The 49,946-nt window shown below is 59.6% G+C and carries 48 protein-coding genes, 2 tRNA genes and 1 pseudogene (1 of these 51 only partly in view); 22 read left to right on the top strand and 29 right to left on the bottom strand.

Annotated elements, in window-relative coordinates; all coding sequences use genetic code 11:
- The first annotated feature begins 181 nt into the window (after positions 1-181).
- Genes FBY01_RS26395 through FBY01_RS26385 form a run of 3 tightly spaced genes read left to right on the top strand, consistent with a single transcriptional unit; the run spans position 182 to position 3,747 of the window.
- Positions 182-841 (top strand): paraquat-inducible protein A, encoded by a 660-nt coding sequence (locus tag FBY01_RS26395; RefSeq protein WP_077749035.1) that lies wholly within the window; start codon positions 182-184, stop codon positions 839-841.
- Positions 828-1,451 carry a paraquat-inducible protein A gene (locus FBY01_RS26390; RefSeq protein WP_145310050.1) on the top strand — a complete coding sequence of 208 codons (624 nt, stop codon included), beginning with the start codon at positions 828-830 and terminating at the stop codon, positions 1,449-1,451. Before FBY01_RS26395 ends, FBY01_RS26390 begins: the two co-directional genes overlap by 14 nt.
- Entirely contained in the window at positions 1,444-3,747 is a 2,304-nt protein-coding gene (locus FBY01_RS26385; protein ID WP_010458354.1) for an intermembrane transport protein PqiB, read from the top strand. The genes FBY01_RS26390 and FBY01_RS26385 overlap by 8 nt, the downstream gene beginning before the upstream one ends.
- A gap of 216 nt (positions 3,748-3,963) precedes the next feature.
- Here the strand turns inward: FBY01_RS26385 and mksF are convergent, their stop codons facing one another.
- From mksF to mksB, 3 genes are read right to left on the bottom strand one after another with little or no spacing between them, the layout of a single operon-like run.
- Positions 3,964-6,804: an Mks condensin complex protein MksF gene (gene mksF / locus FBY01_RS26380; RefSeq protein WP_010458353.1), complete on the bottom strand. Its 2,841-nt coding sequence runs from the start codon at positions 6,802-6,804 to the stop codon at positions 3,964-3,966.
- Positions 6,801-7,502, bottom strand: a complete 702-nt coding sequence (gene mksE, locus FBY01_RS26375) for an Mks condensin complex protein MksE (protein ID WP_077749032.1) — start codon at positions 7,500-7,502, stop codon at positions 6,801-6,803. The genes mksF and mksE overlap by 4 nt, the downstream gene beginning before the upstream one ends.
- Entirely contained in the window at positions 7,492-8,769 is a 1,278-nt protein-coding gene (mksB, locus tag FBY01_RS26370) for an Mks condensin complex protein MksB (RefSeq protein WP_010458351.1), read from the bottom strand. The genes mksE and mksB overlap by 11 nt, the downstream gene beginning before the upstream one ends.
- A 219-nt stretch (positions 8,770-8,988) precedes the next feature.
- Between mksB and FBY01_RS26365 the strand changes: the two genes are divergently transcribed.
- Both FBY01_RS26365 and rimI read left to right on the top strand, forming a co-directional pair.
- On the top strand, positions 8,989-9,735 hold the full coding sequence (locus tag FBY01_RS26365) for an energy transducer TonB (RefSeq protein WP_145310110.1): 747 nt from the start codon (positions 8,989-8,991) through the stop codon (positions 9,733-9,735).
- Positions 9,728-10,180, top strand: coding sequence for a ribosomal protein S18-alanine N-acetyltransferase (gene rimI, locus FBY01_RS26360; RefSeq protein ID WP_008145534.1), 453 nt, complete (start codon positions 9,728-9,730; stop codon positions 10,178-10,180). The genes FBY01_RS26365 and rimI overlap by 8 nt, the downstream gene beginning before the upstream one ends.
- A 111-nt stretch (positions 10,181-10,291) precedes the next feature.
- Here the strand turns inward: rimI and FBY01_RS26355 are convergent, their stop codons facing one another.
- Complete coding sequence (locus FBY01_RS26355) at positions 10,292-10,696, bottom strand: serine kinase/phosphatase (protein ID WP_145310052.1); 405 nt, start codon at positions 10,694-10,696, stop codon at positions 10,292-10,294.
- A 142-nt stretch (positions 10,697-10,838) separates the two neighbouring features.
- Here FBY01_RS26355 and can point away from each other — a divergent pair, with 142 nt between their 5' ends.
- Positions 10,839-11,483, top strand: a complete 645-nt coding sequence (can, locus tag FBY01_RS26350; RefSeq protein WP_010458342.1) for a carbonate dehydratase — start codon at positions 10,839-10,841, stop codon at positions 11,481-11,483.
- Between the two features lie 6 nt (positions 11,484-11,489).
- Here can and FBY01_RS26345 read toward each other — a convergent pair whose 3' ends face one another.
- The 4 genes from FBY01_RS26345 to FBY01_RS26330 form a co-directional block, all read right to left on the bottom strand.
- The gene (locus FBY01_RS26345; RefSeq protein ID WP_145310054.1) at positions 11,490-12,014 is read right to left on the bottom strand and encodes an SET domain-containing protein-lysine N-methyltransferase; all 525 of its coding nucleotides are present in this window, start codon (positions 12,012-12,014) and stop codon (positions 11,490-11,492) included.
- A gap of 177 nt (positions 12,015-12,191) precedes the next feature.
- Entirely contained in the window at positions 12,192-13,364 is a 1,173-nt protein-coding gene (locus FBY01_RS26340; protein WP_010458339.1) for a hypothetical protein, read from the bottom strand.
- A 73-nt stretch (positions 13,365-13,437) separates the two neighbouring features.
- Positions 13,438-15,159: a J domain-containing protein gene (locus FBY01_RS26335; protein ID WP_145310056.1), complete on the bottom strand. Its 1,722-nt coding sequence runs from the start codon at positions 15,157-15,159 to the stop codon at positions 13,438-13,440.
- An 11-nt stretch (positions 15,160-15,170) separates the two neighbouring features.
- Positions 15,171-16,868, bottom strand: coding sequence for a molecular chaperone HscC (locus FBY01_RS26330; protein WP_010458331.1), 1,698 nt, complete (start codon positions 16,866-16,868; stop codon positions 15,171-15,173).
- Between the two features lie 234 nt (positions 16,869-17,102).
- Here FBY01_RS26330 and FBY01_RS26325 point away from each other — a divergent pair, with 234 nt between their 5' ends.
- A complete protein-coding gene (locus tag FBY01_RS26325) occupies positions 17,103-17,393 on the top strand; it encodes a nucleotidyltransferase family protein (RefSeq protein ID WP_010458330.1) in 291 nt (96 codons plus the stop codon).
- The gene (locus tag FBY01_RS26320; RefSeq protein ID WP_010458329.1) at positions 17,390-17,734 is read left to right on the top strand and encodes a DUF86 domain-containing protein; all 345 of its coding nucleotides are present in this window, start codon (positions 17,390-17,392) and stop codon (positions 17,732-17,734) included. Before FBY01_RS26325 ends, FBY01_RS26320 begins: the two co-directional genes overlap by 4 nt.
- 35 nt (positions 17,735-17,769) lie before the next feature.
- Here FBY01_RS26320 and FBY01_RS26315 read toward each other — a convergent pair whose 3' ends face one another.
- Complete coding sequence (locus tag FBY01_RS26315; RefSeq protein WP_010458328.1) at positions 17,770-19,188, bottom strand: short-chain fatty acid transporter; 1,419 nt, start codon at positions 19,186-19,188, stop codon at positions 17,770-17,772.
- Between the two features lie 202 nt (positions 19,189-19,390).
- On the opposite strand from FBY01_RS26315, the gene FBY01_RS26310 reads away from it, so the two are divergent.
- The 4 genes and pseudogenes from FBY01_RS26310 (at position 19,391) to FBY01_RS26300 (ending at position 22,805) form a co-directional block, all read left to right on the top strand.
- On the top strand, positions 19,391-20,704 hold the full coding sequence (locus FBY01_RS26310; RefSeq protein WP_145310058.1) for an MFS transporter: 1,314 nt from the start codon (positions 19,391-19,393) through the stop codon (positions 20,702-20,704).
- A gap of 80 nt (positions 20,705-20,784) precedes the next feature.
- A pseudogene (locus tag FBY01_RS32365) lies at positions 20,785-21,609 on the top strand (PAS domain-containing protein); the annotation flags it as partial.
- Entirely contained in the window at positions 21,589-22,149 is a 561-nt protein-coding gene (locus FBY01_RS32360) for a methyl-accepting chemotaxis protein (RefSeq protein WP_370655159.1), read from the top strand. The pseudogene FBY01_RS32365 and the gene FBY01_RS32360, both read left to right, overlap by 21 nt.
- A 56-nt stretch (positions 22,150-22,205) precedes the next feature.
- Complete coding sequence (locus FBY01_RS26300; protein WP_145310060.1) at positions 22,206-22,805, top strand: flavin reductase family protein; 600 nt, start codon at positions 22,206-22,208, stop codon at positions 22,803-22,805.
- 12 nt (positions 22,806-22,817) lie between these two features.
- On the opposite strand, the gene FBY01_RS26295 is transcribed toward FBY01_RS26300, so the two are convergent.
- Complete coding sequence (locus FBY01_RS26295) at positions 22,818-23,186, bottom strand: cupin domain-containing protein (RefSeq protein WP_010458312.1); 369 nt, start codon at positions 23,184-23,186, stop codon at positions 22,818-22,820.
- A 76-nt stretch (positions 23,187-23,262) separates the two neighbouring features.
- Positions 23,263-24,072 carry an AraC family transcriptional regulator gene (locus tag FBY01_RS26290; RefSeq protein WP_077749037.1) on the bottom strand — a complete coding sequence of 270 codons (810 nt, stop codon included), beginning with the start codon at positions 24,070-24,072 and terminating at the stop codon, positions 23,263-23,265.
- A gap of 186 nt (positions 24,073-24,258) precedes the next feature.
- On the opposite strand from FBY01_RS26290, the gene ddlA reads away from it, so the two are divergent.
- Together ddlA and FBY01_RS26280 are read left to right on the top strand one after the other, a co-directional pair.
- On the top strand, positions 24,259-25,353 hold the full coding sequence (gene ddlA / locus FBY01_RS26285) for a D-alanine--D-alanine ligase (protein ID WP_010458310.1): 1,095 nt from the start codon (positions 24,259-24,261) through the stop codon (positions 25,351-25,353).
- Positions 25,354-25,386: 33 nt separating this feature from the next.
- Entirely contained in the window at positions 25,387-25,731 is a 345-nt protein-coding gene (locus FBY01_RS26280) for a gamma-glutamylcyclotransferase family protein (protein WP_010458309.1), read from the top strand.
- Positions 25,732-25,807: 76 nt separating this feature from the next.
- Here the strand turns inward: FBY01_RS26280 and FBY01_RS26275 are convergent, their stop codons facing one another.
- The 3 genes from FBY01_RS26275 to ggt form a co-directional block, all read right to left on the bottom strand.
- Positions 25,808-26,179, bottom strand: a complete 372-nt coding sequence (locus FBY01_RS26275) for a type II toxin-antitoxin system HigA family antitoxin (RefSeq protein ID WP_077749022.1) — start codon at positions 26,177-26,179, stop codon at positions 25,808-25,810.
- Between the two features lie 3 nt (positions 26,180-26,182).
- Entirely contained in the window at positions 26,183-26,485 is a 303-nt protein-coding gene (locus tag FBY01_RS26270; RefSeq protein WP_077749021.1) for a type II toxin-antitoxin system HigB family toxin, read from the bottom strand.
- A gap of 246 nt (positions 26,486-26,731) precedes the next feature.
- Positions 26,732-28,564 (bottom strand): gamma-glutamyltransferase, encoded by a 1,833-nt coding sequence (gene ggt / locus FBY01_RS26265; RefSeq protein ID WP_145310063.1) that lies wholly within the window; start codon positions 28,562-28,564, stop codon positions 26,732-26,734.
- Positions 28,565-28,728: 164 nt separating this feature from the next.
- Here ggt and FBY01_RS26260 point away from each other — a divergent pair, with 164 nt between their 5' ends.
- Entirely contained in the window at positions 28,729-29,838 is a 1,110-nt protein-coding gene (locus FBY01_RS26260) for a DUF2817 domain-containing protein (RefSeq protein WP_145310065.1), read from the top strand.
- A 71-nt stretch (positions 29,839-29,909) separates the two neighbouring features.
- Here the strand turns inward: FBY01_RS26260 and FBY01_RS26255 are convergent.
- Positions 29,910-29,986: transfer RNA gene (locus FBY01_RS26255), tRNA-Met, on the bottom strand.
- A 116-nt stretch (positions 29,987-30,102) separates the two neighbouring features.
- Positions 30,103-32,160 (bottom strand): methyl-accepting chemotaxis protein, encoded by a 2,058-nt coding sequence (locus FBY01_RS26250; RefSeq protein ID WP_010458292.1) that lies wholly within the window; start codon positions 32,158-32,160, stop codon positions 30,103-30,105.
- Positions 32,161-32,493: 333 nt separating this feature from the next.
- Between FBY01_RS26250 and FBY01_RS26245 the strand changes: the two genes are divergently transcribed.
- The gene (locus tag FBY01_RS26245) at positions 32,494-33,711 is read left to right on the top strand and encodes an MFS transporter (protein ID WP_145310067.1); all 1,218 of its coding nucleotides are present in this window, start codon (positions 32,494-32,496) and stop codon (positions 33,709-33,711) included.
- 176 nt (positions 33,712-33,887) lie between these two features.
- On the opposite strand, the gene ychF is transcribed toward FBY01_RS26245, so the two are convergent.
- The 8 genes from ychF to FBY01_RS26200 form a co-directional block, all read right to left on the bottom strand.
- Positions 33,888-34,988 carry a redox-regulated ATPase YchF gene (gene ychF / locus FBY01_RS26235; protein WP_010458288.1) on the bottom strand — a complete coding sequence of 367 codons (1,101 nt, stop codon included), beginning with the start codon at positions 34,986-34,988 and terminating at the stop codon, positions 33,888-33,890.
- A 22-nt stretch (positions 34,989-35,010) separates the two neighbouring features.
- A complete protein-coding gene (gene pth, locus FBY01_RS26230; protein ID WP_010458286.1) occupies positions 35,011-35,595 on the bottom strand; it encodes an aminoacyl-tRNA hydrolase in 585 nt (194 codons plus the stop codon).
- A 170-nt stretch (positions 35,596-35,765) separates the two neighbouring features.
- On the bottom strand, positions 35,766-36,368 hold the full coding sequence (locus FBY01_RS26225) for a 50S ribosomal protein L25/general stress protein Ctc (RefSeq protein ID WP_074880258.1): 603 nt from the start codon (positions 36,366-36,368) through the stop codon (positions 35,766-35,768).
- Positions 36,369-36,509: 141 nt separating this feature from the next.
- Positions 36,510-37,451 carry a ribose-phosphate pyrophosphokinase gene (locus FBY01_RS26220; protein ID WP_010458281.1) on the bottom strand — a complete coding sequence of 314 codons (942 nt, stop codon included), beginning with the start codon at positions 37,449-37,451 and terminating at the stop codon, positions 36,510-36,512.
- Positions 37,452-37,497: 46 nt separating this feature from the next.
- A tRNA-Gln gene (locus FBY01_RS26215) sits at positions 37,498-37,572 on the bottom strand.
- 36 nt (positions 37,573-37,608) lie between these two features.
- On the bottom strand, positions 37,609-38,460 hold the full coding sequence (gene ispE, locus FBY01_RS26210; protein WP_010458280.1) for a 4-(cytidine 5'-diphospho)-2-C-methyl-D-erythritol kinase: 852 nt from the start codon (positions 38,458-38,460) through the stop codon (positions 37,609-37,611).
- A gap of 2 nt (positions 38,461-38,462) precedes the next feature.
- Entirely contained in the window at positions 38,463-39,080 is a 618-nt protein-coding gene (gene lolB, locus FBY01_RS26205) for a lipoprotein insertase outer membrane protein LolB (RefSeq protein ID WP_102594939.1), read from the bottom strand.
- A gap of 4 nt (positions 39,081-39,084) precedes the next feature.
- Positions 39,085-40,809, bottom strand: a complete 1,725-nt coding sequence (locus FBY01_RS26200) for a tetratricopeptide repeat protein (protein WP_077749018.1) — start codon at positions 40,807-40,809, stop codon at positions 39,085-39,087.
- A 182-nt stretch (positions 40,810-40,991) separates the two neighbouring features.
- Between FBY01_RS26200 and hemA the strand changes: the two genes are divergently transcribed.
- The 6 genes from hemA (at position 40,992) to FBY01_RS26170 (ending at position 46,361) form a co-directional block, all read left to right on the top strand.
- On the top strand, positions 40,992-42,281 hold the full coding sequence (gene hemA, locus FBY01_RS26195) for a glutamyl-tRNA reductase (protein ID WP_145310069.1): 1,290 nt from the start codon (positions 40,992-40,994) through the stop codon (positions 42,279-42,281).
- Positions 42,278-43,360, top strand: a complete 1,083-nt coding sequence (gene prfA, locus FBY01_RS26190; protein ID WP_010458272.1) for a peptide chain release factor 1 — start codon at positions 42,278-42,280, stop codon at positions 43,358-43,360. Before hemA ends, prfA begins: the two co-directional genes overlap by 4 nt.
- Positions 43,361-44,191, top strand: a complete 831-nt coding sequence (prmC, locus tag FBY01_RS26185) for a peptide chain release factor N(5)-glutamine methyltransferase (protein ID WP_010458270.1) — start codon at positions 43,361-43,363, stop codon at positions 44,189-44,191. It abuts the gene before it with no gap.
- Positions 44,185-44,940 (top strand): molybdopterin-synthase adenylyltransferase MoeB, encoded by a 756-nt coding sequence (locus tag FBY01_RS26180; RefSeq protein ID WP_145310072.1) that lies wholly within the window; start codon positions 44,185-44,187, stop codon positions 44,938-44,940. The genes prmC and FBY01_RS26180 overlap by 7 nt, the downstream gene beginning before the upstream one ends.
- Positions 44,933-45,724, top strand: coding sequence for a glutamate racemase (murI, locus tag FBY01_RS26175; RefSeq protein WP_145310074.1), 792 nt, complete (start codon positions 44,933-44,935; stop codon positions 45,722-45,724). Before FBY01_RS26180 ends, murI begins: the two co-directional genes overlap by 8 nt.
- Positions 45,725-45,842: 118 nt before the next feature.
- A complete protein-coding gene (locus FBY01_RS26170) occupies positions 45,843-46,361 on the top strand; it encodes an acyloxyacyl hydrolase (RefSeq protein WP_010458265.1) in 519 nt (172 codons plus the stop codon).
- Between the two features lie 129 nt (positions 46,362-46,490).
- Here FBY01_RS26170 and FBY01_RS26165 read toward each other — a convergent pair whose 3' ends face one another.
- The 5 genes in view from FBY01_RS26165 to FBY01_RS26145 are tightly spaced (at most 53 nt apart) and all read right to left on the bottom strand, a layout consistent with a single transcriptional unit that may run on beyond the window.
- The gene (locus FBY01_RS26165; protein ID WP_010458263.1) at positions 46,491-46,796 is read right to left on the bottom strand and encodes a YkgJ family cysteine cluster protein; all 306 of its coding nucleotides are present in this window, start codon (positions 46,794-46,796) and stop codon (positions 46,491-46,493) included.
- Between the two features lie 53 nt (positions 46,797-46,849).
- Positions 46,850-47,353: a DUF2878 domain-containing protein gene (locus FBY01_RS26160; protein WP_010458261.1), complete on the bottom strand. Its 504-nt coding sequence runs from the start codon at positions 47,351-47,353 to the stop codon at positions 46,850-46,852.
- Positions 47,346-48,617 carry a cyclopropane-fatty-acyl-phospholipid synthase family protein gene (locus FBY01_RS26155; RefSeq protein WP_077749013.1) on the bottom strand — a complete coding sequence of 424 codons (1,272 nt, stop codon included), beginning with the start codon at positions 48,615-48,617 and terminating at the stop codon, positions 47,346-47,348. The genes FBY01_RS26160 and FBY01_RS26155 overlap by 8 nt, the downstream gene beginning before the upstream one ends.
- On the bottom strand, positions 48,604-49,419 hold the full coding sequence (locus tag FBY01_RS26150; RefSeq protein ID WP_077749012.1) for a DUF1365 domain-containing protein: 816 nt from the start codon (positions 49,417-49,419) through the stop codon (positions 48,604-48,606). Before FBY01_RS26150 ends, FBY01_RS26155 begins: the two co-directional genes overlap by 14 nt.
- Positions 49,416-49,946: the 3' portion of an NAD(P)/FAD-dependent oxidoreductase gene (locus FBY01_RS26145; protein ID WP_145310076.1), read on the bottom strand. Its footprint extends 717 nt past the window's final position; 531 of the gene's 1,248 nt are visible here — the last part of the coding sequence; its start codon lies beyond the right edge, outside the window — the gene reads right to left on this strand; it ends in the stop codon at positions 49,416-49,418. Before FBY01_RS26145 ends, FBY01_RS26150 begins: the two co-directional genes overlap by 4 nt.

Genomic DNA, 49,946 nt, shown 5'->3' with positions numbered 1-49,946 from the left:
TTCCCCATGTGAGAGTAGGTCATCGTCAAGATTAAATTCCGAAACCCCTATCTGCGTATGCAGGTAGGGGTTTTGTTTTGTCCGCAGGAAAGTTCTCCTCAAGCTACAACACAAATTTGCACAGTTATTTTCGACTCATGACACTAGAATAGGTCCAACTTTTTTCGGAGCCAGAGCCCTTATGCCAGATCCGGTTGACGCCCCCGGGCTGTCAGAATTACCGCTGGACGACTTGGTGGCCTGCCATGAGTGTGACTTGCTGATGCGCAAGCCTGAGCTTGCCCATGGCGAGAAAGCCCTGTGCCCGCGCTGCGGTTACGAACTCTACGCCCATCGGCACAACGTAGTGCAGCGCAGTCTCGCGTTGGTCATCGCCGCGCTGTTGTTGTACATCCCGGCGAACTTTTTACCCATCATGCAGCTCAATCTACTCGGGCAATCGTCGCAAGACACCGTCTGGACCGGCGTTGTCGGTCTGTTCGATACCGGCATGCAAGGCGTCTCGGTGATTGTGTTCCTGTGCAGCATGGGAATCCCGTTGCTCAAGTTGCTCTGCCAATTGGCCGTGCTATTGAGCATCCGGTTTGATATCGGACGCAGCTACGGTTTGCTGCTCTACCGTATTTATCACCATCTAAGGGACTGGGGGATGCTCGAGGTTTACCTCATGGGCGTACTGGTGGCGATCGTAAAACTGGCAGATATGGCAGCCATTACCGTAGGACTCGGTTTGGCCTGCTTTATCAGTTTGTTGTTGGTCCAGGTCTGGCTGGAGGTCGTGATGTCGCCTCATCAGATCTGGCAGGCTTTGTCAGGAGAGGATGCCCATGCGGGCGATTGATGCAGGCATTCTGATTTGCACCGAATGCCATGAATTGAACAAGCAGGAAGCCGACACCGACGAGCAAACCTGCACCCGTTGCGGTGCGCTGTTGCACGCCCGTCGCCCGAACAGTGTCATGCGGACCTGGGCACTGCTGGTCACCGCAGCGATTCTCTACATTCCGGCCAACGTGCTGCCGATCATGACTGTCAGCTCATTAGGGCAGGGCGATCCCAGCACCATCATGTCGGGCGTTATCCAGCTGGTTCAGCACGGCATGATTCCCATCGCCGCCGTGGTTTTTATCGCCAGTATTCTGGTGCCGACGTTCAAGCTGGTGGGCATCGCGCTGCTGCTGTTTTCAGTACAACGTCGCCAGCCCCTCTCGGCACGCCAACGAATCTGGATGTACCGCTTTATCGAGTTCATCGGCCGCTGGTCGATGCTGGACATCTTCGTGATCGCCATCCTGGTGGCGGTCGTGAATTTCGGACGGCTTGCCAGCGTCGAAGCCAATCTTGGCGCCATCGCTTTCGCCAGTGTGGTGATTTTGACGATGCTTGCCGCAGTTACTTTCGATCCCCGACTGATTTGGGATAACACGGAGTCGGACGACGACCATGACTGATTTGCCTACAGCTAAAACCCGACCGGCTTCGAACTGGTCTGCCATCTGGGTGCTGCCCCTGATCGCCCTGATCATCGGCGGCTGGCTCGGCTGGCGTGCCTATAGCGAAACTGGCATCGAGATACAGGTGCGTTTCGAAAGCGGTGAAGGCATTCAGGCCAACAAGACTGAAGTCGTCTATAAGGGCATGCCAGTCGGCAAGGTGAAAACCCTTAAGCTCGATGACGAAGGCAGTTCCAAAGGTGTGATCGCCACCGTCGAGATGAACAAGGACGTGGAGCAATACCTCAAGACCAGCACCCGTTTCTGGCTGGTCAAACCGAGCGTGACCCTGGCTGGTATCACCGGGCTGGAAACGCTGGTGTCCGGCAACTACGTGGCCATCAGCCCCGGCGAGGGCGAGCCTACCCGCAAGTTCAAGGCCCTGGCTGAAGAGCCCCCGCTGTCAGACTCTCAGCCCGGCCTGCACCTCACCATCAAGGCTGATCGTCTCGGTTCACTGAATCGCGGCAGCCCGGTGTTCTACAAGCAGATCAAGGTCGGCCAGGTCAAAAGCTACTTGCTGTCGGAAGATCAAAGCACAGTCGAGCTCAAAGTGTTCATTGAGCCCACCTACGCCAATCTGGTGCGCAAACACACCCGTTTCTGGAACGCCAGCGGCATCAGCATCGACGCCAACCTGTCTGGTGTAAAAGTGCGCAGCGAATCGCTCGCCAGCATCGTCGCCGGCGGTATCGCCTTCGCCACGCCGGAGAATCGCAAGGACAGCCCGCCCACCGATCCAAGCCTGCCGTTTCGCCTCTACGAGGACTTCGATGCCGCCGCTGCCGGCATTCGGGTCAAGGTCAAACTCAGCGATTTCGAAGGCCTGCAGGCCGGCCGTACTCCGGTCATGTACAAAGGCATCCAGGTCGGCAACCTGAAAGCGCTGAAGGTCGATCCGGACCTGAATGCTGCCACTGCCGAATTGACACTTGATCCACTGGCCGAGGATTACCTGGTCGAAGGCACTCAGTTCTGGGTGGTCAAACCGTCGATTTCCCTTGCGGGCATCACCGGGCTGGAGGCCTTGGTCAAAGGTAACTACATCGCTGTGCGACCGGGCGACAAAGGGGCCGCGCCGCAACGTGAATTTGTGGCCAGACCCAAGGCGCCGCCGTTGGACCTGCGTTCGCCCGGTCTGCACCTGGTGTTGTTCACCGAAAACCTGGGTTCGCTGGAAGTCGGCAGTCCGATTCTCTATAAGCAGGTCAAGGTTGGTTCGGTGCAGAGCTATCAGTTCTCCAAAAAGAAGAAGCAACTGGTGATCGGTGTCCACATCGAGAAGGAATACGAAGGACTGGTCAATGCCTCGACACGCTTCTGGAATGCCAGCGGCATCACGCTCACAGGCGGACTGACCGGTGGAATCCAGGTCAAAAGTGAATCGTTGCAAAGCCTGATGGCCGGAGGCATCGCTTTCGAAACCCCCGAAGCCAAGGCGCCGTTGCAAAAACGCATTCCGCGTTTCCGCCTGTTTGCCAGCCATGAGGAAGCCAACCAGAAAGGCGCCGTGGTTACGATCAAGGTCGATCGCGCCGATGGCTTGCGCAGTGGCACTCCCGTGAGATTCAAAGGCCTGGATGTCGGCAAGATCGAAGATGTCGACCTCAGTGATGACCTGCAATCGGTGATGCTCACCGCACGAATCACCGAAGTGCCGGAGCGCATTGCCCGGGTCGGCAGTCAGTTCTGGGTGGTCAAGCCTGAGTTGGGCCTGATCAAGACCTCCAACCTGGAAACGCTGGTAACTGGCCAATACATCGAAGTGCAGCCGGCAGCGAAGAATCTGGGTCCGCAGAAGAACTTCGTCGCCCTGGCCACTCCACCGGAATCGGCCAAGCAAGAAGCCGGTTTGAGTCTGGTGTTGAGCGCCGCTCGCCGTGGTTCACTGAAAACCGGTGTGCCGGTAACGTACCGCGAGGTCACCGTGGGCAAGGTGACGGGCTATGAATTGGGTCAGACCGCTGACCGTGTGTTGGTGCACATTCTGATCGAGCCGAAATACGCGCCATTGGTGCGCAGCGGCACGCGTTTCTGGAACACCAGCGGTTTCGGGTTCGACTACGGCTTGTTCAAAGGCGCGACGGTCCGTACCGAATCGTTGGAAACGCTGATTCAGGGCGGTATCGCCTTCGCCACACCGGAGGGTGATCGCATGGGCAATCCGGCGCGGCCAGAGCAGACGTTCCCGCTGTTCGACAAGTTTGAAGATGAATGGCTGACCTGGGCGCCGAAGATTTCACTCGGTAAATAGACTATTGGTGTCCCTGCTGCCGCCATCGCGATAAAGCTCGCTCCCACAAGGGATTGGCTGTGGCCACGGAATTTGTGATCGACACCAACCCCCTGTGGGAGCGAGCCTGCTCGCGAAGAGGCCCTCAAGTACACTGAATCACTAAAAAGACATGCTCAAAAAAAAGGCCGCGATCCATTGGATCGCGGCCTTTTTAATGCCTTCGATTAACGCAAATCAAACCGCGTCCAGCTCCGGCTCATCTGCTTCAACGCTGACCACAGCCTTCACCTCATCATGACGACGGATGTACTTCCAGTCCGCCTCATCGATGTAGATCCCGTTCGGCCCGCTGCCACCTTCCAGGTCGATCGCCACACTGGCGCAAACCTGCGGTTTCACACTCGCCAGGATCGGCACAAAGCCCAGTTGCAGGCTGGTTTCCAGCAGCGCAGCCTGGTTCTTCTCGTCGATGTCCGCCGCCTCGTCGAGGTAGTACGGCAGGCGCACGCGACCGGCTTGATCACGGTCCATCAAGTGCAGCAACAAGTACATGTTGGTCAGCGCCTTGATGGTCATCGTGGTGCCGTTGGAGGCCGCGCCGTCGATGTCGGTGTGAATCACCGGCTGGCCGTTGACCTTGGTAATCTCGAACGCCAGTTCGAACAAGTCCTTGAGGCCGAGCTGGTTGTGGTTAGCCGCCACCAGACGGGCCAGGTATTCCTTGGCTTCTTCGTTCTTGTTGTCCTGATCGGCGCTTTGGCTCAGGTCGAAGACCGAAAGGGTTTCGCCTTCCTCGTACTGACCGGCGCTGTGGATGATCTGGTCGATGTGCTTGAGGGCTTCCTTGTTCGGCGCGAGCACGATGCGGAAGCTCTGCAGGTTGGAGACCTGACGTTTGTTGATCTCGCGGTTGAACAGCGCCAGTTGATGCTCAAGGCTGTCGTAGTCGCTGCGGATGTTGCGCAGGGTCCGGGCGATGTCGGTCACCGCCGCACGGCGCGCCTTGCCGAGGGTCAGCGCTTCGTCGGTGCGGTGCGCGTAAGCGTTGATCAGCAGTTGCAGGCGACGCTCCATATCGTCTTCGCTGTCGAACTTGGCCACGCCCTTGAGGCGAACCTGCGCATAAAGCGCCTCGATCTGGCCATCGCTGCGCTGCAAACCCTGCCAGCTGTCCTGATAGTCGTTGAGCAGCGGCAGCAGGTTGTCCATGGAATCATCGATCGGGTCCATGAACGGCGTACCGAACGGCAGGTCTGCGGGCAACAGCTGACGGCGGCGCAGAGCGTCGTCTAGGGTGCGTTGCTTGGCTTCCATGTCGCCGATCTGCCGGCCGACCAGTTGCAGCTTGGCGGACAGTTGCTGGACGCGCTCGGTGAAGGCATCGCTGGAACGCTTCAATTCGTCCTGCGCCGCTTCCATCTGCGCCAGTTGCTCCAGCTTGTCGCCTTCTTCGGCGCTCAGGGTTTGTGCACGGCGGAAATCTTCCAAGGCTTTTTGCGCATCCAGCACTTGCTGGTACAGCGCTTCGGTCTGGGTCTTGCTCGCTGCGCGGTCGGCGACCACGGCAGCCTGGGTTTTCAGTTGCTTGAGTTCTTTCTCCAGGCGGTCTTTCTGATCGCGCAATGCCGCGCGGTCGGCCAGGGCTTGCAGGGCTGGCGGCTCAATATGCGAGATGTCGATGGCCAGGCCTGGTACTTCGAAACGCTCGCCTTTGAAACCGTCGAGGATCAGCTCCAGGGATTTGACCCACTGACCGTCCTCATCCAGCGTAATGCCATGCTCACCCAGCGGCAGGCTGAACAGCGCGCTGTTGAACAGACGCATCAAACGCTCAACGTCCTGCTGCGAGAACTCTTCGCGCAGACGGGCGTAGCTGTTGTTGTCGGCGTGATCGAGTTGCTGTTTCACCGATTTCAGGCGTTTTTCCAGGTCCCGCAGACGTTCTTCGAGGTCTTCGGCAGAGAACTGCCGCGACTGGGCCAGCGCACCGGCCAGTTCATCGTGCGCGTCCTTGGCCGCGAGCAGTTGCTGCTCCAGCACTTTGACGTCATCGACCAACGCGAAGCGATTCTTCAACGCCGAGAGTTCGCCGAGCCAACGCTGGATGCCGGTTATTTCCCGCTCCAGGCGCATCAACTCCTGAGTGCCGCCACGCTGATCGTTTTGCAGCGCGTCCTGCTCGTTGCGGTAGTGCTCGGCCTGAATCGTCAGCTCTTCCTTGCGCGCACTGGCGTAATCCGACCAAGTGCCGAGCAGCGAGTCGAGCAACGGCGAGATCCGGTGCAACTTGCCGCGCAGAATATTGCGCTGGGTCACGCCAGCGGCAAGGGCTTCAACCAACGGGCCGGCGGTGACCAGCGAGTTGTAGTCCTGCTCCATGCGGCGTACATCGCGGAACGCTTCTTCGCACGCGGCGATGTAATCGACACTACCGGAACGCAGACTGTGTTCAAACGCATCGAGGAACAGCTGCTTGAGCTTGGCCGCGGTGATTTCGCGCATGTGCAGCAGGTTGATGAACAGTGCGCGGAACGTCTTCAGGCTCTGCTCGCTGGTAGAACGCAGCGGGATCAGGGTCAGGTCCAGCGGGATTGAGGTGTGACCGCCGACCAGCAAGCGACGCAGCTCATCCGGCTTGAGTTCATAGGCTTTCAAGCCCTCACGCTCAAGGTTGGTGAACAGCTCTTTCTGGCGCAGGCAGGTGTCGTTCTTCTGGTAATGCGCCAGGTCCAGTTTGCCGGCGTAGGCAAAGAACTGGTGACCGAAACCACCGCCCGGGCCGCGCCCGACCACGCCGATTACGTGCGGGCCGTGGGGCAGCGAGACTTCGACCAGGATGTAACTGGTGTCCGAGGCGAAGTAGAAACGACGGGATTGTTCCAGGCTGTACTTGCCGAAACTCATGTCCGACATGCGCGCCAGAATCGGAAACTGCAACGCGTTGATCGAGGCGGATTTACCGAGGTTGTTCGCGCCGTAGACCGACAACGGTTCTTCCAGCGGAAACAGGCCGAGGCTGTAACCGGCGGTGTTCAAAAGGGCAAAGCGGCGAATGCCGTAGCGTTCCTTGCTCATGCGTCGGTCTCCTGTTCTTCTGCAATGGCGCGGGCCATGGCGTCTTCTTCGCTTTCTTCTTCGAAGTCACTCAGATCGAGCGGATCATCGGTTTGCAGCAGTTTTTCGTCGCTGTCGTCATCGATCAGCACCGGAACCGGCAGCGGTAAGACGCTGTGCAGGCTGGCCGCCAGATCGCGGTCTTGTTGAACCGACAGGCAAACATCGAGGAAACGATGCATCGGCGGCAGGAAGCGGTAGATGCCGTTTTCTTCGCCGGCAAAACCGAGCTGGGTCATGCGGCGCATGATTTTTTCTTCGAGTTCTTCCACGGTCTGCACTTCGGCCTGGATGAACAGGTCGCGGTATTTTTCCAGCAAGGACGGCAATTCATCGCGGCCGAGGCTGCCACCGTCGAGCACGGCGACCGGGTCACGGCCCTGATCCGCCAAGTGCTCGACGAGGATGAAGGTGAACAACGCCAGACGTTGCGCAGTCTTGTTCACCGCTGCCGCCGCAAGGTCCGGCACGAAGTAATAGAAACCACGGGTGTCGCAGACCAACTCATAGCCCAGCGCCCTGAACAGCGTGCGGTACTGGTCCTGGAAGTTCGACAGTTGCGCGTACAGCTCCGGGTCGCGGCGGCTGACGTGGTAGCCCTTGAACAGCTCGCGAAAGATCGGCGCCAGTTGGGACAGTTCGGATAGATCAAGATGCATGTGGGGTGCTCGCAGAATCCTCGGCGGCGGTGTCGCGGGCCGAGAGCAGGGCGAAGGAGCGCAGGCTGACCTGGTGCTCGTGAGTGTGGTAATCGCGGCGTTCCAGACGCTCGCGTGTGAAGCGTTTTTCCCGCGACAGGCGCGAGAACCAGTAAAGCAATTCGTCGGTGGCGCCGTCGGGCTCCTGCTCCAGCAGCCAGGTCATCAGGTCCGGCATCGGCAGGGCGTCTTCGCAGCGTTCGAGCATTTCCCGAACCGTGCGTGGCGCGCGTGGCGCTTCGCCTTTCTGCGTTTTGTGGGCCTTGGGGAAGCGCGCCGGTTTCGGCTCGAATCGGGCCAGCGCATAAACGTAGGCTTCGACCTGACTGGCGCTGCCGAGGAAGGTGCTTTGCGGGCGGGTGAACATCGGCATCGCCGCTTGCGGCACCGCATCGATGCCTTTGCGACGAATGGCTGACAAGGCCAGCGCAGCGCCACGGGTCACGGCGTTGTGTCGACGGGCTTCTTCACGCAGCGGCAGCAGCAATTCGCGGGCGTGGCGCAGGGTCAGTTGGGCGCTGGTCTGCATTTCGAGAATGCGCGCGTGAGTACGCAGCAGCATGTCGTCGTCGACCAGGTGACCGAGGCGCTGTTGTTCGGTGAGCATGCGCAGCAGGACGTTCTCGACCTTGCGCACGCCTTGCTCGAAGGCACCGTCGGCGTTCACCAACTGAATCATCGGCTCGACGTATTCGTCCCAGGTCGCCAGTACTTCGGCGTAACGCTGACGCAGCGGGATCTGCCGGTCGCTGGTCTTGGCACGTTCGGCGACGGCCACCAGGGCCTGTTCGTCGTTGGCCAACTTCTTCAACACGTCGCGTACGCGCATGTCGAGCAGACGCAATTGACGCGCCAGGTCGTGGCCATCGCGAATGTCGAAAGCGTCCTGGATATAACCGGCCAGACGTTCGAGGTGACGCAGATAGGCTTCGATCTCCAGGCACAGGCCCAGACGGTGCTCACGGCGCAGGTAAGCGAGGAAGTCGTGGATCTGCGCATTGAGCTCGAAACGGTTCGGGCTTTTTGCCACGGGAACCAGAATGTCGAGGCGGATCCACACGTCCAGCAGGCTGGTGATGTCCTGCGGCGTACTGTCGAGTTGCTGGGCGGCCAACTGTGAACGCAGTTCGTTGAGGCTCAATGTGCCTTGGTCGAAGTGCTCGCACAGTGGCTCCAGAAGTGCCCAGTGTTCAGCGAGGGCGCGCAAGACGCGCTTGGGTTCGATCATCGGAATGGCCGGCTGGTTGGCGATTAAAAGCCGCGATTGTACTGCATCGGGACCGATGCGATTCACTCTCGGGACGGGCTGTAGCTGTTTCTAAGGGAAAGAGTATCGATCAAGCGCGGGCGATCTTGAGCGAAGGGCGGTAGAATCAGCGCACTTTAGTTATCCACAAGTGGCCGACCTTTGCTAATCGAGTCCCGTCGCCGCGCCTATTTGACTGCCATGCAGGTGGTCAACTGGCTGCCGCGCACTGAATTGCCCTTTGCCGCGCCATCGCGTCCCGAGCTGATGGAGATGCCGGAGCCGTTGGTCGTCGCGCCGGTGGTGCCTGCCTCCGCGCCAGCACCTGCCGCTGCCGCTGCGCCGGTGATGGCACCGACGGAGCGCGTCAAGATCGAGGTGCCGCGGCCATCGCTGGCCAGCACCCGCACGAACGCCAAGGTCGAAGAAGAAGTCGCGCCGGTCGTCGCCAAGTCTGTGCCAGTGCCGCCACCGCGTTTTTCCCTGCAATTGCTGCGCGCTGGTCGGTGCCTGCTGTTGGTCGAGTTACCCACAGGCGAAACGTTCCAGACCCGCGATCCGGCCTATCTGCTGCTCAAAGACATGCTGCGCGCCGCCGGTCTGCCGGACAGCCCGCAAATCATCGGCGAGCCGGTGCGCTGGCCGCTGTTGGCCCGGGGCACCATGGATCAGGGACCGGAAGCCGCTCGGGACTTCGTGCAAGGTTTTCTCTCGGCCCGGCTGGAAGACGCTCCGTGCGTTTGCGTGTGGCTGATCGGCCTGCCAGCGGTGCGTTTTGCCGGTGAGGCGAACGCCGAATCCTTCAACCGTGAACTCCAGGTCGAAGGCCTGGGCTCGGTCTGGGCCCTGCCGGGCCTGGAATTATTAATGGAAGAGCCACAGCGTAAGGCTGATGTCTGGCAAGCCATGCGTCGGCTGATGGCGCGCTGGAAAGAATCAAATGAGTGACGCTGTATCGTTCCGCCCGATGACCGAGGCGGACCTGGACGCTGTACTGAAAATCGAATACGCGGCGTACAGCCATCCCTGGACCCGCGGGATTTTTCTGGATGGGCTGGGCAAGTACCAGATCTGGCTGATGTTCGAAGGGCAGCAACAGGTCGGTCACGGCGTGGTGCAGATCATTCTGGATGAAGCGCATCTGCTCAACATCACCGTCAAGCCCGAGAATCAGGGCCGTGGGCTGGGTTTGACGCTGCTGGAGCATTTGATGTCCCGGGCGTATGACGCCAAGGCGCGGGAATGTTTTCTGGAAGTGCGCGACAGCAACCGTGGCGCGTTCAAGTTGTATGAGCGTTATGGGTTTAACGAGATTGGGCGGCGGCGGGATTACTACCCGGCGGTGGGTGGGCGGGAAGATGCCGTGGTCATGGCCTGTACTTTGGTCGACTGAGCCTTTTTGAAGCTTCGCGGGCAAGCCTCGCTCCTACAGGACTGGTGTCGTACCCACTAATCCCGTAGGAGCGAGGCTTGCCCGCGAAGGCGTGCTGACTGACTTCTACGATCAACGATTACCGTCCATCGGATCCCGCCGCGCCATCTCCGCCTCATCCAGCCCATTGCCCCCGCCAATATCGTCTTCATCGACAATACTCAAATCCCAATCCGCCTGATTGCCCTCACCGGCCTCATGGGCATCCCGCGCACCGTCTTCACGGATCAACGTTTCCGGGCTCATGTCATCATCTGTAGACTCATGGTCATCGGTCGAGGCCCCCGTCATGCCCGCTTCACGCACACGTTCCCGAGGCATCAGCCGTTCGCGCTCGTTTTCCGGCAGTTCGTCGCCTATTTTCGCGCTGGGTTCTTCCTCGTCGAAATCCAGTTCATGCATCGAACCCATGCGGTCTTCGTTGTCGTCGATGGGCTCGGGCTGCACCGCATCGTACGGACGTCGTGAATCAGTCATGGCAATTCCTCATACTGTGGGCCTTACTAGGGTGGACCCGCTGAACTCCTGAGAATTCCACCTGGCATTACTTGCATCAAGCGCGTGACCCCGACGGGCGGTTGTCTGTCAAACCAGCGCATCATTCTTGAGGCTTTACAGCATGAACGAATTACAAGATCTGATTGATAACAACGAACGCTGGGCCGAAGCGATCAAACAGGAAGATCCGGACTTCTTCTCCAAGCTGGCTCGCCAACAGACGCCGGAATACTTGTGGATTGGCTGTTCCGACGCCCGGGTGCCTGCCAACGAGATCGTCGGCATGCTGCCCGGCGACCTGTTCGTCCACCGCAACGTGGCCAACGTGGTGCTGCACACTGACCTCAACTGCCTGTCGGTGATTCAGTACGCAGTCGACGTGCTCAAGGTCAAACACATCCTCGTCACGGGCCACTACGGGTGCGGCGGTGTGCGCGCTTCGATGCAGGATCGCCAGCTGGGCCTGATCGACGGCTGGCTGCGCTCGATCCGTGATCTCTATTACGAGAAGCGTGAAGAACTGGCCGGGTTGCCGACCGAAGAAGAGCGCGTCGACCGTCTCTGCGAGCTCAACGTGATCCAGCAAGTGGCCAACGTCGGCCATACCAGCATTGTGCAAAACGCCTGGCATCGCGGGCAGAACCTGTCGATCCATGGTTGCATCTACGGCATCAAGGATGGCCGCTGGAAAAGCCTGAACACGACCATCAGCGGTTTTGAGCAATTGCCGCCGCAGTACCGACTGCGTCCGGTCGAAACGCTGTAAAACGGTTCAACAGAGACTGCGCCGACGCCAGTGGTGGAAATACAACTGGCCGTCGGCGTTCGGCTGTTCATCGTAGCCGCAGATCCAGCCTCGACACTCCGGGGACCCGCACTGACAGGCGAACTGGCGCAGCAGTTTGTCTTCGGTCGTGGCGTAATCCATCGTCAAGTTGTCGCCTTTATTAATATCCGTCAGTGCCCACAACCACATTTCGCTCATGTCGAGAAAGACATTGGGGTCGCAGGAGTGCCTCAGCAGCCCGCTGAAGTGTGGGTCGTAGACGTGGATACCAGGCGCCAGTTGCCGGGTATGTCGATGGCGATAAGGCACGAGATGCCCCGACACGCGGCAGATTCGGCTGATCTGTGGGAATTCGCGCAGGGCTACGATGGCCGCGGCCAACCCACTCGCGTTGTAGATAATCTCGAAATCGACCCGGGAAGGAAATCCAAGGCCTGGCGGTAGCTCCGGGAATGGATAGAATCCATCGGGAGCTTGCGCCAGGGGCCCGTGCAGGGAATTAGGTTTCATAACGATCCTTGTCGGCAGCGCGTTGCGACTTCCCAACTGACGTCCTGTCAGCCCTGCAACACAGGGGGTTACCTCAAGATCTCGCAAATGAAACGACGGGTCTACTGTCAGAACTGACAGAAGGAAAGTGCGCTTTTGCGCGTAAGCCTTCGCTCACACGCAAACGTGCAAGGGCGTTTACAGCGCAGGCGCCGGAGCCGCAGTCACAGGTGCCGGGGCTTGCAGCTGTTTGAGCTCGGACTGGATCGGCGTCGTCGCGCATTTGGCCACGGCTTGTTCAGGCGTCAGGTTGCGGATCGAGGTGTAGAACAGCTCGCAGGTTTTTTCTTTCTGGGTCACTTGCCATGTCTGTGTGCAGCCTTTCAGCTGAGCGGTCGGGTCGGTCCCGGGTTTGCTGCCCATACCGGCCTGCCAGCAGGCGGCGCTCAAATCCTGGCCCATGACTTTCAGGCCCGCGGCATCGGCCTTGGCCTGAGCATCGTCGCCGGTGTAGCTCTCTGGGTTGGCGGCGTACCAGATGTAGCTCGGGTGGTTGGAGCCCAGCACCGGCACCTTCACCCCGGCGCTCGGGCTGATCGTGGCCAGACCCAGCACATTCACGGTCGGCCCGTATTGCTGCTTGATCCAGTTACGCACCGGTGCGCCAAACGCGACCATCGGCAACGTGGCACCGCGGGCGTTCTGGCTGACTTCCTTGACCATGGTGGTCTGGTAGTCCTTGAAGTAGTCGTAGACACCTTCCAGATCCTTGCCCGCACTGGCTGGCGCCGCAATCGGCGCGATATCAATGATGGTCTGGTAACCCGGCGTCTGATCGGCGGGGATACCGTTGTCGGTCAGCAGCGTGGCCCAGCGATCCGTGGTGGCGGAGCGCAGGTAATCCTGGGCCTGTGTCAGGGAGTAATCCGGCGGGAAATGCAGCAGCTCGACGCTCTTGCGGTTTTCCAGGGCCATGCCCAGTGGCAGGAACAGATACCAGCTGTAAGCCCACTTGCCATCAACGTTGAGCTTTTTGGCGCCCGTGTAGGCCAGATCACCGGCATTGAGCAGCGCGGACAACGGTTTTTCGTAACCCTTCGGCACGCCGCTGATGTCGGCGTAGAGCTGACCGTTATCGGTTTTGACCCGCACTTTCGCGGTGCTGTAGCCATCGCGCTGTACGCTTTGGGTCAGGTAGTGCTCGACGGTTTGCTCAAGCGTCCAGTTGCGGAAGCAGACGACGTTGCAGTTGTTGGGGTAGGCGAACAGCCGCGTGACGCGTTCGGTGCTGCCCAGTTTCAGATCGACATTGGCGTGGGCGGCGGCGCTCAGGGTAAGGGCCGCGAGGGTAAGTCCTGTCAGTTTGAACATGCTCAGATCCTTTTCAGCGTGGGCCGCGTTGATCGCGGGCGATAGTTACTTAAGCAGATCGGCCGGCAATCGCTCACCTGAACATCAAATGAGTCAGGTGATATTCCGGGAAATACATCCGACACACGAAGATGACGCCGACCATCACCAGCAAAAACACCAACTGCAACGGACTGAAGTGCGCCCAATGCAGCGCCGTCAGCCAGGGACGCCGAGCGGCCAGTTCAGGATCGAGCTGACCGATACGGCGTTTGTGCAAGAGACCGATCAGCATGAAACCGACATAAGTCGCCATGCCCGGCCAACCCAACAGAAGCCCGAACAGCAACGTGAGGACGGCTTGCGGAACACCGTGTCGCATCACCAACCAACGGGTATCCGGGTTCCAGTGGCGGGGGACCAGGCCTTCGGTCAGCCACAGGTCCTGGACAACGACATGCGAGATGATCGGCACCCACCAACTCATGGCGAAACGGAAGAACCAGACCAGCACGCAGGCGAATGCCAACGGGATAAATATCATTGGGATGCTGATGCTGAAGCCTTTGGATTTGTATTCGGTCGGGAAATAAAACAAAAACAGCGCCAGTGCGATGCCCGCCCAGACACGCACCCAGGTTTCGTCGGCGATGGGGCGCGGCAGGAAACGTCGCCAGTGAAAAACATCGGCGTGGGGCAACCGTAAGCGCAATTGCGGGTAACGCCACTTGAGGGTTTGCGCAAGGTCATGACAGGCCTGCCATTCGTTTTGGCCAAAGCCGTCGATCATTTTCTTTTGTTGGCCAGGCTGCATCGGATTCATCAGCAAGTGCGCGGCTTGAACGTCAGCGGCCCAGGTCCGGTTGTCTTGGGCCTTGGCCTGCAGGCTTGCGTAGAAGCTTTCCTGATTGCAGCGCTCAATCAGTGCCTGCCAGAGCGACATCGGTTCAGGATGAATGCCTTTTTTATCGTCCCAGCCAAACACCTGACCGACGCGATCGAACAGTGGCAGGCTCCATTCGGTGTCGTTGAACAATTGCAGGAGGATCCGCTGCCACTCCTGACGTCGATCGAACACCTGCAGCCAGGGTTGCACGGTGTAACTTTTAAGCTGTGTCAGGAATTCCCGCTCCTTGCCGGCTTCGAGCAACTCCTGCAACGCCTGCCGATAATCCTGCAGCAAGCCGCTGGCGAGAGCGTCTCGCTGCCAATCGGTCATTTCGACGTTTTGCCAGGGCGCGAGCCAATCGAGGTGCTGGACCGCCCAGGCGGCAATCGAATTGCGCAAGCCCGGATGATCGAAGCACAACGCCAGCAATCGCTGTTCAAACGCCTTGGCGCAGTGCTGTTGTTGCGCTTGGGCCCAGCGCTCGGACAGATTCTGCTCGGAGAGTCCGTCGAGCAAGGCGCGCGCCGCGAGTTCGTCCGGCGCTGCAACCGGTTCGTGAAGGGGCTGGGGGTTGGACGGTGCAAGGTTCAGCGAGCGCAGAGGGGGCGGACTTTCAAGGTTCAAGGGCCGAAGTGGAGGCGGATTTTGAAGGCTCAACGGACGCACGCCGAGCACATCGGACCCTGCCTGAAGGTCGGTGTGATTGGGCTGCTCGACAATGTCGACCGTTGCGACTTCATGTTCTTCGGCGGCGTATTCGGCTCGCCATTGCGCAACACCCAGCGCCTCCTCATAGGCTTCACGCAAGCGCTGAAAGCCTTCGGGATCTTCATCGGGCCGGAAGGTTTTCAGCAGCCTTGCATAGCTTCGCTTGAGGGTGCGCGCATCAGCGTCTTCGGGCAGTTCCAGCACAGACCAGCAATCCATGTTGCTGCTCCTTAGTGCCAGAGACCGTTGTCCAGCGTGCCCAGTTGCTGGGTCAGTTCACTGCGCGCTTCACGGATCCGCCGTTCATCCTGCGAATCAAGCACGTGCTGAAACTGTTTGGCCCAATGAGCAATCTGTTCACGCATCTGCCCCAGACTTTCCTGATAGAGACGCTCAAGACGTGCGGTCAACACCGTATTGACCTGCTGATCGCGCGGATGAATCTTCAACAGCGCCAGGCCCTCCAGGCGTTGCTGAATCTCTTCGGGTGTGAGCACGCCGGGGTTGTTTTCGATGACCAGCGAATGCTTGTCGCCCGTCAGGGGAATGACCACCTGGGCTTCAAGCAAACCGTTGTTGTCATAGGTGAAACGCACGTCGAGGGCGACTTCGCCGGCCTTGCGTTTCGGCACTTTGATGTCCAGTTCGCCCAATGCCACGTTGTCTTTGACCAGGCGGCTTTCGCCCTGAAAGATCTTCAGCAGCACGTGCTCTTGGTTATCTTGCAATGTGTACACCGTCTTGACCCGGCTCACCGGCACGATGCTGTTGCGCTCGATGATCGGCAAGTAATGCCCGCTTTCGTACTGCTGGCCGATTTGGGTCGAAGTCTCGATGCCCAATGTGTAAGAACAGACGTCGGTCAGCACCACTTCTTCCAGCGCGGCGGAGCGTGCTTTCAAGGCAGCCTGGATCGCCGCACCGTGGGCCACGACTTCGTCCGGATCGAGACTGATCGAAGGGAAACGCCCAAACAGGCCGGCCGCCAGTTTGCGCACCAGCGGCATGCGCGTCGTACCGCCTACCAGGAGGATTTCGTCGAGATCACTGACCCTAATCCGCGCGTCTCTCAGGGCCCGCTCGATCGGTGTGCGCAGGCGTTCGAGCAGCGGCGTGTAGAGCGTGGCCAATTGCGCTTGGGTGATGGTTTGCGTCCATTGCTGGCCGTCGACCCGCAGGCTGAATTCGGCGCTGCTGTCCTGGCCCAGGGCTTTGCGCACGCGCTCGGCCTCGCGACGCAAAGGCTGGATGATGCTGTTGCGGTCAGGAAAGTTGTCGGTGTTGCGATGGTGCTCAAGGAAATGCTCAAGCAGCACGCTGTCGAAATCTTCACCACCCAGGAAGTTGTCGCCCGCGCTGGCGCGCACTTCCATGACCCCGTCGAAGAGCTCCAGGATCGACACGTCGAAGGTGCCGCCGCCGAGGTCGAACACCAGGAACGAAGTTTCCTTGTCCCGTTGATGCAGCCCATATGCCAGCGCCGCAGCGGTTGGCTCGTTGATCAGTTTTTCAACCTTCAGACCCGCCAGCTCACCGGCAATGCGCGTGGCCTTGCGCTGGGCATCGCTGAAGTAGGCCGGCACGCTGATCACCGCTTCATGCACGGTTTCGCCGAAGGCCCGCTCGACGTCTTCCTTCAGGCTCTTGAGCACCAGCGCCGAAAGCTCCTCGGGACGGAATGACCGGTCTCCCAGACGCACTTCCGTAGCGCTGCCCATGTGCCGCTTGAACAGCGAAGCGGTCTGGCGCGGGTGAGTGTGCAAGCGCTCGCGGGCAGCCTGGCCGACCAGAACCCGGCCCTGATCATCGAGACCCACCACGCTGGGAGTGAGGAACTGGCCGAGTGCATTGGGCACCAACTCGCTGGACTCCCCGCGCCAGACGGCAACGAGGCTGTTAGTGGTTCCCAGGTCAATCCCTACGATCATGGCGATGAACTCCCTTTCCGGCCTGCAAAAAGTTGAAACAGATAATATTCGCGCAAGGATATTACCGGAGCAGCGGGGCGGTAAAGGAAAGTAGTGGCACTGAGCTATTATTTGCGGCGGGACGTGGTTTGGTCCGCAAGCGTTGGATGTGACAGAGGGTTACAAGAGGTGCAGTGTCTACCGCTCTCGAGCACTGCTAGACTGGCGCAGTATTGGACTTGGCAAAGGTCACCCATGAAACCTTCTACTGCACTGGATCTAAAACGAGCAGCCGTCCGCGAGGTCGTCGGTCGATTTCGTACGTCCAACCCTCGTGTATTTGGTTCCGCGTTACTCGGGACAGATAAAGAAGGGAGTGACCTTGATTTACTGGTGGACGCTCTCCCAGGGGCCACGCTTTTCGATCTCGGAGGGCTTCAAGTCGAGCTCGAAGATTTGCTGGGGGTCAGTGTTGATCTGCTGACGCCGGGAGATCTTCCGTTGAAGTTTCGTCAGCAGGTACTCGAACAGGCTCGTCCCGTATGACTGTTAACCGTCTCGCAGATTACCTTGACCATATGCGGCAAGCCGCAAGCGATGCGCTGATTTTTGTCGAAGGCTTGAGTAAAGAAGAGTTTTCCGAAGACAAACGTACCCAGCAAGCTGTGATCATGAGCCTCATCATTATTGGTGAAGCAGCCACCAAAGTAATGGATGGCTATGCGGATTTTGCGAGCGAAAATTCACAAGTGCCATGGCGCAGCATGCGAGGTATGCGCAACCGCATTGCTCACGGCTATTTCGATATCAATCTCGAAGTGGTGTGGGATACCGTTCAGACGGCCTTGCCTGAGTTGTTGAAGGTTTTACCCTCCGATCAAATCTGATTGCACCTGCTTTGCACAGGTGCAATCAACTTCGTTTACGGCATCACCGGCGGCGTATACGTCAGCGTCGTCCCCAGCGCCCACAGCAAAAACAGCACCAGCGGCGTGTGCACCAGCAATTGCACGAACGAGAAGCCAATCAAGTCCCGCGCCTTCAACCCGAGCACGCCCAGCAGCGGCAGCATGTAGAACGGGTTAATCAGGTTCGGCAGGGCTTCAGCCGCGTTGTAGATTTGCACGGCCCAACCCAGGTGGTAATTCAGGTCGGTGGCCACCTGCATGACATAAGGCGCTTCGATGATCCATTTGCCGCCGCCGGATGGAATGAAGAAACCGAGAATCGCCGAGTAAACGCCCATCAGCAGCGCATAAGTGTCGTGGGACGCAATGCTGACGAAGAAGGTCGAGATGTGGTGGGCCAGGGTCTGCGCGTCAGTGCCTTTGACCGTGGTCATCAGCGCAGCGATCGAGCCGTAGAGCGGAAACTGGATTAGCACGCCGGTGGTGGTTGGCACCGCTCGCGATACGGCATCGAGGAAGCTGCGCGGGCGCCAGTGCAGCAGCGCGCCGAGCATGATGAACAGGAAGTTGTAAGTGTTCAGGCCCGAGATCGCGCTGATCGCCGGTTTAGTCGAAAACTCGTGGAACAGCCACCCTGCGGCCAGCAGCACCAGCAAAATCGTCAGCAACGGGCTGTGCTCCAGCCATTCGCCGGGGCGGGTGCGCGGTTGCAGCGGTGGCAGGTTGAAGCTCGGGTCGATGCCGCAGGCTTCGGCGTCGCGGGCTGTTTTCGGCCCCGGCGCGGTGGCGTAGGCGATGATCAGCGAAATCACGATCAGTGCCAGCAGCATGACGCCGGACTGCCAGAGAAAAATGGTCTGGGTGAACGGAATGACGCCGGTGATCGACAGAATCGAGGGTGGCAGGCTGGCCGGGTTGGCCTGTAATTGCGCGGCGGACGACGACAGGCCCAAGGCCCACACGGCGCCAAGGCCCAGATACGCGGCAGCACCGGCGGCGCGGTAATCCATTTTCAGGTCGGTGCGGCGAGCGAGGGCGCGCACCAGCAGACCGCCGAACACCAGCGACAGGCCCCAGTTCAGCAGCGACGCCACCATGGAAATCAACGCGACCCAGGCCACGGCCGAGCGGCCGTTTTTCGGGATCCGGGCCAGGCGGTCGATGAGTTTCACCGCGGGCGGGGAGCTGGCGACCACATAACCGCCGATGACCACGAACGCCATCTGCATGGTGAACGGGATCAGGCTCCAGAACCCATCACCGAAAGCCATGGCCGCGTCAGTGGGTTTGGCGCCCATGAACAGGGTCGCCACGGCCACGATGATCACCGCCAGCGCGGCAAATACCCACGAGTCGGGGAACCAGCGTTCGGCAAAACTTGAACAGCGCAGGGCAAAGCGTGCGGAGCGGGTATCTTCGATATCAGCGGCCACGGGAGTACCTCGAATTTTTATGTTTATTGTGGTCTTTGGGGCGGCAAAGGCCCGTCTGGACAGGTGCCAACAGTAATTCAATCGGTCATTTTTTTGTGACGAAGATTAACCCGTCTGAGACTTTGGTCTAACGGGTTGTCGGTGGACGCGTTTGCGTAGACCATGGGCGCCTTGGTTTTTTGCCCGTGCCAGAGTTCTTTTCATGACTGCCAATACCGATTCGCGCCCGGCGCCGTTCAGCCGCTCGGACTACAAGACCCTTGGCCTGGCGGCCCTTGGCGGCGCCCTGGAAATCTACGATTTCATCATTTTCGTCTTTTTCGCGCTGACCCTCAGCCAGCTGTTTTTCCCACCGGAAATGCCCGAGTGGCTGCGCTTGCTGCAAAGCTTCGGGATTTTCGTGACGGGTTATCTGGCGCGCCCATTGGGCGGCATTCTGATGGCGCATTTCGCCGACCGGCTGGGGCGCAAGAAGGTCTTCAGCCTGAGCATCCTGATGATGGCGCTGCCGTGCCTGCTGATCGGCATCATGCCGACCTACGCCCAGATCGGCTATTTCGCACCGCTGCTGCTGTTGGTCCTGCGGGTCCTGCAGGGCGCTGCGGTCGGCGGTGAAGTGCCGAGCGCCTGGGTGTTCGTCGCCGAGCACGCGCCGGACGGGCATCGCGGTTATGCCCTGGGCTTCTTGCAAGCCGGGCTGACCTTTGGCTACCTGATCGGCGCCCTGACCGCGACCTTTCTGGCGCAGGCGTTCACCCCGGCGGAAATCCTCGATTACGCCTGGCGTTACCCGTTCCTGCTCGGCGGCGTGTTTGGGGTGATTGGCGTCTGGCTGCGCCGCTGGCTCAGCGAAACCCCGGTGTTCATGGCCATGCAGGCCAAGCGCGAGGCCGCTGTCGAACTGCCGCTGCGCACGGTCTTGCGCGAACATCGCCTGGCGATATTGCCAGCGATGCTCCTCACCTGCGTACTGACGTCGGCGGTGGTGGTGTTCGTGGTCATCACCCCGACCATGATGCAGAAAACCTTCGGCATGACCGCCAGCCACACCTTCGCCTTGAGTGCCTTGGGCATTGTGTTCCTGAACATCGGCTGTGTACTCGCCGGGCTGCTCGTCGATCGCATCGGCGCCTGGCGCACGGTCATGCTCTATAGCCTGCTGCTGCCGCTGGGCATCGGCGTGCTTTATACGTGCCTGATCACCGGGGGCCAATGGATCGGCTTGGCCTACGCGATTGCCGGACTCAGTTGTGGGGTCGTCGGCGCGGTGCCGTCGGTGATGATCAGCCTGTTTCCCGCGCGAATTCGCGTCTCGGGGATTTCCTTCACCTACAACATTGCCTACGCAGCGTGGGCGAGTGTCACACCGTTGTTGCTGATCGGTCTGATGCCGTGGAGTCCGTGGATTTGCGTGATCTTCAGCGCGGTGATGGGCGCGGTGGGCGTGAGCAGCGCTGCTTATTTCGGCACACGGATGCCCCGGGTTGAGCATTGCCCGGCCGCTGGCACGGCATGAACGCAAGGTCACGCAGGCGTGCCGCAACTATTTTTGTAGGACAACCCTGAAACACTCTTCAGAAAATATCCGCAAGGCCGATGGCTAGGCTGCATGCCGCTTTCCATTCCTGTCCATCGGTGCTTTCCATGTTCAACAAACGCTTGAAGCAGGAGCTGTCGGCTCTTCGCGAAGAACTCTCCAGCCTTCAGCAAGTGAAGGACAGTCTGGAAAGCGAGATGCTGGTCCTGACTCTGGATCCTGATGGACGGATTCAATCGGTCAACCAGAACTTCCTCGGCGAGATGCTCTACAAGAGCAGCGACCTGATCGGCCGGCACATTGAAGACATCGTCCCGCCCCATGTGAAATCGGACGAATTCCACCTCCGCTTCAAGGCTGCGCTGACCCGCCGTGAGCACTTTGCCGGCGCCGTGCGTTTGCTGCGGGGCAATGGCAAGGAAGCCTGGTTGCGTTCGATTGTGCAGCCCGTGTTGTCCTCGGAGGGGCGGATCAAGCACTTCTCGATTTATTCCAGCGACCTGACCCGCACCATCGAGGCGTCCCGCGAGCATGAGAACCTGATCGGCGCGCTGGTGCGTTCGACGGCGGTCATCGAGTTCGATCTCAATGGCAACGTGTTGGCGGCCAACGAGCGGTTCCTCAGCGGCATGGGTTACAGCCTGGCGCAAATCAAGGGCAAACATCACCGTACGTTCTGCGAGCCTGAAGAGTACAACAGCGCGGAATACCAGAACTTCTGGCGCCGCCTGAACGCCGGCGAATTCGTGGCAGGCCGCTTCAAGCGTGTGGACAACCACGGTCGTGTGGTCTGGCTGGAGGCGTCCTACAACCCGGTGGTGGATGCCAACAACACGCTCTACAAAGTGGTGAAATTCGCCACGGTGATTACCGATCAGGTCAATCAGGAGCAGGCGGTCGCCGAAGCGGCCAACATCGCCTACAGCACCTCCCAGCAAACCGATCAAAGCGCTCAGCGTGGAACCGCCGTGGTGACTCAGGCGGTGGACGTAATGCGTGACCTGGCCCGGCACATGCAAACCGCCGGCGAAGGCATCGAAGCGTTGAACGAGCAGTCGCTGGTGATTGGCACCATCGTCAAAACCATCAGCGGCATTGCCGAACAGACCAACCTGCTGGCGCTTAACGCGGCCATCGAAGCGGCGCGCGCCGGTGAACAGGGGCGAGGTTTTGCGGTGGTGGCGGATGAAGTCCGGCAGTTGGCGTCCCGTACCAGCCAGGCCACCGATGAAATCGTTGGCGTGGTACGCCAGAACCAGGACATGGCGCGCAATGCCGTGGCCCTGATGACCGACGGCAAACTTCAGGCTGAACAAGGCCTGGCGCTGGCGGCGGAAGCGGGCACGGTGATCGTCGAGATTCAGGACGGCGCACAGAAAGTGGTGAACGCGGTCGGGCAGTTTGCCAATCAACTGGCGACTTGATAACTGACCTCCAGGTGGAAATCGCTACAATCGGCGTTTCCCCAGGAGCAGCCCTCATGAGCGTTTCTCACCGCCGTCCGGTTCCCTTGTCCAAGGCTTATCGCTTGCTCAATCACGGGCCGACCGTGCTGGTCAGCGCGGCGCATGAAGGCAAGCGCAACATCATGGCCGCGGCCTGGGCCATGCCTTTGGACTTCGAACCGCCGAAAATCGCCGTGGTGCTGGACAAGTCCACCTGGACCCGCCAACTGCTGGAAGCGTCGGGCACCTTCGTGCTGAACGTTCCCTGCGCGGCCCAGGCCGACATCGCCCAGACTGTGGGCTCGACGTCGGGCCTGGAGCTGACTCAGGGCCAGGGCCTGGACAAGTTTCAGATCTACGGCCTGCAGACGTTCAGTGGCGAGCTGATCGATGCGCCGATGCTTGAAGGTTGCGTCGCCTGGCTGGAGTGCCGACTGCTGCCGGAGCCCAACAACCATCAGCAATACGACCTGTTCCTGGCCGAGGTGATTGCCGCCCAGGCCGATGAGCGCGTGTTCAGCGAAGGCCGTTGGCACTTCGAGGGACACGATGCGCTACGCACCCTGCATCATGTGGCGGGCGGGCATTTCCTGACGATCGGCGAGCCGGTGGACGGCAAGACTCTGCAGCCGTAAACCGGCGGCCTTTTACACCCAGACGTCATTCTGCGCCGTGCGTTCGCCGCCTTCGCTGCCTGTATTCAGCACACCCTTGGGCTCGATCAGCAGCAGTTTCACTTCCTGCGCGGCAGAGGGTTTGTGCTCGACACCCTTTGGCACCACGTACATTTCCCCCGCGTTCAGCAGGACGTGGCCATCGCGAAAGTCGATGCGCAGCTGCCCCTCGATCACGATGAAGGTCTCGTCGGTGTCCAGGTGATCGTGCCAGATGAAATCCCCCAGCAGTTTCACCACTTTGAACTGGTAGTCGTTCATCTCGGCGATGACCCGAGGGCTCCAGTGCGAGTCGATCCGGGCGATTTTTTCAGCGAAGTTCAGGCTTTGGTAGGCGTTCATGAAGAAAGCTCTCGTGGTTGATCGTGAAGCCACGATAGTCAGCACGGCAGCGGGCTTCTTGTACGATTGTGCGCGCTCAGCGGCGGTGCATTTTCATCCAGCGGGCCGGTGAGAGGCCGTATGCCTTGCTGAATTGCCGGGTCATGTGGCTCTGGTCGGTGAAACCGGCGATCAGTGCGGCACTGACCAGAGACTGGCCCTGGATCAGCAGGGCGCGGACCAGGTCCAGGCGACGCATGGTCAGGTATCGATAAGGGCTGGTGCCAAACAACAGGCGGAAATCCCTCGACAGACTCCAGCGATCCCGACCGCTGTGCTGCGCCAGTTCCTCCAGTGTCACCGTGCGATCCAGGGCGCTGTGGATGAACTCCCGCGCGCGCTCCGCCGCCACGTAGTCGAAGCGTTGGCGTTTACCGGGCGCGCCGGAGACAGTGCTCAATGCCTGCGCCAGATCGAACAGCGCGTCCTGCTCTTCCAGTGGATCGAGGGGGCAATCCAGGCTTCGCAGCAGCACGTCGGTGGCGGCGAACAGGCGTGGGTCGGTCGACAATCCGGTCTTGATGAACGGCAGCGGTTGCCCGCCGAGTATCTGCTGGATCAGCGCCGGCTCGATGTACATCATCCGGTACTTGAAGCCGGCCTCGGTGCCAGCCTCGCCATCGTGGACTTCGTCCGGGTGCAGCACCAGGGTCCCGCCGGGCAGACTGTGGCGCCAGCCGCCGCGGTATTGAAAACTCTGCACGCCGGCCAGGGTCCGGCCGATTGCGTAGGTGTCATGGCGGTGAAGGTCGTAGCCGTGGCCGGCAAAAAATGCCTCGAAACGCTGAACCCCGCCCACGTCGGGGGCGCGATGGAACCAGTCGATGGGAGGCGTGTGCTTGGCCATGGTGTCGTTGTCTTGAGCGCAATGTCGATCACGGTAACCCAGGGACCGGCCACCTGTCTGCTGGCCGACAAAACCCATGGGGCTGGTAGAAAACCGCATACAAATGTAGCAAGGTATCGAGCACTCTCTGCACCCTGTAAGCCATCGAGGCGCGGGTGCGTTTGACCGTTCGTCGAGGTGTCTGGTATGAGCAAACTGCGGGTAGGGATTATTTTTGGTGGTCGTTCGGCGGAGCACGAAGTGTCGCTGCAATCGGCGAAAAACATCGTCGATGCGCTGGATCGGTCGCGCTTCGAACCGGTGCTGATCGGTATCGACAAGCAAGGCCATTGGCACCTCAATGATCCATCGAACTTCCTGCTCAACCAGGAAAATCCGGCCCTGATCGCCCTCAACCAGTCCAACCGGGAACTGGCCGTGGTGCCGGGCAAGGCCAGCCAGCAATTGGTCGAAACCTCGAGTCAGGAAATGCTGGGTCACGTCGACGTGATCTTCCCGATCGTGCACGGCACGCTGGGTGAAGACGGTTGCCTGCAAGGCCTGCTGCGCATGGCGGATTTACCCTTTGTCGGCTCCGATGTGCTCGGCTCGGCGGTGTGCATGGACAAGGACATCAGCAAGCGGCTGTTGCGTGATGCCGGGATTGCAGTCACGCCCTTCGTGACCCTGACTCGTGCCAGCGCCGCGCGCACCGGGTTCGCCGAGGTCCAGGCCAAACTCGGTCTGCCGCTGTTCGTGAAGCCGGCGAACCAGGGGTCGTCCGTGGGCGTCAGCAAGGTCAGTGACGAAGCCGAGTACACGGCGGCGGTGGAACTGGCCCTGGGTTTCGATGAAAAAGTATTGATCGAATCCGCCGTCAACGGTCGCGAGATCGAGTGCGCGGTGCTGGGCAACGAGGATGCCATCGCCAGCGGTTGTGGCGAGATCGTGGTGCGCAGCGGCTTCTATTCCTACGACAGCAAATACATCGACGCTCAAGCGGCAGAGGTCGTGGTGCCGGCCAACATCAGCAGCGAGGCCAGTGAGCGCATCCGCGCCTTGGCTGTCGAGGCGTTTCAGGTGCTCGGCTGTTCCGGGCTGGCGCGGGTCGATGTGTTCCTGACCGACAGCGGCGAAGTGCTGATCAACGAAATCAACTCGCTGCCCGGCTTCACCCGAATCAGCATGTACCCCAAGCTCTGGCAAGCCACCGGCATGACTTACAGCGAGCTGGTCAGCCGCTTGATCGATCTGGCGCTGGAGAAGCACAAGGCACGGCAAGCGCTGAAGATCACCCGATAAGCTACTCGGGACTATTCAAACAAGGATTTATGGATGAGCGATAAAACGGAGTACCTGTTTTCCTACGGCACCTTGCAGGACAAAGTCGTGCAACTGGCCAACTTCGGGCGCGAGCTCAGCGGCAGTGCCGATGCGATGCTGGGGTACGAGCAGTCCTGGGTCGAAATCACCGACCCAGAGGTGTTGGCCACCAGCGGCAAGACTCACCATCCGATTCTTCGTCCGGGAAGCGATAGCAGCGTCCCGATTCCCGGCATGGTGTTCCAGATCACACCCGAGGAACTAGCCGCCGCCGACAGTTATGAGGTATCGGATTACAAGCGTGTCAGCGTAGTCCTTCAATCCGGGATTGAAGCGTGGGTGTACGTGAGCGTGTAGTGTGCCTGCGTGATATCCGATGAGCCGGGGAGGGGAGATTTTCAGCGTCGGCCAGTACGCTTCGACCGACGTTTGATCAAGCTTGTTTCATAGGTTTAATCAGGCTCTCTGCTGGTATTCCGAACAGATCATGTAGTTTCCATATCATCGGAAGCGTCAACGCACGCTTGCCATTAAGCACTTCGTAAACCCGGTTTGTCCGGCCAATGGCAGGCGCAAGGTCCGCTGCGGACAGACCTGATTGTTCCATGCGAAATTTTATCGCATCGATTGGATTGGGCAGATCAACTGGAAACTGCTTCGATTCATAAGCTTCGATCAGTGTGATCATGATGTCGAAATAATCCCCTTCAGGCGTGCCAGGCTCTGGCTCATTGTCGAAAAGGGCAGATACAGTCTTGAGGGCTGCGCGGTAGTCCTCGTCGGTGTGAATCGGACGAATGTTCATTGGTTACTCCATCTCGACGGTATCGGCGTCGATTGCGTCGTACTGCTTGTGAGTGCCGACAAATTTTATGTAAACGGCGCCGAAGCGATAAGCCACAGCGACTACCAGCCGAAAGTCATTACCCTTGATGTTGAACACGACTCTACGGCTCTTGAGAATGCTGGCGGTAGCAAAGTGCGCTTTTATGTTCGCAGGTGTTTTCCACTCGGCATTTCTTGCCTCGTCAATCCAAGCTAGTAAGGATTGTTCTGCGTCCGGGTAGCGCTCCCAAAAACTTTTAAGCTGGCTAATGGCGATAATTCTCATGGCGTGATCCTAGTCCCGTGATGGGACTGATGCAAGTCTGTGGAGGTGTGGCCGATGGGAGGTGCGGATTCGACTTTGTACCTAGGTGCTTCGGGTGGCTGAACTGATGCGAAAAATGATCTTTGAACTCTATCGAAGAAGCAGTGGTGTGCAGGTAGGAAAAGTCGGCGCGAGGTAGCCGAACAGGACTCATTACATACAAAAAAGGCCTACCTCCCGGTAAGCCTTTTCCACCCTCTGTAGGAATCAATCCCCCAACGCAGCCCCCTCACGACGAGGATCGGCCCCGCCCGCCAATGAAGCCTTCCCCTGCGCATCCTTCACCCGGACAATCGCCTGGGTGCCGCTGGTCATGTCGATCTCGCTCACGCTGTGCCCTTTGTCCTTCAGCGCCTGAATCAACCCGGCGCTGAACTGACCCTCTTCCAGTTCCGTCGGGCCGTTTCGGCTGCCGAAGTTGGGCAGGCTGATGGCGGCTTGCGGGTCGAGGTTCCAGTCGAGCAGGCCGATGGTGGATTTGGCGACGTATTCGATGATTTGCGAACCGCCCGGCGAGCCGATGGTGGCGAGGAATTCGCCGCTCTGACGGTCGAAAATCAGCGTCGGTGCCATGGACGAGCGGGGGCGTTTGCCGGGTTCGACGCGGTTGGCGACTTTCTGCCCGTTTTCTTCGGGGATGAACGAGAAGTCGGTCATCTGATTGTTGAGCAGAAAACCCTGAACCATCACGTGCGAGCCAAACGCGGATTCGACGGTGGTGGTCATGGACACCGCGCCACCTTCGTCATCGACCGCGACCACTTGCGAGGTCGAGATGCGCAGCGGTGAACGGTCCGGTGCATAGGCGATCTTGATGCCCGGCGGGGTGCCGGGTTTGGCTATGCCCATGCTGCGGTCACCGATCAGGGCGGCGCGGCTGGCCAGATAGCTCGGGTCCACCAGGCCTTTGACAGGGACGGGCACGAAGTCGGCGTCGGCCAGATAGAGCGCGCGGTCGGCGTAGGCCAGGCGCTCGGCTTCGGCAATCAGGTGCACGGCTTCTGGCGTCGGCTCGGTGCCGGCGGGTTTGTCGGTCTTGACCGGTTTCATTGAGGCCAAGGCAAAACGCTGGTCGCGTACTTCCAGCGCCTGGAGTGTGCCGAGGATCTGCGCTACGGCGATCCCGCCCGACGACGGTGGCGGCATGCCGCAGACCTGCCAGCGTTTGTAGTCGGTGCATAGCGGCGCGCGTTCCTTGGCCGTATAGCCTTGGAGATCGTTCAGCGACAGACTGCCAGGGTTGGCGTGGCCCTGAACCTTGGCGACGATTTCTTGCGCAACCGGCCCTTTGTACAACGCATCGGGACCTTCTGTGGCGATGCGTTTGAGTACGGCGGCCAGTGCCGGGTTTTTCAGCTGAGTGCCGGCGGCTTTCGGGCTGCCATCGGCATTCAGGAAGTACGCCATCATGTCAGGCGAGCGACGCATGGAGGAATCTGAAGCGATCAGTTGATGCAAGCGCGGCGAGATGGCGAAACCTTGCTCCGCGAGTCGGATGGCCGGTTCGAACAGTTGCGCCCATGGCAGACGACCGTGTTTCTGATGTGCCAGCTCAAGCGCTCGCAACACACCGGGCGTGCCCACTGAGCGACCCCCAATCTGCGCCTGGGTGAAGGCCATCGGTTTGCCGTCGGCTTGTAGGAAAAGCTTCTCCGTGGCGCCGGCCGGTGCGGTTTCGCGACCGTCGTAAGTGCGCACGTTCTTGCCATCCCACAACACAATGAACGCGCCGCCGCCGATGCCCGAGGATTGAGGTTCCACCAGCGTCAACACCGCTTGCATGGCAATCGCGGCATCCACCGCCGAGCCGCCCTGACGCAGCATCTCGCGCCCGGCCTCGGCCGCCAGAGGGTTGGCTGCCGCCGCCATGTGTTTCGAGGCGTGCCGGGTTTGCAGGTCGGTGCGATAACCCGAGGCGACTTCCGGCGCGATCGGCAATGTCGACGTGGGCGGGGCGTTGCACGCTGCAAGGGTCAGCGCAGTGGCGATCAGCGAAAAGGCTGACAGGCGATAGCGGCTCAAGCGGAAGGCTGAGAACACGTTGGGCACTCCGTCCGTGGGAAAAGATCAGGGGACTTTATCGGCCGACAGGGCGTGGTGCAAACCACGGATGAGAGCCAAGACGCTTTTACCCTTCATGAGTTGACGGATTTTCTGTAGGGTCGAGGGCATCAGACGGGGCAGAAAATCAACAAGAGGCAGCCATGCAGACCGAGTTTCCCACCCAGCCGAGTTATCGCACTCAGCGTGAGCAATTCCTCGCCGCAGCGACCGCGGCCGGAGCGACGTTGACTGAATATCCGCATCCCCTCAAAGGACCTTTCGGTGAACCCTTGAGCACCGATGTGGCGGTGTTGGGTGATCCAGGTGCCAAGCGATTGCTGATTGCGTTGAGCGGCACCCATGGGGTGGAAGGTTTCTATGGCTCGGGATGCCAGATCAAGTGGATGCAGGAGTTGGGCAAGCGTTCACTGCCGGCGGATGTCGCGGTGGTGATGATCCACCTGATCAATCCCTGGGGCACCGCATGGCTGCGTCGGGTCAACGAAGACAACATCGATCTGAACCGCAATCACCTGAACTTCGAACGTCCGCTGCCGGACAATCAGGCTTACGCAGCGCTGCATGACATCTATGCGTTCACTGAGTTGCGGGGGCCCGAACGTGAGCGCGCCGACGCCTTGCTCGACGGACAGATTCGCGAACACGGCTTGCCAGCGGTGATGTCAATCGTCGAGGGCGGCCAGCACAGTCATCCCGATGGGCTGTTTTATGGCGGCCTGGCGCCGAGCTGGTCGAACCGCACGCTGCACGAAATCCTGCAAACGCATGTTGCCCACGCCGAGGTCGCGATGTGTTTCGATTTGCACACCGGCGCTGGCGAGTACGGTCATCCGATGTTGCTGACCATCACCGAGGCGGCTTATCCGGCGCTACCCGATGCGCAGGCCATTTATGGTCCCTGGCTCTACACGTTGCTGACCGGTGCCGACACCTTGAGTGAAACCGGCGTGGCGGCCACCGCGACGGGCTACACCTCGCAGGCACTGATCAATGCGCTGCCGCAGGTCAAACTGATGCCGTTCGTGATCGAGTGCGGGACGTATCCGGGGCCGGACGTTCATCGTCATTTGCGCGATGACCACTGGCTGCATCTGCATGGCAATCCAAGTGATGCGGTGGGGCGCGAGATCAAGCTGAATCTGTTGGAGCAGTTCTATCCTGCCGACAGCGACTGGCAGGCGATGGTCTGGCTGCGGACGTGGCAGATTTGGGAGCGCGCGTTATCGGCGTTGCCGACGGTTCGTTCTTGAAGTGCTGTTCGGGGCACTTTTCGCGAGGCATAAAAAAACGGCCTACCTTTCGGTAAGCCGTTTTTAGTACTTGGTGGCTACACAGGGACTTGAACCCCGGACCCCAGCATTATGAATGCTATGCTCTAACCAACTGAGCTATGTAGCCAAGTGGCGCGCATTATTCACCGGTAATGCAGATGCGTCAAGCGTAAATCCAAAATATTTCTCTACGCTTTCAACCGCTTATCCACCTGAGCCGAATATTCGGGCCGGGTGAGGGCGTCAACTGAGCTGAAATCTCCCGGTATTGGCACTCAAGGCCTTGCTGCCCTGGCTCAAGGTGTCCGCCGCCAGGTTCACCGCCCGCGCGCCTTCGAGCAACCTTACCGCGGCCTGATCGACCTGCTGGATGTTGCCGCTGACTTCATCGGCGGTGCTGGCCTGTTCCTCAACCGCCGTGGCGATCTGCGCCAGGGTGTCGGTAACGCCTTGCACCGCGTGGGCAATTTCCCCGAGGCGTTCGCCCAGGCCGGTGACCGACTGGGCATCACTTTGCGCTTGGCTACAGGCCGCTTCCATCAGGCTGACCGCCTCATTCACCGTGCTGCGCAGACTGTCGACAGTGCCGGCGATCTGCGCGGTGGAGGACTGAGTGCGTTGCGAGAGGCTGCGCACTTCATCCGCCACCACCGCAAAGCCGCGACCCTGTTCGCCCGCGCGAGCCGCCTCGATCGCCGCGTTGAGCGCCAGCAGATTAGTCTGCTCGGCCACGCCGCGAATGGTGTCGACCACCAATTGAATCTGCTGGCCTTGTTCGCTGACCCGGCCGAGTGCCGCCGCCGTGTCGTTCAAGCGCTGGTTGAGCTGCTGAATGCTCGCCGTGGTGCGTTGGCTGTCGCGGCTGCTGTCGGCCGCAATGCGTTGGGTGTGTTGAGCGCTGCCGGACGCCTGTTCGCAACTCTGGGCGACACCCTGAGAGGTCGCGGCCAACTGCGTGGCCGCAGCGGCGATCTGGCTGATCTGCAATTGCTGCGCTTCAACTTCGCCCAAGGCGCCGCTGGAGTGATGGTTGAGGGTGCGCACCGCGTTGCTCACCTGCAAGGTTTCGTGATCGACCCCCAGTAAACTGTTGCGCAGCTGCACCACGGCGACATTCAGGGCGGTGCTGATGGCCGCCAGTTCGTCGCGCCCCTGCACCGGCACTTGCAGGCTTAGGTTGCCGTCGCGCAATGCTTCGGCCAGCAGGGTGATGCCGCTGGCGCTGCGCCGGATCGAGGCCTGCAAGCAGATGAACAGGTACAGCGCGGCCAGCAGCAGGCAGCCAAAGATCGTCGCCACCAGAATAAACTGGCTGATCGCCGAGCCATGGTAGTAATCCAGGCGTTGATCCAGCGAAACCAATGACTGCTGGCGCAGCGAGGCGAGGTCGGTGAGCAGGCTGTCGAGGCTGCGCTCGAATTCTTCCGGCTTGAGCTTGATGCTGCCGCCGAAGACGCCGTCATCGAGGACTTTCAGTTCAGCATCGAGATGCTTGAGGCTGTCGTGGTATTGCCCGGCCCAGCTTTGCAACGCGCTGGGCAGGCGTGCTTCCAGCAGGCTTGCGGTTTTCGCCAGCTGTTCCCGGGCATCGCCGATACGACTGCGCAAATCGCGCAATTGCAGACGGCTTTGCAGGGTGAACTGCCCGGACACCACCGATGCCTGACCGACGCTGGCCAGGCGGCCAACCCGCTCAATCAGGTCCGGTGCATGCTGTGTCGAGATTTGCGTCAGCAGGTAGGTTTCCAGCCACGGCGCGAGGGTCAGGCGATTGTCCATGGCGATCTGCTCGCGCAAGGCTTGCAGTGCACTCAAGGCATTGGTGAAACGATCGTAGCCATCCGGCCACCAACCAACGCTGCTCAGGCTTTTCGAGTCGAGGCCGTTGAGGGCGGTTTGCAGGGCCTGATAACGGGTCAGGGTTTCGCCCTCGGCGCCTTCGGTTTTCAGCGCATCACCGAGGTCCGAGGTGGCTTGGGCGACGGCGGGTTGAACCGCATCGAACCCAGCCATCGCGGCAAGGGTTGCAGGCGTTGGCTGGCGATTGGTTTCCGTCGCGCGCCAGCGGGCGGCGCGGTCGCGTTGGGCGGCGAGCAGGTTATCGAGCGCATCCAGGGCGAGCAGTTGCCGAACACCGGCACGTTCGCCGGAGATCAAGTTAAGTTTGGCGCGATAGTCCTGACCAATCATCACCAGGCTGCCTGCCAGCGGCAGGATAAACAGCAGAAACAACAACTGAAATTTGCGTGCGAAGCCAAAACGCCCCAGCAATCCGATCCCCGGTGATAAAAAAGCCTGCATGCCCCATGACTCCTCTGAACACCACGCACCAATGGCGTGCGTCGGGGTCGTTGCGACCGCGACTTGTGCCCTTTTAAAAGGCCTCGAAAGTTCACCCTTGTCAGCTCTGTAGGCCGACTCTGTAGCGAAACTTCCCATTCTCGGTCCCCTTTGTAAGGGGCCGCGTTGAAGCGGATTAACAAGGCAAGATTCAGACCATGGCGTTGCGCTATCACCTTCTTGGCGATGAGTGTCGAGGTCGTTAGCAGGCTAAGGGGATGGCGCTGTCGCACTGAAAAATGGCACATTGACGCACCTGCCTGCGTGCACCCCATCTGCTGTACGGAAATTCTCATGGCTATCAGCAATGTTCAGACCGGCACGACGTCGGCACCCGCGACTTCACAAAGCAGCCCGCTGGTCATGCGCATCATTGGCGCGGTGGCGCTGGCGCATTTGATCAATGACCTGATCCAGTCAGTTCTACCGTCGATTTATCCGATGTTGAAAGCCAACTATGGCCTGACATTTACCCAGGTTGGATTGATCACTTTGACGTTCCAGCTGACGGCTTCGCTGTTGCAGCCATGGGTCGGTTACCACACCGATCGCCATCCCAAGCCTTGGCTGCTACCGGCGGGAACCATCTGCACGCTGATCGGTATTTTGATGATGTCGGTGGTCAGTACTTTTCCGCTGATTCTGCTGGCGGCGGGGTTGATTGGCATCGGCTCGTCGACCTTTCACCCGGAAGCTTCTCGCGTGGCTCGACTGGCCTCGGGCGGGCGATTCGGTCTGGCGCAATCGACCTTTCAGGTCGGCGGCAATGCCGGCTCGGCCTTCGGCCCGTTGCTGGCAGCGGCGATCATCATTCCCTTCGGCCAGGGCCATGTGGCGTGGTTTGGATTGTTCGCCGTGTTTGCGCTGTTCGTGCTCTATCGGATCAGCCGCTGGTACGCCAACCACTTAAACCTGTTCAAGCTCAAACAAGGTCAGGCGGCAACGCACGGCCTGTCGAAACGCCGGGTGATCAGCGCGCTGGTGGTGCTCGGGCTGCTGGTGTTCTCCAAGTATTTCTACATGGCCAGTTTCACCAGCTACTTCACCTTCTACCTGATCGAGAAGTTCGACCTGTCGGTGGCCAGTTCGCAGCTGCATCTGTTCCTGTTCCTGGGCGCCGTGGCGGCGGGGACGTTCTTCGGTGGGCCGATTGGCGACAAGATCGGGCGGAAGGCGGTGATCTGGTTCTCGATCCTTGGCGTGGCGCCGTTCACGCTGATCCTGCCTCACGTTGATCTGTTCTGGACAAGCATTCTGAGCGTGCTGATCGGCTTTATCCTCGCGTCAGCCTTTTCGGCCATTGTGGTGTACGCACAGGAACTGGTGCCGGGCAATGTCGGCATGATTGCCGGGGTGTTCTTCGGATTGATGTTCGGTTTTGGCGGGATTGGCGCGGCGTTGCTCGGGCATCTGGCGGATGTCCACGGCATCGAATACGTGTACTTTCTGTGCTCGTTCCTGCCATTGTTTGGCGTACTGGCGATCTTCCTGCCAAGAACCAAAAAGGCGTAGCACCGCTCCACCTGTAGGAGCGTGGCTTGCCCGCGAAGGCCATTACACCGTTTGCCAGGAACACCGCGTCATCGTTCTTCGCGGGCAAGCCTCGCTCCTGCAGGATTAGGTCTCGCCCGGATTTCAGGCACAAAAAAGCCGCGTATTAAACGCGGCTTTTTCTTGTGCGGCGGCTTTTACACGTTGAAACGGAAGTGCATCACGTCGCCGTCTTTAACGATGTAGTCCTTGCCTTCCAGGCGCCATTTACCGGCTTCTTTAGCGCCGGCTTCGCCTTTGTACTGGATGAAGTCGTCGTAGGCGATGACTTCGGCGCGGATGAAGCCTTTTTCGAAGTCGGTGTGGATCACGCCAGCGGCTTGTGGCGCGGTAGCACCTACGCGGACGGTCCAGGCGCGGACTTCTTCGACACCGGCGGTGAAGTAGGTCTGCAGGTGCAGCATTTCGTAGCCGGCGCGGATCACGCGGTTCAGGCCAGGCTCTTCGAGGCCCAGGGCTTCGAGGAACATGTCTTTCTCTTCGCCGTCTTCGAGTTCGGCGATTTCGGCTTCGATCTTGTTGCAGACCGGAACCACCATGGCGCCTTCTTCTTCGGCGATGGCCTTGACGATGTCCAGCAGCGGGTTGTTCTCGAAACCGTCTTCAGCGACGTTGGCGATGTACATGACCGGCTTGGTGGTCAGCAGGTGGAAGCCGCGAATCACCGCTTTATCGTCGGCGCCCATGTTCTTCATCAGCGTGCGCGCTGGCTTGCCGAGGGTGAAGTGAGCGATCAGTTGCTCCAGCAGACCTTTCTGGACCACGGCGTCCTTGTCACCACCCTTGGCGTTACGGGCAACTTTCTGCAGTTGCTTCTCGCAGCTGTCGAGGTCGGCGAAGATCAGTTCCAGGTCGATGATTTCGATGTCGCGTTTCGGGTCGACGCTGTTGGAGACGTGAATCACGTTTTCGTCTTCGAAGCAGCGGACCACGTGAGCGATAGCATCGGTCTCGCGGATGTTGGCGAGGAACTTGTTGCCCAGGCCTTCACCTTTCGAGGCGCCGGCCACCAGGCCCGCGATGTCGACGAATTCCATGGTGGTTGGCAAGATGCGCTTTGGATTGACAATGGCCGCCAGGGCTTCCAGGCGTGGATCCGGCATCGGCACGATACCGGTGTTCGGCTCGATGGTGCAGAAGGGGAAGTTCTCGGCCGCGATCCCGGATTTGGTCAGGGCGTTGAATAGGGTGGACTTGCCGACGTTAGGCAGGCCGACGATGCCGCAATTGAATCCCATGGTGTTTTCCCCGAGGAGTGAGTCAGGCCTTCTGGCTGTGCAGGTTTTTCATCGCGCGGTTCCATTCACCGGCGAGGATATCCGGCAGCACGCCGAGGGCAAAGTCGATGCTGGCATCGAGTTTTTCCTGTTCGGCGCGTGGCGCACGACCCAGGACGAAATTTGAAACCATACTGGCAACGCCCGGGTGGCCAATGCCAAGCCGCAAGCGGTAAAAGGTATTCTGATTGCCCAGTTGCGCGATGATGTCGCGCAACCCGTTGTGACCGCCATGGCCGCCGCCCTGTTTGAGCTTGGCAACGCCAGGTGGCAGGTCGAGTTCGTCATGCGCCACCAGGATTTCTTCAGGCGTAATGCGGAAGAAGCCGGCAAGTGCCGCGACGGCCTGGCCGCTGCGGTTCATGTAGGTGGTGGGAATCAGCAGACGAACATCCTGACCCTGATGCGAATAGCGCCCGGTCAGGCCGAAATATTTGCGATCGGCCACAAGGTTGACGCCTTGCGCGTTCGCGATGCGCTCAACAAAAAGGGCCCCTGCGTTATGCCGGGTCTGTTCGTATTCAGCGCCTGGATTTCCCAGGCCAACGATCAGTTTGATGGCAGTCACGATAGGGGCCCTTCTTTGGAGTGGTGGATAACATCGCCGCAATCAGTGTGTGCGGCGAAAGTGGACGAAAAGTGCTCATTTACCATTATGTAAACTCCGCGTTCTCGCCCGCTTTCTCGCTACGTTCCAGTCCGCGATGTTACTTGATCACTCCGGCATGACAGAGTGAATTACTCTGCTGCGCCTTCTTCAGTAGCTTCTGGAGCAACACGTGGAGCGTGGACGTTGGCAACAGCCTTGTCATCGCCGTGTGCCAGAGCAACAAACTCAACGCCTTTAGGGGCTTTGAGGTCGGACAGGTGAATGATCGAACCGATTTCGGCGTTAGCCAGGTCGACTTCGATGAATTCAGGCAGGTCTTTTGGCAGGCAGGTCACTTCGATTTCCGAAACAACGTGCGAAACTTCGCCGCCTTTCTTGATCGGGGCTTCTTCGCCAACAAAGTGTACAGGCACGATAGCGGTCAGTTTCTGGCCAGCTACAACGCGCACGAAGTCAGCGTGCAGTACGTGGCCTTTGGCCGGGTGACGCTGCAGAGCCTTGATGATTACGTTTTGCTTGGTGCCGCCAACGTTCAGCTCGATGATGTGGCTGTAAGCCGCTTCGTTTTCGAGCAGTTTGGCAACTTCTTTAGCCAGCATGCTGATGGATTCAGGGGCTTTTTCGCCACCGTAAACTACAGCTGGAACCAGGCTTGCGAGACGACGCAGGCGGCGGCTCGCACCTTTCCCCAGGTCGGAACGCACTTCAGCATTCAGAGTAAATTCGTTCATTTTGTATCTCCAAAATAACCACATTCGCCCCAGCGGTTGCGACCAGCGCTAAAGGCGATATGGGCAAAAAAGCCCCGCCCCGGCAGGAATGCCGGGGCGGGGCGCTTTTCGTCAGCGAGACAGTCGAGAAGGGCAGGGCCCTTAACGGAACATCGCGCTGATCGATTCTTCATTGCTGATGCGGCGGACCGCCTCGGCAACGACCGGCGCGATATCCAGTTGACGGATACGCGTGCAGGCTTGAGCAGCAGCGGACAACGGGATGGTGTTAGTCACCACCAGTTCGTCCAGCATGGAATTTTCAATGTTTTCGATCGCCCGACCGGACAGCACAGGGTGTGTGCAGTAGGCGAAAACCTTGGCGGCGCCATGCTCTTTCAGGGCCTTGGCCGCGTGGCACAGAGTGCCGGCGGTATCGACCATGTCATCGACCAGAATACAGGTACGCCCTTCGACATCACCGATGATATGCATTACTTCAGAGTGATTGGCTTTCTCACGGCGTTTGTCGATGATCCCGAGATCCACGCCCAGGGATTTGGCAACAGCACGTGCACGCACGACGCCGCCAATGTCCGGGGACACGATCATCAGGTTTTCGAAGCGCTGATCTTCAATGTCATCCACCAGAACCGGGGAGCCGTAGATGTTATCTACCGGAATATCGAAGAAACCCTGGATTTGGTCAGCATGCAGATCAACCGTGAGAACACGGTCGATGCCGACTACGGTAAGCATGTCAGCAACGACTTTCGCGCTGATAGCCACACGTGCGGAACGCGGACGGCGATCCTGACGGGCATAACCAAAGTAAGGAATAACAGCAGTGATACGAGTAGCCGAGGAGCGGCGGAAGGCATCAGCCATCACTACCAGTTCCATCAGGTTATCGTTGGTCGGAGCGCAAGTCGGCTGAATAATGAAAACATCTTTACCGCGGACGTTTTCATTGATCTCGGCAGTAATTTCGCCGTCGGAGAACTTACCGACAGAGATGTCACCGAGAGGGATATGCAGCTGACGTACAACACGCCGAGCCAGATCGGGGTTAGCGTTCCCCGTAAAGACCATCATCTTGGACACGCGCAGTACCTGAAGGCTGAGGGTAACCTGGATGAGTATAGGAAAATGGCAGGGGCGGCTGGATTCGAACCAACGCATGGCAGGATCAAAACCTGCTGCCTTACCGCTTGGCGACGCCCCTGTATCTGTTGCAACGATTACCCAGTAATCGATTCCTTTAGAGCAGATTTTGTAGCTTGCGATGCAACATCGAAACGTTGCTTCCTTTTGCTACAAACCCTGTAAGGGTCTCTGTAAGAAGGGCCGAGACTTTATCAGCTTCAGCTTTGCTTGGGAAGCCCCCAAACACACAACTTCCAGTTCCGGTGAGTTTTGCTTCGGTAAATTTACCTAACAAATTCAATGCGTTACGTACATCTGGATAACGCCTTGCTACCACCGGTAAGCAGTCATTTCGACTGTTTCCCTTGGGAACGGGGCGCACTTTAATGGGAGAAGAGTTACGTGTCAACAACGGATCTGAAAAAATTTCTGCTGTACTTACAGATACTTGCGGCACAAGCACGAGATACCACGGTTCTTCGGGGTCTACAGGGGTGAGTTTCTCCCCTACGCCCTCGGCGAAAGCCGCGTGCCCACGCACGAAAACCGGGACGTCGGCGCCCAGTGTCAGGCCCAGCACGGCCAGTCGATCCTCATCCCAACCCAGTTGCCAGAGATGATTGAGGCCGAGCAAAGTCGTCGCGGCATTTGAACTGCCGCCACCGATTCCACCGCCCATGGGCAGGATTTTTTCGATCCAGATATCGATGCCGAGCGAACAACCGGATTGCTCCTGAAGTTTTTTCGCGGCTTTGACGATCAGGTTGCTGTCGTGAGGAACGCCATCGAATTCGGTGTGCAACCGAATCACACCGTCGTCACGAACGGCAAACGTGATTTCGTCGCCGTAATCGAGAAACTGAAAAATCGTCTGCAACTCGTGATAACCGTCTTCACGGCGGCCGAGAATGTGCAGCATCAGATTGAGTTTGGCCGGGGAGGGCAGCGTCAAGCGCGCAACGGTCATGTTCACTGCCCCAGTTTGCGTGGTTGCCATTCCTTGATCACCAGCGTGACATCAAGGTCGGTGCCGTGCAGTTTGATCCGCTCGGGCAGCCAGTAGCCGTTTTGCTCGGCGTAACTGAGGTATTCGACTTGCCAGCCGTCCTGCTCGAGATTGGCCAGCCGACTGTCGGCGTCCAGGGTCAGGCGACTTTTGCTGTCCGGGGCCGGAAGCCCGCGAACCCACCACGCCAGATTGGACACCGGCAGCTTCCAGCCGAGCTGTTCTTCAACCAGCGCTTCGGGGGTCGTGGCGTCATAACGGCCCTGATTGGCCACTTCCAGCGAGACTTTGCCCGGGCGGCCGGTCAAACGAGCCGCGCCGCGACCCAGCGGGCCAGAGAGGCGAATGTCGTAGTAATCCTGTCGCTGCAGCCAGAACAACGTGCCGCTGCCCGAGTCTTTTGGCGCACGAATACCGATCTTGCCGTTGATCTGCCAGCCATCAAGGCTGGTCAGCTGCTGTTTGTAATCGCGCCATTGGGCCGTGTTGCCTTGGCCCTGGACCGATTCGCGGGCGCCGAAGCCCGCGCAACCGGCGAGCAGGGCGATGAAGCTGAAAACAATAAGGTGGCGCAAAAACATAATCTTAAAGAGTCTCTGATCCGGTCAGGCGCTTGATGGTGCTGCGCAGGATGGGGCTGTCGGGTTGTTCCTTGAGGAACTTGCTCCAGATTTGCCTGGCTTCCCGCTGTTTGCCATTGGCCCACAGGACTTCGCCCAGGTGAGCGGCAACTTCCTGATCGGGAAAGCGATCCAGGGCCTGACGCAGATAGCGCTCGGCTTCATCGAGATTGCCCAGGCGGAAGTGCACCCAGCCGAGGCTGTCGAGTACCGCCGGGTCTTCCGGGTTGATCTGGTGCGCTTGTTCGATCAGGGCCTTGGCTTCGGCGTAACGCGTCGTGCGGTCCGACAGGGTGTAGCCGAGGGCGTTCAACGCCATCGCATTGTCCGGGTCGCGCTTGATGATCAGGCGCAGGTCTTTTTCCATCTGCGCCAGGTCATTGCGTTTTTCCGCCTGCATGGCGCGGGTGTAAAGCAGGTTCAAATCGTCCGGGTACTTCTGCAGCGCGGTTTGCAGAACCTTCCACGCCTTGTCGGGCTGATTGTTGGCAGACAAGGTCTCGGCTTCGATCAGGTACAACTGGATCGCGTAATCAGGTTGCTCGTCGCGTTCCGTAGCCAGACGGCTTTGGGCTTCGGCGGTCTTGCCGTTGTTGATCAGAATGTCGGTCTGGCGCAGTTGCGCAGGCAGATAGTCATTGCCGGGGCCGACCTGGGCGTACTCGATCAGCGCGCCTTGTGGGTCGTTGCGCTCTTCAGCTATACGACCGAGGTTCAGGTGCGCCGAATCAACGTGGCTTTCCCGGGCGACCAAGTCTTCCAGATAACCCTTGGCCTCGTCCCAGGCCTTGGCTTCCAGGCACACCAGCGCCAGGGAATAACGCAGTTCGTCGTCTTCCGGGTATTGCTGGACCAGGCTTGAGAACTCGACCTTGGCGTCGTCCATGCGGTCCTGTTCAACCAGCATGCGTGCATACGTCAGGCGCAGACGCTTGTCGTCCGGGTATTTCTTGATGCTTTTTTGCAGCAGTGGCAAGGCTTCATCGCCACGGTTGAGCACTTGCAACAGGCGCGCGCGCAGCAGGATCGGGGCAATTTCGCCGTCGTCCGGCGGATTGTCTTCAAGCAAGGTCAGCGCGCCTTTTGCGTCACCGTCCTGTTGCAACAGCAAAGCCTTGCCGAAAATCAACTGGTTGTTGTTCGGGTGGCGCTGCAATAAGCGGTCAAAACTTTTCATCAGGCCGTTGCGCGTGTCCTGGTCGGTATCGGCCGCGGACAGGGCAAGAAAGTCGAAATGCGTGTCGCCTTTGCCGAGCAGGACTTTCTCCATATAGACCATGGAGTCGTCATAACGCCCGGCGCGCGCCAGTTGCACGGCAGCCGCGCGTTGCGCCTCGAGATCGTCCGGGGCGTTTTTTGCCCAGATCAACGCGGTATCCAGGGCAGCCTGATCGGCGCCAAGGTATTCGGCAATGCGGAAGGCTCGCTCGGAGATGCCCGGATCCTGAGTGTTGATGGCCTGGGTGACGTAGTTGTCCAGGGCAATGTCGAAACGATTGCGCTGGCCAGCCAGTTCGGCGCTCAACAGACTGAAGACGGTTTCTTCACTGAATGAGCTGTAAACCTTGGGCTTTTCAGGGGCCGGAGTGCTGTCTTCGACCGGCGGCGTACCGTCCGACGAAACGGGTGCCAAGACCTGGCAGCCGCTGAGGAAGACAAAAGCGAGGAGCAACGCGGAAGATCTATTCATATAGGAAGAGGACGACTAACCTGCGGTCGGATCATCATGACACAAGCCTTCGGCCAAACATAACCGAGTCTCGATGGATGCCTTTATAGAGGCAGGTCATTGGGACAATAGTCAGCGGTAGTTGTTCTGGCTCTGTCGAAGTAGGACAATTGCCGGCTTCACGTCACCATCAGCGACCTTGAATGGCCTTCCTTGCACTCGGTATCAACCACAAGACTGCTTCAGTAGACGTCCGCGAGCGCGTGGCCTTTACCCCTGAGCAGCTGGTGGAGGCCTTGCAGCAGCTCTGCCGACTTACCGACAGCCGCGAAGCTGCGATCCTCTCCACCTGCAATCGCAGTGAACTCTATATAGAACAGGATCACCTTTCGGCTGACATCATCTTGCGCTGGCTGGCCGATTATCATCATTTGAGCCTCGAAGAGCTGCGTGCGAGCGCTTATGTGCACGAAGATGATGCGGCAGTTCGTCACATGATGCGGGTGGCTTCCGGGCTCGATTCGCTGGTGTTGGGCGAACCGCAGATTCTCGGTCAGATGAAATCGGCCTACGCCGTGGCGCGTGAGGCCGGCACCATCGGTCCGCTGCTCGGGCGCTTGTTTCAAGCGACGTTCAACGCGGCCAAGCAAGTGCGCACCGACACGGCCATCGGGGAGAACCCGGTGTCCGTGGCGTTTGCCGCGGTCAGCCTGGCGAAACAGATTTTCAGCGATTTGCAGCGCAGCCAGGCCTTGCTGATCGGCGCCGGAGAGACCATCACCCTGGTCGCCCGCCACCTGCATGAACTGGGTGTAAAGCGCATTGTGGTCGCCAACCGAACCCTGGAACGCGCGAGCATCCTTGCCGAGCAGTTTGGTGCCCATGCCGTTTTGCTCTCGGACATCCCGGCAGAGCTGGTGCGCAGCGACATCGTGATCAGTTCCACTGCCAGCCAGTTGCCGATCCTTGGCAAAGGCGCCGTGGAAAGCGCGTTGAAACTGCGCAAGCACAAACCGATCTTCATGGTAGACATCGCTGTTCCTCGGGATATCGAGCCGGAAGTCGGCGAGTTGGACGACGTTTACCTCTATAGCGTCGACGATCTCCACGAAGTGGTCGCCGAAAACCTCAAGAGCCGGCAGGGCGCTGCCCAGGCGGCGGAAGAGATGGTCTCGGTCGGTGCCGAAGATTTCATGGTCCGCCTGCGTGAACTGGCGGCGGTGGATGTGCTCAAGGCCTATCGCCAACAAAGCGAGCGCATGCGCGACGAAGAATTGCAGAAGGCCCAGCGCATGCTGGCCAATGGCAGCAGCGCCGAAGAGGTGCTGGTGCAATTGGCGCGTGGCCTGACCAACAAACTCTTGCACGCCCCGAGTGTGCAGTTGAAAAAGCTTTCTGCCGAAGGCCGCCTCGATGCGCTGGCCATGGCCCAGGAACTCTTTGCCCTGAATGAGGGCTCATCGGATAGCTTTTCGGATAAGAAACCGCAATGAAAGCGTCACTGCTCAATAAGCTGGACATCCTCCAGGACCGTTTCGAGGAATTGACCGCCCTGCTTGGCGATGGCGAAGTCATTTCCGATCAGAACAAATTCCGCACCTATTCCAAGGAATACGCGGAAGTCGAACCGATTGTCGCCACCTATAAACAGCTGCTCAAAGTGCAAGGCGACCTCGAAGGCGCCCAGGCACTGCTCAAGGACAGCGACCCGGACATGCGCGAAATGGCCGTGGAAGAAGTTCGCGAAGCCAAAGAGCAACTGATCGACATCGAAGCCAGCCTGCAACGCATGCTGCTACCCAAGGACCCGAATGACGGGCGCAACGTGTTCCTCGAAATCCGTGCTGGCACCGGCGGTGACGAAGCGGCGATTTTTTCCGGCGACCTGTTCCGTATGTATTCGCGTTATGCCGAGCGGCGTGGCTGGCGGGTGGAAATTCTCTCGGAGAACATCGGTGAGCACGGCGGCTATAAAGAAGTCATCGCCCGTGTTGAAGGCGAAAACGTCTACGGCAAACTGAAGTTCGAATCCGGCGTGCACCGCGTGCAACGGGTTCCGGCCACCGAATCCCAGGGTCGCATCCACACCTCGGCCTGCACCGTGGCGGTGTTGCCTGAGCCGGATGAGCAGGAAACGATCGAGATCAACCCGGCGGATCTGCGGGTCGATACCTATCGTTCCTCCGGGGCCGGCGGCCAGCACGTCAACAAGACCGACTCGGCGATCCGCATCACGCACTTGCCGTCCGGTATCGTCGTCGAATGCCAGGAAGAACGCTCGCAACACAAGAACCGTGCCCGGGCGATGTCCTGGCTGTCGGCCAAGCTCAACGATCAACAAACCAGCGCCGCCGCGAACGCCATCGCCAGCGAGCGTAAGCTGCTGGTCGGTTCGGGCGATCGCTCCGAGCGCATCCGCACCTACAACTTTGCCCAGGGCCGGGTGACCGACCACCGGGTCAACCTGACGCTGTATTCCCTCGACGAAGTCCTAGCGGGCGGCGTCGAGGCCGTGATTGAACCGTTACTGGCCGAGTTCCAGGCCGATCAATTGGCAGCGATAGGTGAGTAAATGACGATCATTGCCAGTTTGTTGCGCGCCGCCGATTTGCCCGACTCGCCCACGGCGCGTCTGGATGCCGAATTATTGCTGGCCGCGGCCTTGGGCAAGTCCCGCAGCTTTCTGCACACCTGGCCGGAACGCATTGTGCCGAGCGAAGCCGCGCTGAAGTTTGCCGAGTACCTGCAACGTCGTCGCGGCGGTGAGCCGGTGGCCTACATTCTGGGGCAGCAAGGGTTCTGGAAGCTTGATCTGGAAGTCGCGCCGCACACGCTGATCCCGCGCCCGGATACCGAATTGCTGGTGGAAGCGGCGCTGGAATTGCTGCCAGCCACACCGGCCCAAGTGCTCGATCTTGGCACCGGCAGCGGCGCCATTGCCCTGGCTTTGGCCAGCGAGCGTCCGGCGTGGAAAGTCACTGCGGTGGATCGCATACTCGAGGCCGTGGCGCTGGCCGAACGCAATCGTCAGCGCCTGCACTTGAACAATGCCACGGTGCTGAGCAGCCATTGGTTCAGCGCCCTGGAAGGTCAGCGTTTTCATCTGATCATCAGCAACCCGCCGTACATCGCCTCCGCCGACCCGCATCTGGTAGAAGGCGATGTGCGCTTCGAACCGGCCAGCGCTCTGGTGGCTGGCGTCGACGGGCTCGATGATCTGCGCCTGATCGTCGCCCAGGCGCCGGATTATCTGGAGGCCGGTGGCTGGCTGATGCTCGAACACGGTTACGATCAAGCCGAAGCCGTGCGCGACTTGCTGTTGAGCCGCGGCTTTGAAGCAGTCCACAGCCGCACCGATCTGGGCGGTCACGAACGTATCAGCCTGGGGCGCCTGCCGTGCTGAATGATCAGGAGTTGTTGCGCTATAGCCGGCAGATTCTGTTGCAACACGTCGATATCGACGGCCAGTTGCGGCTGAAAGAAAGCCGCGTATTGATCGTCGGTCTTGGCGGTCTTGGCTCACCGGTGGCGCTGTATCTGGCCGCGGCCGGTGTCGGCGAGCTGCACCTGGCGGATTTCGATACGGTCGACCTGACCAATCTGCAACGCCAGATCGTTCACGACACTGACAGCGTCGGCTCGAGCAAGGTCGATTCAGCGATCCGCCGACTGAGCGCGATCAATCCCGAGATCCAACTGATCGCCCATCGCACCGCACTGGACGAAGATTCCCTGGCGGCCGCCGTGGCGGCGGTGGATCTGGTGCTGGACTGTTCCGATAATTTCTCGACCCGTGAAGCGGTCAACGCGGCCTGCGTTACTGCCAGCAAACCGCTGGTCAGCGGCGCGGCGATTCGCCTCGAAGGGCAGTTGTCGGTGTTTGACCCGCGACGCCCGGAAAGCCCGTGTTACCACTGTCTATACGGTCACGGCAGTGAAGCCGAATTGACCTGCAGTGAGGCCGGCGTTGTCGGTCCACTGGTTGGGCTGGTGGGCAGCCTCCAGGCGCTGGAAGCCCTGAAGCTGCTGGTGGGTTTCGGCGAGCCGCTGGTGGGGCGCCTGTTGCTGATCGATGCCTTGGGCTCGCGCTTCCGTGAATTGCGGGTCAAGCGCGATCCTGGCTGCAGCGTCTGTGGTTCAAAACATGCGTGAAGCGCCAATCGGCGTATTCGACTCCGGCGTCGGTGGGCTTTCGGTATTGGCCGAGATCCAGCGTTTGCTGCCCAACGAGTCTCTGCTGTACGTCGCCGATTGCGGCAATGTTCCCTACGGCGAAAAAACCCCTGAATTCATCCAGCAGCGTTGCAGCGTGATGGCCGAATTCTTTCAGCAGCAGGGCGCGAAGGCCCTGGTGCTGGCCTGCAACACGGCGACGGTTGCAGGCGTTGCAGACTTGCGGCGTGATTACCCTGCGTGGCCCATCGTCGGCATGGAGCCCGCCGTCAAACCTGCCGCTGCCGCCACCCGCAGTGGTGTGGTCGGTGTGCTCGCGACCACCGGCACGTTGCAGAGCGCCAAGTTTGCAGCCTTGCTCGACCGGTTCGCTACCGATGTTCGCGTCATCACTCAACCGTGTCCTGGCCTGGTGGAGCTGATTGAAAACGGCGATCTGCACAGCGACGCCTTGCGTCAATTACTGGCCGGCTATGTCGGGCCGCTGCTCGGCGCCGGGTGCGACACGATAATTCTGGGCTGCACGCATTATCCCTTCCTAAAGCCATTGCTTAAGCAGATGATCCCTGAAGACATCAGCTTGATCGACACCGGTGCCGCTGTTGCGCGGCAACTCCAGCGTTTGTTGGCCGAGCGTGAGTTACTTGCCGAGGGGCCGGCACGTGCTGCGCAGTTCTGGACGAGTGCCGATCCGGAGCATTTCAGGACTATTTTGCCGACGCTGTGGAACAGCGGCGGTGTTGTGCAAAGCTTCGATAGATAACTAAAAAAAAAAGTGGGCGAAAACGAATAATTGGGCTGAACTTCTGATTAATCGTCGACTTCTATAGCGGTGAGCAACAAAAAAACCATATGAAATCGTTCGGAAAAGGATGTTTCTAGTGAAGCGACTATTCTGCTTGGCCGCGATTGCGGCCGCACTGATGGGGCACAGTTTTACCGCGCAGGCGGCAGGTGTGGAATTCGCGGTCGGACAGACCAGCGAGTCGACCATGACCTATCGATTGGGCATGCAATTCGATTGGGACAAGAGCTGGTTGCAGAGTGATATCGGTCGTTTGACGGGGTACTGGAGCGGTGCCTACACCTATTGGGACGGCGACAAGACTTCCAGCAACCACAGCCTGTCGTTCGCGCCGGTGTTGGTTTACGAATTTGCTGGCCAGACCGTCAAGCCTTATGTGGAGTTGGGGGTCGGCGTCGCGGTATTCGCCAATACCGAAGTCGAAAACAATCAACTCGGCAGTGCTTTTCAGTTTGAAGACCGGTTCGGTTTTGGCCTGCGCTTTACCGGTGGACATGAAGTCGGCATTCGTGCGACGCACTATTCCAATGCCGGGCTCAGTAGCCCGAACAACGGTGTAGAAAGTTACGCGCTGCACTACACGATGCCGCTCTGAGACTCGCTCCTTTAAGTGTGGGAGCGAGCCTGCTCGCAATTGCGGTCTGCCATTCAGCAACAGTGTTGACTGACAGGAAGCCATCGCGAGCAGGCTCGCTCCCACACTGGATCTGCGTCGACTTCAAATTCAGCGATATGCCGTAGTAATCCCCTGGCGCTCTTCGAGGCACTCCGGTGCGCCCATCTCGAACTCCCGGCAGATCAGCGGGCGCTTTTCGTAGATGGTGCACATCATGCTGTCGCGATCCAACGCAGCGCACCAGCCGTCATCCAGACGCAGCATGACTTCCCCGCCCCAATCATCGGTATCGATAAAACGTTCAGGCACGCCCGTGTCGGTGATCAGCATGACTTCGAGCTGGCAGCAACAGGCTGCGCAAGTCGAGCACGTGACGGCCGGTTCGGTGATTTGCGTGTGGGGAATGGTTTTCATGGCGGGCAGTGTAAGGCAGTGCGCCCTGGCTGTGTTAAAGGCCTGACGGACGCTTAGCTGCGGGTGTCCGCCGCCAGCCGTTGCGCCATGAAATGCAGCGTTGGGAACAGCATGGCCCAGAGCAGGCCGATACCCAGCAGCGTGGGCACCTGACCGTAAGGAAACTGCACGCCGGCCAGTTGTCCACCGGCGTAATACGACAACGGCCCACCCACGGCGCCCAGCAGGCTGCCGAGCCACCAAGGTTTGGCGGTCCATTGCAGGCAGTGGCGCAACGTGGTTGCCAGTAACGCCCACAACAGCATCAGCCACAGCGGGATCAAGGGCGCGACGTCGGCGAAATCGAACACACCAAGCCAGCGCAACGAACTGTCGACGGTGGTGCCCAGCAGCACAACGCTGAGAATCAGTCGGCCTTCATCCGCCCAGCGACTTATCCACAGCAGATGAATCACCAGTACCGCCAACGCCACCAGCAACCATAAACTGTCGCCGCCCATCACACAGGCAAACCAGCCGAGCTGAAACAGTGCGGCATTGGCCAAGCGCTCACGCATCGAAGCGCCCCAGCAGCGGCGCGGGCATTGCCGAGGGTTTGGCCAGCACCATTTGCGCGGTGCCGATGGTGCGCTCCAGAAACCCCCCTTCGCAGTAGCACAGATAAAATTCCCACAACCGCAGGAAATAATCGTCGTAGCCCAACTCGCTCAAGCGGCCCTGGGCTCGGCGAAAATTCTCATGCCACAGGCGCAGGGTTCGGGCGTAGTGCAGGCCGAAATCCTCCATGTGCAGCAAATTCATGTCGGTGTCGCGGCTGATGACTTCCAGCATCTTCTGCACACAGGGTAGGGCACCGCCAGGAAAAATGTAACGCTGAATGAAATCGACGCTGCCCTTGGCCTGTTCGTAGCGCTGTTCGCGGATGGTGATGGCCTGCAACAGCATCAAGCCGTTGCTTTTGAGCAACTGCGCGCATTGCTTGAAATAGACCGGCAGGAAGCGATGGCCGACGGCTTCGATCATCTCGATCGACACCAATTTGTCGTACTGCCCGGTGAGGTCGCGGTAATCCTTGAGCAGCAGCGTGACCTGGTCTTGCAGGCCGAGGGCTTCAATGCGTTGGGCAGTGAAGGCGTACTGTTCTTTTGAAAGCGTGGTGGTGGTGACCTTGCAGCCGTAATGCTGCGCCGCGTAAAGCGCCATGCTGCCCCAGCCGGTGCCGATTTCCAGCAAGTGATCACTGGGTTTGAGCGCGAGTTTCTGGCAGATCCGTTCCAGCTTGTTCAACTGCGCCTGTTCCAGGCTGTCTTCGTCCGTCAGGAACTGTGCGGCGGAGTACATCATCGTGGGATCGAGAAACTGTTCGAACAGGTCGTTGCCCAGATCGTAGTGGGCGGCGATGTTTTTCTGCGAACCCTTGCGCGTGTTGCGATTGAGCCAGTGCAGCGCTTGAACGAAAGGGCGGCCGAGTTTCGCCAGACCACCTTCCAGCGCATCCAGTACCTCAAGGTTACTGACGAACACGCGAACCACCGCGGTCAAGTCCGGCGAACTCCAATAACCGTGGATAAACGCTTCGCCAGCGCCGATCGAGCCGTTACCCGCCACCAGCCCCCACGCCGCCGCGTCGAGGATATGGATCTCCCCGATCAATGGGCTGCCTGCGGTCCCGAAAACTTGCCGTTCGCCGTTTTCGATGACCACCAGTTGTCCATGTTTGAGCTGCGTGAGTTGCCGCAATACACCACGGCGCAGCAACGATCCGGTCAGGCCGTTGGTGCTGAGCAGATTGACTTTAGCCGAGGCGCTAGAGGATTTCATGACGGTGATCCTTGGGAGGAACGATGGCGGTTTGAACGCTGCCAACGGCAGCCTGATGAGCAAATATCGGTGCGCGCTTGAGCAGCAGGCGCAGGGCCTGCCAATAGATCGCCAGGCAGGTTTTCGCCGTCATCCATGGAAAGCGCCGCAAGTAACGATGCAGGCTGGCACGGTCCAGTGCCTGGCGTTTCAAGCTGAGCGTGGCGTCGAACAACTTCAGCTCGCCCTGCCAGTCCGCCATGTGCACGCCGAGCCGTTTCGCGGCGGGGCTGAAACTCATGCGGTATTCCAGGTCTGGCGGTAGAAACGGCGAAACGTGAAACGCCTTCGCCACGGCAAAATGTTGATGGAAATCGCCGAGATTCTCCGGGGCCTTGGCCGGCAATACATAGTGATAACGCTCGCGCCACGGGGTGTTGGTGACTTCGCAAAGAATCGCCGCCAGTTGCCCGTCAGCCTCATGGCAGTAGAAAAAACTCACCGGGTTGAACGACAAACCCCAACTGCGCGGCTGGGTCAGCAGGCAGATCGAACCTTGGGGCGCATGACCGATGGCCTGGCCGACGAGCTGGCGCACCGCGTCAATCAGGCGCATGCCGCTGCCGGTATAGGTTTTGAGGTAATCGCTCTCGCGAAACGAGAACGGTGCGAAGCGACTGTTGCCCGAGAACGGCGACAGGCCGAGCACGGCCTCCTGTTCGTCGAGGTCCAGGTACAACAGACCGATCCGGTAACGGAAGGCATGAGGCTTTGGGGCGAACCGCCGATGCGCGATCCAGCCGCTGTAGAGGGCGCTGTTCACAACACTTCACCAAACGAGCGAGCAACGCGCAACGCGCTGACCACGCCGTCTTCATGGAAACCGTTGGCCCAATAGGCGCCGCAATAATAAGTGTGTTGCGCGCCGTCCAGCTCCTCCCAACGGCTTTGCGCAGCAACGGCCGCCAGGCTGAATTGCGGATGGGCGTAAGTGTATTTGGCGAGCACTTTGAACGGGCTGATGCCGGCGCTCTGGTTCAGGCTGACGCAGAACGTGGTATCGCTCTGGATGCCTTGCAGGATGTTCATGTCGTAGGTGACGGTGGCCCGTGTGTGGCCCGGGCCACCGAGGCGGTAATTCCAGCTGGCCCACGCGAGTTTTCGAGTGGGCAGCAGGCGTGTGTCGGTGTGCAGCACTACTTCGTTGTCGGCGTAGGGCAGGGCGCTGAGGATCGATTGTTCGGCATCGCTCGGCTTGGCCAGCAATTTCAGGGCCTGATCGCTGTGGCAGGCGAACACCACTTTGTCGAATCGCTCGCTTCCGGCGGTGCTGTGGATAACGATGCCTTC

Origin of the sequence: Pseudomonas sp. SJZ077 (assembly GCF_007993905.1) — a bacterium.
Lineage (GTDB): Bacteria > Pseudomonadota > Gammaproteobacteria > Pseudomonadales > Pseudomonadaceae > Aquipseudomonas > Aquipseudomonas mandelii.
This window is presented reverse-complemented; position numbering and strand designations above follow the sequence as displayed.

Bases quoted from the DNA above. Each gene is read 5' to 3' on its own strand.
- ddlA (WP_010458310.1), top strand. From the start codon at position 24,259: ATGAGCAAACTGCGGGTAGGGATTATTTTTGGTGGTCGTTCGGCGGAG.
- prmC (WP_010458270.1), top strand. From the start codon at position 43,361: ATGACGATCATTGCCAGTTTGTTGCGCGCCGCCGATTTGCCCGACTCG.
- FBY01_RS26155 (WP_077749013.1), bottom strand. From the start codon at position 48,617: ATGAAATCCTCTAGCGCCTCGGCTAAAGTCAATCTGCTCAGCACCAAC.
- FBY01_RS26165 (WP_010458263.1), bottom strand. From the start codon at position 46,796: ATGAAAACCATTCCCCACACGCAAATCACCGAACCGGCCGTCACGTGC.
- ispE (WP_010458280.1), bottom strand. From the start codon at position 38,460: ATGACCGTTGCGCGCTTGACGCTGCCCTCCCCGGCCAAACTCAATCTG.
- FBY01_RS26290 (WP_077749037.1), bottom strand. From the start codon at position 24,072: ATGGCCAAGCACACGCCTCCCATCGACTGGTTCCATCGCGCCCCCGAC.
- FBY01_RS26340 (WP_010458339.1), bottom strand. From the start codon at position 13,364: ATGTTCAAACTGACAGGACTTACCCTCGCGGCCCTTACCCTGAGCGCC.
- FBY01_RS26310 (WP_145310058.1), top strand. From the start codon at position 19,391: ATGACTGCCAATACCGATTCGCGCCCGGCGCCGTTCAGCCGCTCGGAC.
- FBY01_RS26330 (WP_010458331.1), bottom strand. From the start codon at position 16,868: ATGATCGTAGGGATTGACCTGGGAACCACTAACAGCCTCGTTGCCGTC.
- FBY01_RS26275 (WP_077749022.1), bottom strand. From the start codon at position 26,179: ATGAACATTCGTCCGATTCACACCGACGAGGACTACCGCGCAGCCCTC.
- mksF (WP_010458353.1), bottom strand. From the start codon at position 6,804: ATGAGCAAGGAACGCTACGGCATTCGCCGCTTTGCCCTTTTGAACACC.
- lolB (WP_102594939.1), bottom strand. From the start codon at position 39,080: ATGTTTTTGCGCCACCTTATTGTTTTCAGCTTCATCGCCCTGCTCGCC.
- FBY01_RS26390 (WP_145310050.1), top strand. From the start codon at position 828: ATGCGGGCGATTGATGCAGGCATTCTGATTTGCACCGAATGCCATGAA.
- mksE (WP_077749032.1), bottom strand. From the start codon at position 7,502: ATGCATCTTGATCTATCCGAACTGTCCCAACTGGCGCCGATCTTTCGC.
- can (WP_010458342.1), top strand. From the start codon at position 10,839: ATGAACGAATTACAAGATCTGATTGATAACAACGAACGCTGGGCCGAA.
- FBY01_RS26385 (WP_010458354.1), top strand. From the start codon at position 1,444: ATGACTGATTTGCCTACAGCTAAAACCCGACCGGCTTCGAACTGGTCT.
- FBY01_RS26395 (WP_077749035.1), top strand. From the start codon at position 182: ATGCCAGATCCGGTTGACGCCCCCGGGCTGTCAGAATTACCGCTGGAC.
- FBY01_RS26335 (WP_145310056.1), bottom strand. From the start codon at position 15,159: ATGGATTGCTGGTCTGTGCTGGAACTGCCCGAAGACGCTGATGCGCGC.
- FBY01_RS26295 (WP_010458312.1), bottom strand. From the start codon at position 23,186: ATGAACGCCTACCAAAGCCTGAACTTCGCTGAAAAAATCGCCCGGATC.
- FBY01_RS26260 (WP_145310065.1), top strand. From the start codon at position 28,729: ATGCAGACCGAGTTTCCCACCCAGCCGAGTTATCGCACTCAGCGTGAG.
- FBY01_RS26300 (WP_145310060.1), top strand. From the start codon at position 22,206: ATGAGCGTTTCTCACCGCCGTCCGGTTCCCTTGTCCAAGGCTTATCGC.
- FBY01_RS26355 (WP_145310052.1), bottom strand. From the start codon at position 10,696: ATGACTGATTCACGACGTCCGTACGATGCGGTGCAGCCCGAGCCCATC.
- FBY01_RS26325 (WP_010458330.1), top strand. From the start codon at position 17,103: ATGAAACCTTCTACTGCACTGGATCTAAAACGAGCAGCCGTCCGCGAG.
- FBY01_RS26245 (WP_145310067.1), top strand. From the start codon at position 32,494: ATGGCTATCAGCAATGTTCAGACCGGCACGACGTCGGCACCCGCGACT.
- FBY01_RS26250 (WP_010458292.1), bottom strand. From the start codon at position 32,160: ATGCAGGCTTTTTTATCACCGGGGATCGGATTGCTGGGGCGTTTTGGC.
- rimI (WP_008145534.1), top strand. From the start codon at position 9,728: ATGAGTGACGCTGTATCGTTCCGCCCGATGACCGAGGCGGACCTGGAC.
- FBY01_RS26225 (WP_074880258.1), bottom strand. From the start codon at position 36,368: ATGAACGAATTTACTCTGAATGCTGAAGTGCGTTCCGACCTGGGGAAA.
- hemA (WP_145310069.1), top strand. From the start codon at position 40,992: ATGGCCTTCCTTGCACTCGGTATCAACCACAAGACTGCTTCAGTAGAC.
- ychF (WP_010458288.1), bottom strand. From the start codon at position 34,988: ATGGGATTCAATTGCGGCATCGTCGGCCTGCCTAACGTCGGCAAGTCC.
- prfA (WP_010458272.1), top strand. From the start codon at position 42,278: ATGAAAGCGTCACTGCTCAATAAGCTGGACATCCTCCAGGACCGTTTC.
- FBY01_RS26280 (WP_010458309.1), top strand. From the start codon at position 25,387: ATGAGCGATAAAACGGAGTACCTGTTTTCCTACGGCACCTTGCAGGAC.
- FBY01_RS26365 (WP_145310110.1), top strand. From the start codon at position 8,989: ATGCAGGTGGTCAACTGGCTGCCGCGCACTGAATTGCCCTTTGCCGCG.
- FBY01_RS26320 (WP_010458329.1), top strand. From the start codon at position 17,390: ATGACTGTTAACCGTCTCGCAGATTACCTTGACCATATGCGGCAAGCC.
- FBY01_RS26345 (WP_145310054.1), bottom strand. From the start codon at position 12,014: ATGAAACCTAATTCCCTGCACGGGCCCCTGGCGCAAGCTCCCGATGGA.
- mksB (WP_010458351.1), bottom strand. From the start codon at position 8,769: ATGATCGAACCCAAGCGCGTCTTGCGCGCCCTCGCTGAACACTGGGCA.
- FBY01_RS26160 (WP_010458261.1), bottom strand. From the start codon at position 47,353: ATGCGTGAGCGCTTGGCCAATGCCGCACTGTTTCAGCTCGGCTGGTTT.
- FBY01_RS26200 (WP_077749018.1), bottom strand. From the start codon at position 40,809: ATGAATAGATCTTCCGCGTTGCTCCTCGCTTTTGTCTTCCTCAGCGGC.
- murI (WP_145310074.1), top strand. From the start codon at position 44,933: ATGCGTGAAGCGCCAATCGGCGTATTCGACTCCGGCGTCGGTGGGCTT.
- FBY01_RS26270 (WP_077749021.1), bottom strand. From the start codon at position 26,485: ATGAGAATTATCGCCATTAGCCAGCTTAAAAGTTTTTGGGAGCGCTAC.